General features: G+C 70.9%; 50 protein-coding genes (2 of these 50 running past the window's edge). 22 read left to right on the top strand and 28 right to left on the bottom strand.

The window, feature by feature from the left end; translation table 11 throughout:
• Positions 1–970: the 3' portion of a uracil-xanthine permease family protein gene (locus tag H1W00_RS04310; RefSeq protein ID WP_181753927.1), read on the top strand. The gene continues 311 nt to the left of window position 1, outside the view; 970 of the gene's 1281 nt are visible here — the last part of the coding sequence; its start codon lies off the left edge, out of view; the stop codon is at positions 968–970.
• A gap of 18 nt (positions 971–988) precedes the next feature.
• The gene (locus H1W00_RS04305) at positions 989–1720 is read left to right on the top strand and encodes a TSUP family transporter (protein ID WP_181753925.1); all 732 of its coding nucleotides are present in this window, start codon (positions 989–991) and stop codon (positions 1718–1720) included.
• A 6-nt stretch (positions 1721–1726) separates the two neighbouring features.
• Here H1W00_RS04305 and H1W00_RS04300 read toward each other — a convergent pair whose 3' ends face one another.
• Positions 1727–2536: a calcium-binding protein gene (locus tag H1W00_RS04300; protein WP_181753923.1), complete on the bottom strand. Its 810-nt coding sequence runs from the start codon at positions 2534–2536 to the stop codon at positions 1727–1729.
• A 96-nt stretch (positions 2537–2632) separates the two neighbouring features.
• On the bottom strand, positions 2633–3553 hold the full coding sequence (locus H1W00_RS04295; RefSeq protein WP_181753921.1) for a LysR family transcriptional regulator: 921 nt from the start codon (positions 3551–3553) through the stop codon (positions 2633–2635).
• A 362-nt stretch (positions 3554–3915) separates the two neighbouring features.
• Between H1W00_RS04295 and H1W00_RS04290 the strand changes: the two genes are divergently transcribed.
• From H1W00_RS04290 to H1W00_RS04270, 5 genes are all read left to right on the top strand, one after another.
• Positions 3916–5784, top strand: a complete 1869-nt coding sequence (locus H1W00_RS04290) for an acyl-CoA dehydrogenase (RefSeq protein WP_181753919.1) — start codon at positions 3916–3918, stop codon at positions 5782–5784.
• Positions 5785–5977: 193 nt separating this feature from the next.
• Positions 5978–6487: a hypothetical protein gene (locus H1W00_RS04285; RefSeq protein WP_181753917.1), complete on the top strand. Its 510-nt coding sequence runs from the start codon at positions 5978–5980 to the stop codon at positions 6485–6487.
• Positions 6480–7247, top strand: coding sequence for a maleylpyruvate isomerase family mycothiol-dependent enzyme (locus tag H1W00_RS04280; protein ID WP_181753916.1), 768 nt, complete (start codon positions 6480–6482; stop codon positions 7245–7247). Before H1W00_RS04285 ends, H1W00_RS04280 begins: the two co-directional genes overlap by 8 nt.
• Before the next feature lie 104 nt (positions 7248–7351).
• A complete protein-coding gene (locus tag H1W00_RS04275) occupies positions 7352–8035 on the top strand; it encodes a hypothetical protein (RefSeq protein WP_181753914.1) in 684 nt (227 codons plus the stop codon).
• Between the two features lie 13 nt (positions 8036–8048).
• Positions 8049–8936, top strand: coding sequence for an oxidoreductase (locus H1W00_RS04270; RefSeq protein ID WP_181753912.1), 888 nt, complete (start codon positions 8049–8051; stop codon positions 8934–8936).
• Positions 8937–8954: 18 nt separating this feature from the next.
• Here the strand turns inward: H1W00_RS04270 and H1W00_RS04265 are convergent, their stop codons facing one another.
• The 5 genes from H1W00_RS04265 to H1W00_RS04245 all read right to left on the bottom strand — a co-directional run bounded on the left by H1W00_RS04265 (position 8955) and on the right by H1W00_RS04245 (position 14719).
• A complete protein-coding gene (locus H1W00_RS04265; protein ID WP_181753910.1) occupies positions 8955–10226 on the bottom strand; it encodes an MFS transporter in 1272 nt (423 codons plus the stop codon).
• Between the two features lie 87 nt (positions 10227–10313).
• A complete protein-coding gene (locus H1W00_RS04260; protein WP_181753908.1) occupies positions 10314–11546 on the bottom strand; it encodes a dihydrolipoamide acetyltransferase family protein in 1233 nt (410 codons plus the stop codon).
• The gene (locus tag H1W00_RS04255; RefSeq protein WP_181753907.1) at positions 11546–12505 is read right to left on the bottom strand and encodes an alpha-ketoacid dehydrogenase subunit beta; all 960 of its coding nucleotides are present in this window, start codon (positions 12503–12505) and stop codon (positions 11546–11548) included. The genes H1W00_RS04260 and H1W00_RS04255 overlap by 1 nt, the downstream gene beginning before the upstream one ends.
• Positions 12496–13530 carry a pyruvate dehydrogenase (acetyl-transferring) E1 component subunit alpha gene (pdhA, locus tag H1W00_RS04250; RefSeq protein ID WP_181753905.1) on the bottom strand — a complete coding sequence of 345 codons (1035 nt, stop codon included), beginning with the start codon at positions 13528–13530 and terminating at the stop codon, positions 12496–12498. Before pdhA ends, H1W00_RS04255 begins: the two co-directional genes overlap by 10 nt.
• 139 nt (positions 13531–13669) lie before the next feature.
• Positions 13670–14719 carry a histidinol-phosphate transaminase gene (locus H1W00_RS04245; protein ID WP_181753903.1) on the bottom strand — a complete coding sequence of 350 codons (1050 nt, stop codon included), beginning with the start codon at positions 14717–14719 and terminating at the stop codon, positions 13670–13672.
• A 63-nt stretch (positions 14720–14782) separates the two neighbouring features.
• Between H1W00_RS04245 and H1W00_RS16985 the strand changes: the two genes are divergently transcribed.
• From H1W00_RS16985 to H1W00_RS04210, 7 genes are all read left to right on the top strand, one after another.
• Positions 14783–15739: an EamA family transporter gene (locus H1W00_RS16985; RefSeq protein ID WP_181753901.1), complete on the top strand. Its 957-nt coding sequence runs from the start codon at positions 14783–14785 to the stop codon at positions 15737–15739.
• 10 nt (positions 15740–15749) lie between these two features.
• A complete protein-coding gene (locus tag H1W00_RS04235; RefSeq protein WP_181753899.1) occupies positions 15750–16127 on the top strand; it encodes a phage holin family protein in 378 nt (125 codons plus the stop codon).
• Entirely contained in the window at positions 16127–16606 is a 480-nt protein-coding gene (locus tag H1W00_RS04230) for a low molecular weight protein-tyrosine-phosphatase (RefSeq protein ID WP_181753897.1), read from the top strand. Before H1W00_RS04235 ends, H1W00_RS04230 begins: the two co-directional genes overlap by 1 nt.
• Before the next feature lie 136 nt (positions 16607–16742).
• Positions 16743–17612, top strand: a complete 870-nt coding sequence (locus H1W00_RS04225; RefSeq protein ID WP_181753895.1) for a fructosamine kinase family protein — start codon at positions 16743–16745, stop codon at positions 17610–17612.
• 12 nt (positions 17613–17624) lie between these two features.
• Positions 17625–18317, top strand: coding sequence for a response regulator transcription factor (locus H1W00_RS04220; protein WP_078699795.1), 693 nt, complete (start codon positions 17625–17627; stop codon positions 18315–18317).
• The gene (locus H1W00_RS04215) at positions 18317–19717 is read left to right on the top strand and encodes a sensor histidine kinase (protein WP_206680039.1); all 1401 of its coding nucleotides are present in this window, start codon (positions 18317–18319) and stop codon (positions 19715–19717) included. Before H1W00_RS04220 ends, H1W00_RS04215 begins: the two co-directional genes overlap by 1 nt.
• An 84-nt stretch (positions 19718–19801) precedes the next feature.
• Positions 19802–21181, top strand: coding sequence for a S1C family serine protease (locus tag H1W00_RS04210; RefSeq protein ID WP_181753892.1), 1380 nt, complete (start codon positions 19802–19804; stop codon positions 21179–21181).
• Between the two features lie 3 nt (positions 21182–21184).
• Here the strand turns inward: H1W00_RS04210 and H1W00_RS04205 are convergent, their stop codons facing one another.
• The 6 genes from H1W00_RS04205 to H1W00_RS04180 form a co-directional block, all read right to left on the bottom strand.
• Complete coding sequence (locus tag H1W00_RS04205) at positions 21185–23056, bottom strand: anthranilate synthase family protein (RefSeq protein WP_181753890.1); 1872 nt, start codon at positions 23054–23056, stop codon at positions 21185–21187.
• Positions 23057–23610: 554 nt separating this feature from the next.
• Entirely contained in the window at positions 23611–25128 is a 1518-nt protein-coding gene (locus H1W00_RS16425; protein ID WP_181753888.1) for a metallophosphoesterase family protein, read from the bottom strand.
• A complete protein-coding gene (locus H1W00_RS04195; RefSeq protein WP_181753886.1) occupies positions 25125–27212 on the bottom strand; it encodes a HelD family protein in 2088 nt (695 codons plus the stop codon). The genes H1W00_RS16425 and H1W00_RS04195 overlap by 4 nt, the downstream gene beginning before the upstream one ends.
• Before the next feature lie 82 nt (positions 27213–27294).
• The gene (locus H1W00_RS04190; protein WP_181753884.1) at positions 27295–28872 is read right to left on the bottom strand and encodes an Ig-like domain-containing protein; all 1578 of its coding nucleotides are present in this window, start codon (positions 28870–28872) and stop codon (positions 27295–27297) included.
• An 8-nt stretch (positions 28873–28880) separates the two neighbouring features.
• Positions 28881–29735, bottom strand: a complete 855-nt coding sequence (locus H1W00_RS04185; RefSeq protein ID WP_181753882.1) for a DUF6801 domain-containing protein — start codon at positions 29733–29735, stop codon at positions 28881–28883.
• Positions 29736–29960: 225 nt separating this feature from the next.
• Positions 29961–32864, bottom strand: coding sequence for an NHL repeat-containing protein (locus tag H1W00_RS04180; protein WP_181753880.1), 2904 nt, complete (start codon positions 32862–32864; stop codon positions 29961–29963).
• 144 nt (positions 32865–33008) lie between these two features.
• On the opposite strand from H1W00_RS04180, the gene H1W00_RS04175 reads away from it, so the two are divergent.
• The gene (locus tag H1W00_RS04175) at positions 33009–33791 is read left to right on the top strand and encodes a hypothetical protein (protein ID WP_181753878.1); all 783 of its coding nucleotides are present in this window, start codon (positions 33009–33011) and stop codon (positions 33789–33791) included.
• A gap of 99 nt (positions 33792–33890) precedes the next feature.
• Positions 33891–34673 (top strand): hypothetical protein, encoded by a 783-nt coding sequence (locus H1W00_RS04170; RefSeq protein WP_181753876.1) that lies wholly within the window; start codon positions 33891–33893, stop codon positions 34671–34673.
• Between the two features lie 45 nt (positions 34674–34718).
• On the opposite strand, the gene H1W00_RS04165 is transcribed toward H1W00_RS04170, so the two are convergent.
• From H1W00_RS04165 to H1W00_RS04135, 7 genes are all read right to left on the bottom strand, one after another.
• A complete protein-coding gene (locus H1W00_RS04165; RefSeq protein WP_181753874.1) occupies positions 34719–35465 on the bottom strand; it encodes an enoyl-CoA hydratase-related protein in 747 nt (248 codons plus the stop codon).
• Between the two features lie 93 nt (positions 35466–35558).
• Entirely contained in the window at positions 35559–36719 is a 1161-nt protein-coding gene (locus H1W00_RS04160; RefSeq protein WP_181753872.1) for an acyl-CoA dehydrogenase family protein, read from the bottom strand.
• Complete coding sequence (locus H1W00_RS04155) at positions 36716–38623, bottom strand: ATP-binding protein (RefSeq protein ID WP_181753870.1); 1908 nt, start codon at positions 38621–38623, stop codon at positions 36716–36718. The genes H1W00_RS04160 and H1W00_RS04155 overlap by 4 nt, the downstream gene beginning before the upstream one ends.
• A gap of 76 nt (positions 38624–38699) precedes the next feature.
• Entirely contained in the window at positions 38700–40298 is a 1599-nt protein-coding gene (locus tag H1W00_RS04150; protein WP_181753868.1) for an acyl-CoA carboxylase subunit beta, read from the bottom strand.
• Between the two features lie 79 nt (positions 40299–40377).
• Positions 40378–41421, bottom strand: a complete 1044-nt coding sequence (locus H1W00_RS04145) for a winged helix DNA-binding domain-containing protein (RefSeq protein WP_181753866.1) — start codon at positions 41419–41421, stop codon at positions 40378–40380.
• Between the two features lie 105 nt (positions 41422–41526).
• The gene (locus H1W00_RS04140; protein WP_181753864.1) at positions 41527–42678 is read right to left on the bottom strand and encodes an acyl-CoA dehydrogenase family protein; all 1152 of its coding nucleotides are present in this window, start codon (positions 42676–42678) and stop codon (positions 41527–41529) included.
• Positions 42675–44402 (bottom strand): acyclic terpene utilization AtuA family protein, encoded by a 1728-nt coding sequence (locus H1W00_RS04135; protein ID WP_181753862.1) that lies wholly within the window; start codon positions 44400–44402, stop codon positions 42675–42677. Before H1W00_RS04135 ends, H1W00_RS04140 begins: the two co-directional genes overlap by 4 nt.
• A 102-nt stretch (positions 44403–44504) precedes the next feature.
• Here H1W00_RS04135 and H1W00_RS04130 point away from each other — a divergent pair, with 102 nt between their 5' ends.
• Positions 44505–44885, top strand: a complete 381-nt coding sequence (locus H1W00_RS04130) for a hypothetical protein (RefSeq protein ID WP_181753860.1) — start codon at positions 44505–44507, stop codon at positions 44883–44885.
• A gap of 1 nt (position 44886) precedes the next feature.
• Here the strand turns inward: H1W00_RS04130 and H1W00_RS04125 are convergent, their stop codons facing one another.
• The 3 genes from H1W00_RS04125 to H1W00_RS04115 are packed head-to-tail and all read right to left on the bottom strand — an operon-like array spanning position 44887 to position 47695.
• Positions 44887–46353 carry an NAD-dependent succinate-semialdehyde dehydrogenase gene (locus tag H1W00_RS04125; RefSeq protein ID WP_338072822.1) on the bottom strand — a complete coding sequence of 489 codons (1467 nt, stop codon included), beginning with the start codon at positions 46351–46353 and terminating at the stop codon, positions 44887–44889.
• Between the two features lie 2 nt (positions 46354–46355).
• Positions 46356–47468, bottom strand: coding sequence for an alcohol dehydrogenase catalytic domain-containing protein (locus tag H1W00_RS04120; protein ID WP_181753856.1), 1113 nt, complete (start codon positions 47466–47468; stop codon positions 46356–46358).
• Positions 47465–47695, bottom strand: coding sequence for a hypothetical protein (locus H1W00_RS04115; RefSeq protein ID WP_181753854.1), 231 nt, complete (start codon positions 47693–47695; stop codon positions 47465–47467). The genes H1W00_RS04120 and H1W00_RS04115 overlap by 4 nt, the downstream gene beginning before the upstream one ends.
• 1023 nt (positions 47696–48718) lie before the next feature.
• Here H1W00_RS04115 and H1W00_RS04110 point away from each other — a divergent pair.
• Positions 48719–51082 (top strand): P-loop ATPase, Sll1717 family, encoded by a 2364-nt coding sequence (locus tag H1W00_RS04110; protein WP_181753852.1) that lies wholly within the window; start codon positions 48719–48721, stop codon positions 51080–51082.
• A 52-nt stretch (positions 51083–51134) separates the two neighbouring features.
• Here the strand turns inward: H1W00_RS04110 and H1W00_RS04105 are convergent, their stop codons facing one another.
• Entirely contained in the window at positions 51135–51917 is a 783-nt protein-coding gene (locus H1W00_RS04105) for a hypothetical protein (RefSeq protein ID WP_181753851.1), read from the bottom strand.
• Between the two features lie 108 nt (positions 51918–52025).
• On the opposite strand from H1W00_RS04105, the gene H1W00_RS04100 reads away from it, so the two are divergent.
• Together H1W00_RS04100 and H1W00_RS04095 are read left to right on the top strand one after the other, a co-directional pair.
• A complete protein-coding gene (locus H1W00_RS04100; RefSeq protein ID WP_181753849.1) occupies positions 52026–52283 on the top strand; it encodes a GlsB/YeaQ/YmgE family stress response membrane protein in 258 nt (85 codons plus the stop codon).
• A 14-nt stretch (positions 52284–52297) separates the two neighbouring features.
• Positions 52298–53239, top strand: a complete 942-nt coding sequence (locus H1W00_RS04095; RefSeq protein WP_181753848.1) for a DUF1214 domain-containing protein — start codon at positions 52298–52300, stop codon at positions 53237–53239.
• A gap of 7 nt (positions 53240–53246) precedes the next feature.
• Here the strand turns inward: H1W00_RS04095 and H1W00_RS04090 are convergent, their stop codons facing one another.
• The 3 genes from H1W00_RS04090 to H1W00_RS04080 are packed head-to-tail and all read right to left on the bottom strand — an operon-like array spanning position 53247 to position 54683.
• Positions 53247–53762: a hypothetical protein gene (locus H1W00_RS04090; protein ID WP_181753846.1), complete on the bottom strand. Its 516-nt coding sequence runs from the start codon at positions 53760–53762 to the stop codon at positions 53247–53249.
• A gap of 34 nt (positions 53763–53796) precedes the next feature.
• Entirely contained in the window at positions 53797–54324 is a 528-nt protein-coding gene (locus tag H1W00_RS04085; protein WP_181753844.1) for a DUF1990 family protein, read from the bottom strand.
• 2 nt (positions 54325–54326) lie between these two features.
• Positions 54327–54683, bottom strand: coding sequence for a nuclear transport factor 2 family protein (locus tag H1W00_RS04080; RefSeq protein WP_181753842.1), 357 nt, complete (start codon positions 54681–54683; stop codon positions 54327–54329).
• A 136-nt stretch (positions 54684–54819) separates the two neighbouring features.
• On the opposite strand from H1W00_RS04080, the gene H1W00_RS04075 reads away from it, so the two are divergent.
• Both H1W00_RS04075 and H1W00_RS04070 read left to right on the top strand, forming a co-directional pair.
• Positions 54820–55473 carry a hypothetical protein gene (locus H1W00_RS04075; protein ID WP_181753840.1) on the top strand — a complete coding sequence of 218 codons (654 nt, stop codon included), beginning with the start codon at positions 54820–54822 and terminating at the stop codon, positions 55471–55473.
• A 96-nt stretch (positions 55474–55569) separates the two neighbouring features.
• Positions 55570–56271 (top strand): hypothetical protein, encoded by a 702-nt coding sequence (locus H1W00_RS04070; RefSeq protein ID WP_181753838.1) that lies wholly within the window; start codon positions 55570–55572, stop codon positions 56269–56271.
• A gap of 48 nt (positions 56272–56319) precedes the next feature.
• On the opposite strand, the gene H1W00_RS04065 is transcribed toward H1W00_RS04070, so the two are convergent.
• Positions 56320–56944, bottom strand: partial view of a TIGR03084 family metal-binding protein gene (locus tag H1W00_RS04065; protein WP_181753836.1) — the 3' portion only. 167 nt of this gene lie beyond the right edge of the window; 625 of the gene's 792 nt are visible here — the last part of the coding sequence; its start codon lies off the right edge, out of view; the stop codon is at positions 56320–56322.

Here is a 56944-nt window from a genome sequence, read left to right as displayed (position 1 = left end):
CGGCATCATGTGCACGGGCATCACGCTGGCCGCGTTCGGCTTCCTCGTGCAGGCCACCGGGCGGGCGTGGCTCGAGACGCTGATGCCCCCGGTCGTCACCGGCGCCATCGTCGCGCTCATCGGCTTCGCCCTGGCCGGCGCCGCCACCGACAACTTCGCCAAGGCGCCGTGGCTCGCCACGATCACGCTGGCGGTCATCTGCCTCTCGGCCGTGCTGCTCACCGGGTTCGCCGCGCGGCTGTCGATCCTCTTCGGCATCGTCGCGGGCTACCTCGTGGCACTCGCCTCGGGGGAGATCGACTTCAGCAAGGTCGAGAAGGCCGACTGGGTCGGCTTTCCCGAGTTCCACACCCCCACGGTCGAGTGGTCCGTGCTGCCGATGTTCCTGCCGATCGTGCTGGCGCTGATCGCCGAGAACATCGGCCACGTCCGCAGCGTCGCCCACCTCACCGACCGGCCGGCCATCAACGAGGAGACGGGTCGCGCCCTCATCGCCGACGGCTTGGCCACCACGATCGCCGGCGGCTTCGGCGGCTCGGCGACCACCACGTACGGCGAGAACATCGGGGTCATGACCGCGACGCGCGTCTTCTCCAGCGCCGCCTACGTGGTGGCCGGCGTCGTGGCGATGCTGCTGAGCCTCTCCCCCAAGTTCGGTGAGCTGCTCGGGACGATCCCCGAGGGCGTCATCGGCGGCGTGACGGTCGCGCTCTACGGCCTCATCGGCCTGATCGGCGTGCGCATCTGGATGGACCACCACGTCGACTTCGCCAACCCGATCAACCTCTACACGGCTGCCGCGGCTCTCATCATCGGCATCGGCAACCTCACGATCACGCGCGGTGACGTGTCGCTGTCGGGCATCACGCTGGGCTCGGTCGCCGCGATCGTGATCTACCACGTCATGCGGATCGTCCAGCGCGATCCCGACGCCGAGGTGGCCACCGAGAGCGTCGACCCGGGCGCCTGACCCTGTAGACATGGGCGGGTGGATCCCACCCTGGTGCTGCTGGTCGGAGCGTGCGCGTTCGCGACGTCAGCGCTCACCGCGGTGCTGGGCTTCGGCGGCGGCGTCGTCCTGCTGGCCGTGCTCGTCGCGTTCCTCGACCCGCTCGTCGCGCTGCCGCTGCACGCCGCCATCCAAGTGGTGTCGAACGGCACCCGGACGCTGGTCCGCCGCCGTGACGTCGACTGGCGGATCGTGTGGCGCACCTCCCTGCTCCTGCTGCCCGCGGGCGCGTTGACCTTGTCGCTGGCGCGCCAGGCACCGGATGCCGCGCTGCAGGCGGCCATCGCCATCGCGGTCCTCGTGGCGACGTGGGTGCCCGTGTGGCTCTCGCGTCCGCTGCCCGCGCCGAGCCCGGGCGGGTGGATCGCGATGGGTGGTGTGCTCGGTGCCCTCAACCCGGTGGTCGGGGCAACCGGCACGCTGGCCGCGCCGTTCTTCCGGGCCGGCACCAAGGACAGGATGGGATTCGTCGGCACCTTCGCCGCGTCGCAGGTGGCGGGTCACGCCGCCAAGCTCGTGATCTTCGGCGCGGTCGGGCTGCTGCCCGCCGCCCAGGCCCCGGCGGCCGCCGTCGGCATCGTCGGCGTCATCACCGGGACCTGGGTGGGCAGTCGCGTCCTCGACCGGATGCCCGAGCGCCGCTTCGACCGGATCTACCTCGTGGCGATCACGCTCGTCGCGGCGTGGCTGCTGGTCGACGCGCTGCGCTGACGGCGCTCAGCTGGCCTCCGGTCCGGGCGGGGTCGGGTACGAGGTGTCGCCCTTGAGCGGCCTCGACGTGACCCGCTCGCAGGAGGCGTCGACCTGGGCGCTGCCGACGAGCCAGCCGTAGGTCAGGAAGGTCACGGAGTCGTAGCCGTCGCCGCAGTAGACGGAGGCGCCGCTCGCCACCTGGCTGATGAGCACCTCGTCGTCACCGGAGCCGGCGTCGACCCTGTCGGATTCGGTGACACTGATCTGGTCGTTCCCCTCGCCACCGTTCAGGGTGTCCACGCCGACGCCACCGCTGATCTCGTCGTTGCCGGGACCACCGGAGATCGAGTCGTTGCCAGGACCACCGATGATCATGTCGTGGCCCGCGTCGCCGCGCAGCCAATCGTCACCCTCGTCGCCCCAGATGTCGTCGTCACCGTGCTCACCGCCGATGCTGTCGTTGCCGCCACCGCCGTGGAGCTCGTCCCCACCCCCGCTGCCCAGGAGTGCGTCGTTCCCGTCGCCGCCGAAGAGCCGATCGATGCCACCCAGGACCGCGTCGCTGTCGGCGTCGCCCACGAGCGTGTCGTGGCCCGGTCCTCCGTCGACGTAGTCGTCGCCAGCGAGCGCGACCACGTGGTCGTCCTCTCCGTACAGGTAGATGCTGTCGTTCCCGGTCGTGCCGTCGAGCCAGTCCGGCCCCTCGGTGCCGGTGATCCTGGCCGCGTGGGCCGGAGCGACGGCTCCGATCGTGAGCACGGCGGCCGCGGCGAGGGCGAGGCGCAGCCGGCGGCGAGCGCGGCGGTGGGTGGGACGGTCGTGGACACTCGTCATCTGTTCCCCCTGAACGAGACGCGGGGGTCGGCACTCTGCTGCCCCCGATGGCGTGAGTGGGCTCAGCGTAATCGCCACGGCGCCCGGCGCAAGGGGTCAGACGGCGGCGTGCCGGTCGGCGACCGTGCGGGCCTCCTCGCGCAGGGCCTGGACGCAGAAGCGCACGCTGGGTCGCTCGAACCGGTCGGGCCGCAGCACCGCCGTGATGTCGCGCCGCGCCCGGATGCCGACGAGCGGGCGGGTCACGAGCCCGTTGTCACGCGTCCGTGTCGTGAAGCGCGGCAGGATCGCGATGCCGTGGCCCGCGGCGACGACGGCCTCGACCACGCCGTTGTCGTCGAAGCGCTGCGCGATCCGCACCGACTCGCCGGTCACCGCCACGAGCTGCTGCAGCACCCGGTCGTAGGGATAGCCGTGCGGCGCCCCGATCCACGTCTCGCCGATGACGTCCTTCGGCGACAGGCTCTGCTTCGCCGCGAGGCGGTGGCTCTCCGGCAGTGCCACGTCGAGTGGCTCGCGCAGCAGTGACACGAGCTGGAGCCCGCGGTCGTGCCACTCCTCGGTCGCGGCGGGCGAGTCGGCGACCACGATGTCGAAGTTCGCCACCATGTCGAGCACGTCGAACCGCTGGGTGGGGTCGCGGTCGGTGCAGATGAGGTTCACGGCGGGCTCGGCGACCACGCGAGTAAGCAGTCCGGGCAGCAGCATCTCGCCGCCCGTGGGGAAGACCGTCAGGGTGACGTCTCCTGCCGGGCCGCCGAGGTACTCGCGCCACCGGGCCTCGGCGCGCTCGAGCGCGACGGCCACCTCGGTGGCCGTCTCGGCCAGGGCACGCCCGGCCGCGGTGAGGCGGACGCCGCGGCCCGCGGGCTCCAGCAGGGGCACACCCGCCTCCGCCTCCAGCAGTTTCAGCTGCTGGGAGACCGCGGAAGGTGTGACGTTCATCTCGTCGGCCACCGCGCCGACGGTGCCCCGCTCGGCCAATTCGCGCAGCATCGCAAGGCGTCGGGTGTCCATGTAGGCAAACTACACGTTGGGCATAGTTCCGTTGGATTGTCCTTGACAGTTGAACGTCACACAATGGAAGGGAACGAAAGGAGCACGCTCATGACCTTCCTCGCACTCTCCGGCATCGTCGCCGTCACCGCCGGCACGATCCACACGGCCTACCTGGTCGCCACCGACGGCCTGACGCGCATCCCCGCCCGTCGCGCCTGAACCCCTTCACGGAACCGACCCGCCTCCCCTGAGGAGCGGGTCGTTTTTCTTTTCCCCGAACGGCCTTTGTGCTCGACGGTGGCTGGAGTAGTATCTAGTTACTGGCCAGTAGAACCCGCCAGTAACACTGGCAGTCCCCTTTCCCGGAGGTCCCACGGCCCATGAGCCACTACAAGAGCAACCTGCGCGACGTCGAGTTCAACCTCTTCGAGCTGTTCGACCGGCAGTCCGTCCTGGGCACCGGCCCGTTCGACGAGGTCGACGTCGACACGGCGAAGAGCATCCTCTCCGAGGTCGAGCGCCTGTCGCGCGAGGACCTCGCCGCGTCCTTCGCCGACGCCGACCGCAACCCGCCGGTCTACGACCCCGCGACGCACTCGCTGCAGCAGAACCCCGCCTTCGCCAAGAGCTACAAGGCCTGGATGGACGCCGAGTGGTGGCGCCTGCAGCTGCCCACCGAGCTCGGCGGCCAGCCCGCCCCCTCCTCCCTCGTGTGGTCCATGGGCGAGTTCGTCCTCGGCGCCAACCCCGCCATCTGGATGTACGGCGCCGGCCCGGCCTTCAGCCGCGTCGTGTGGGAGAACGGCACCGACCGCGACCAGAAGATCGCCGAGATCATGATCGAGCGCCAGTGGCTGACCACGATGGTGCTCACCGAGCCCGACGCCGGCTCCGACGTCGGCGCCGGCCGCACCAAGGCCTTCCCGAACGAGGACGGCACGTGGCGCATCGAGGGCGTCAAGCGCTTCATCACCTCCGCCGTGAGCGATCTCGGCGAGAACACCATGCACCTGGTGCTGGCCCGTCCGGTGGGCGTCGAGGGCGCCGGCGGCCCGGGCACGAAGGGCCTGTCGCTCTTCCTGGTCCCCGAGCACCACTTCGACCTCGAGACCGGCGAGCTGACCGGCGAGCGCAACGGCGTCTACGTGACGAACGTCGAGAAGAAGATGGGCATCAAGGTCTCGGCCACGTGCGAGGTCACCTTCGGCGACGCGCAGCTCGGCGGCCCGGCCACCGGCTGGCTGCTCGGCGAGGTGCACGACGGCATCAACCAGATGTTCCGCGTCATCGAGAACGCCCGCATGATGGTGGGCGCCAAGGCCATCGCGACGCTGTCGACCGGCTACCTCAACGCGCTGGAGTACGCCAAGGAGCGCGTGCAGGGCGCCGACCTGACCAACCCCGCGAAGGACGCGCCGCGCGTCACGATCACGCACCACCCCGACGTGCGTCGCTCGCTGCTCACGCAGAAGGCGTTCGCCGAGGGCCTGCGCTCGCTGATGATCTACGCGGCCACGTTCCAGGACGAGGTACAGATCAAGAAGGTCTCGGGCGAGGACGCCAGCCTCGCGGCCTCGGTCAACGACCTGCTGCTGCCGCTCGTCAAGGGCTACGGCTCCGAGCGCTCGTGGGTCCTGCTGGGCACCGAGGCGCTGCAGACGTTCGGCGGCTCCGGCTTCCTGCAGGAGTACCCGCTCGAGCAGTACGTCCGCGACGCGAAGATCGACACGCTCTACGAGGGCACCACGGCCATCCAGGGCCAGGACCTGTTCTTCCGCAAGATCGTGAAGGACCAGGGCCGTGCGCTGGGCTACCTGTCCGAGCAGATCAAGTCGTTCATCGACAACGAGGCCGGCAACGGTCGCCTGAAGGTCGAGCGCGACCTGCTCGCCCGCGGCCTCGACGACGCGACCGCCGTCATCACCGCGATGTTCAACGACCTCATGGCCTCCAACCCGGCCGACGAGAACGGCGACGCCCGCAACGTCTACAAGGTCGCGCTGAACACGACGCGCCTCGTGTACGTCCTCGGCGACCTGGTCGTCTCGTGGCTGCTGCTGCGCGGCGCCGAGGTGGCGCAGGCCAAGCTCGACGCCGGCGCCTCCGGTGCGGACAAGTCGTTCTACGAGGGCAAGGTCGCCGCGGCGTCCTTCTTCGCCAAGAACGTCCTGCCCCGCCTGGCCGCCGAGCGCGCGATGGCCGAGGCCGTCGACCTCGACGTCATGGAGCTCGACGAGGCTGCCTTCTGAGTCACTGACTCACCTCGAGCGGCGCGGACCCGGCTGGGTCCGCGCCGCTCGTGCGTTCACGCCCGCCCCCCAGCTCCACTTTTGGAAACGGATGCACGCCGATACGACGTCAGACGGTGCGACCGTTTCCAAAAGTGGCCGGCGGGGGCGGAGGCTCCGGCCGTCGGCGCACGCGCGCGTCTAGGCTGTCGGGGTGGACCTGACCCGACGACGCTGGTACCTCGTCGCCGCGTTCGTGGCCGCACTCGCATGGGTCGCCGGCACCGCGTTCGCCGCCTCGGCGTGGGACCCGCTGCGCGAGGCGGAGGTGGTTCCCGTCGGCCAGCCGATCCAGACCAACGGCACCGACGACCTCGCCGTCCTCACCGACCTGCCGCAGCCCGAGCGCGCCGTCACGTGCTTCGCGCGCAACGGGAAGAAGCGCACTCCCGTGCCCGCCGCCACGGTCGACATCGTCGTCGACAGTGACGGCAGCCGCTGGCACCTCATCGGCGTCCTGCCCGACGCCCCCGACGAGACGCGCATCGTGTGCCGTCCGGCGGACAAGCAGACCGACACCGCTCGCTACGGGACCGCCCTGGTGGACCTGTCGAGCCGAGCCGGAACCGGCCGGGCGATCGCCTGGACCGGACTCGTCGCGGGACTGGGGCTGGCAGGTGCCACCCTGACCGCCCGAACGCGCAGGATCCTTGCCCATGACTGACCTGAAGCTCTACATCGACGCGTGGCGCGAGTCGGCCGACGCCGTCCTCGCCCTCGAGCCCGACGACTGGGAGGTGCCCACCGACCTGCCCGGCTGGACGGCTCGCGACGTCCTCGCGCACCTCGTGCACCTCGAGCGCGTCATGGTCGAGGGCGAGCCGGAGCCCGTCGGCGGCGGCGCCGTCCCGGCCGAGTACACGAATGCCGGCGTCGCGGCGCTGCGCGGCGTGCCGGTCGACCAGCTGCGCGCCGATCTCGCCGACCTGGTCGCCCGCCGCGCCGAGACCCTCGCCGACCTGCCCGACCCGCAGGCGCCCGCCGTGAACACGCCCGCCGGGGTCGAGTGGACCTGGGAGGTCGGACTGCGGAACCGGGTTATCGATCTCTGGTCGCACGAGCAGGACATCCGTCGCGCCACCGGGCTGCCCGGCGGGCTCGACGCGCTCGGCGCGCACGTCACCACCGCCACCTTCGCGGCGGCCCTGCCCTACGTGCTGGGGCGCAAGGTCAAGGCGCCGGCTGGCACCGTCGTGCGCTGGGTCGTCACCGGACCGGTCCCGCTCGACAGCACGATCGGGGTCGGCGACGACGGCCGCGCCCGCCCCACCGAGGCCGACCCGACCGCCACCGTCCGCATGGACACCGCCGCGTTCACGATCCTCGGCGCCGGGCGACGCACCCCCGACGATGTCGAGGTCGAGATCGAGGGAGACCGGGAGCTGGCCGAGCGCGTGCTGCGCGCCATGGCCGTCACCACCTGATGCGCCCCGGGCCGGCAGTCCCCGTCGTGCGGCTCGTCCGCCTGGCACGACGTGGTCTCGCCCGGCTTCAGCGGCGGACCGGTCCGCGCACGTTCACCGCCGCGGTGGCCGCAACCGTTCCGACGGAGGTCGCCCTGCGGCTCGAGGCCCGGACCGGCGCGATGTCACCGGCCGAGCGTCGAGTGCTCGATCCGACGTCCCACCCTCGCGACTTCCGCCAGCCGGACGACACCTCGTGCGGTGCGGCCTCGCTGGCGGTCTCTCGGATGCTCCACGACGACCCCTACGCGCTGTGGCTGACCACCGGCTATGACGCCGCGGCCGACTCCTCGGACTCGACCAGCTTCGCCGAGCGGTGGAAGGCCGAGGTCGTCAGGATGCACCGGCGCGTGACGGGCCTGCGCGACCACGACGGCGACCTGCAGTGGCCGTGGTTGCGAGTCGTCGGGACCTCGCCGTGGGGCGCCGCCCGGCAGATGACAGGAGCCGGCGGATCGGGCTTGCCGGGTCACGAGTACGAGGCGCGCACGCTCGACCCCGACGACCTCGCCGGCGAGTTCGACCTCGTGCTGGCGGCCGTGCAGGCGGGTCACACCGTGCCGCTCTACGTCGGCGACGAGGTGCGCCCGGCCCACGTCGTACTCGCCGTGCGGACCAGCGGGGAGCAGCTCGAGCTCTTCGAGCCGAGCGCCGGCCGGATGGTTCGCGTCGGGCGCGACGCGTTCGCCGCCGGTAGGTTCAGGCTCGGTGGTTGGTCGGTGCCGTGGTTCGCGGTGCTGCCCCGCTGAGATCGGAGGACACATGGGCTGGGAGACGTCGGCCATCGGCGACCTGACCGGAAAGCGCGCCCTCGTCACGGGCGCCACGAGCGGCATCGGCACCGAGACCGCGCGCGTGCTGCTGCGGCACGGGGCGGAAGTGGTCATCACCGCACGCGACGAGCGCAAGGCGGCGGACACCGTGGCCGACCTCGGCGACGTCGACGTGATCACGCTCGACCTGGCCGACCTGCCCGGCACGATCGCCGCGGCCCAAGGCGTCGTCGACGCGGGCGAGCGCTTCGACATCGTGATCAACAACGCCGGTGTGATGGTGCCGCCGTTCACCCGCACGATGGACGGCTTCGAGCTGCAGATCGCGACGAACCACCTCGGCCACTTCGCCTGGACGGCCACGCTCTGGCCGCTCCTGCGCGAGGGCGCCACGCGTGTCGTCACGGTCTCCTCCCTCGCGCACTCGATGACGAAGGGGATCGACCTGAGGTCCCTCGATCCGAACGGGGACCCGCGGCGGTACAGGCGCTGGCGCTCCTACGCGGAGTCGAAGCTGGCCAACCTGCTCTTCATGAAGGAGCTCGACCGGCGCGCCAAGACGGCCGGACTCGGCCTGGTCTCCGTGGCGGCGCACCCGGGACTCAGCGCGACGAACCTGACTCGCTCGAGCGGTGCCCTGCACTTCCTCGGCGGCGCGTTCAGCCAGCCCGCTCACGCAGGGGCGTGGCCCACGTTGCGGGCCGCCTCGGACCTCACCCTTTCCGGCGGCGAGTACATCGGGCCGGCCGGCCTGCGCCAGACCCGCGGGCGGCCGACCAAGGTCGGCATGACCTCCGCGGCGCGCGACCCGCGCCTCGCGGCCGAGGTCTGGGCCGCCAGCGAGACCGCCACCGGCGTGGTCTTCGACGTCTCCTGACGACCGTCCCTGCCGAGATCAGCCGAGGCCGGCGTGGCGCGCCCAGCGGTCGGGGTCGTCGCGCACGAGGCGGGCGCGGGTCTTCACGCGGTAGCGCCACACCTGGGCGAGGCCGAGGGCCCACAGCACGTACTGGAAGCTCATCGCGGCCTTGAAGTTCTGGCCGGTGGCGTCGAGGATCACACCGATCGCGATCACCGTGATGAGGCTGGCGAGGAACCCCGCCTGGTTGACGATGCCCGTCGCGGTGGAGAGCCGGTCGATCGGGTTGGACGTGCGGACGAGGTCGAACCCGATCATCGAGGCCGGTCCGCCGACCCCGACGGCGATCACCAGAACCACCAGCAGCCATCCCGGCGCGTCACCGGGCCACGCCAGCACGGCCGTCCAGGCCACCACGATCGCGGACACGATCGTCAGCACGATCGTGGAGCGGTGCCACGGATGGTTGCCGATGAGCCGGCCGAGCACGGGCCCGGCGAACATGACCGCGACGACCATCAGCGTCAGCAGCGTGCCCGCGAAGGCCTCGGAGGTGTGCTCCCCACGGACGAAGAACGGATACCCCCACAGCAGGCCCAGGACGGTGGAGCTGAACTGGGTCACGAAGTGCATCCAGAAGCCGAGCCGCGTGCCGGGGTGCTCCCAGGACGCGGCCAGTGAAGTGCGGATGCGGGTCCACGACAGGGCCGGCCCGCGGACCGAGCGCGCGTGCGGTTCGTCGCGCACCAGCAGCAGCACCGCGATCGTCACGATCAGGCCGAGCCCCGCGGCGACCAGGTAGGCCTTGGTCCAGCCCAGGTTGCTGAAGGCCCACGTCATGGGCACCGCGGCGATGATCCCGCCGAGCTGGCCGATCGGCCCCGTGAGCAACGTGATCTGCGGGATCCGACCGGGCGAGAACCACGCGTTGACGAGACGCAGGAGGCACACGAACGTCATCGCGTCGCCCATGCCGACGAAGAAGCGCGCGGTCAGCGCGGTGGCGTAGGACTCCGCGAACGCGAACCCGGCCTGCGACAGCGTGAGCACCGCCGCGCCGGCGAGCATCACCGCGCGCGGGCCGAACCGGTCGACCGCCAGTCCGACGGGGATCTGCATGCCGGCGTAGACCAGCAGCTGCAGCATCACGAACGTGGAGAGCTGGGCGGCGCTGATGTCGAACCGCTCGCCGGCCACCAGGCCCGCGACCGCGAGGGACGAACGATGGAAGACCGCCAGCAGGTAGGCCGCCAGCCCGACGATCCAGACGGTCCAGGCGCCGCGGTACTGCTGGCCCTGGTCGTTCACCGATCCAGTGTGCCCCCGCAGCGCTGGCAGTGACGTTCGGGGGGCATGAAACGGCGTGTCGACCCCGCGAACGTCACCGCCAGCGTCTCAGAACGCCAGCGCCATCGCCGGGTCCTCGAGGATCGCCGCGACGTCTGCGAGGAACCTCGACGCCTGCTCGCCGTCGGCCACGCGGTGGTCGAACGTGACCGCCAGCGTGGTGACCCAGCGCGGCACGACCTCGTCGCCCACGACCCACGGCCGCCGGGCGACCTGGCCCAGCGCGAGGATCCCCGACTGGCCGGGCGGCAGGATCGGCGTCCCGCCGTCGATCCCGAACACGCCGATGTTCGTCAGCGTGAAGGTGCCGCCGGACATCTGGTCGGGCTGGATGCGACCGGCGCGCGCCGTGGCCACGAGGTCGTCGATCGCCCGTCCCAGGTCGGGCAGCGACAGCCCCTCCGCCTCACGCACGACCGGGACGACCAGGCCGCGCTCGGTGGCGGCGGCGATGCCCAGGCCCACGGACGCCGGGTGCTCGATCGTCGACTCGTTCCAGCGGGCGTGCAGGTCGGGCGTGCGCCGCAGCGCGAGGCAGATCGCCCGTGCCGTGAGCAGCGTCGTCGTGACCCGGACGCCCTCGAAGCGCCGGTCGCGCTTGAGCCGCTCGACGAGGTCGACCGAGGCCGAGACGTCGACCGTGACCCACTCCGTGGCCTGCGGGACGGCGACCGAGGCGATCATCGCCTCGGCCGTCGCCCGCCGCACCCCCGAAACCGGCGCCGCGGTGACGGCGTCCGCGCCGTGACCGCGGGCGAAGGCCTCGACCTCGGCGCGCGTCACCACGTCGCCGCTGGCCGGGACCTTCGAGAGGTCGATGCCGAGGTCCTTGGCGAGCTTGCGCACCGGCGGCTTCGCCAGCACGCGGACCGCGGCGCGGGCGGCGCCGGCGTCGACCGGGGCCGCTCGGTTCCGTGTGCGACGCCGGCCCGTGCTGGGGCCGTAGCCGACGAGCACCTCGAGCTTCTTCTCCGGGACCTCGGCGGCCGGCTCGCGGTCGACGACCTCCGCCGGGGCCGAGGCCGACGCGTCGCCGGACCCGATCCGGACGATCGGGGTGCCCACGGCGACGGTGTCGCCCTCGGAGACGAGCAGCTCCTCGACGCGGCCCGCGAACGGGCTGGGCAGCTCGACGATCGACTTGGCCGTCTCGATGTCGACCAGAGGTGCGTTGACCTCGATCTCGTCACCGACGCTGACGTGCCAGGAGACGATCTCGGCCTCGGTGAGGCCCTCGCCGACGTCGGGCAGGCGGAACTCGCCGCTCGTGACCGTGCTCATCAGAACTCCCCCGTGACGTCGACCGCGTCGAGGATCCGCTCGACGCTCGGCAGGTGGTCGTGCTCCACGCGGCACGGCGGGTAGGGCATGTCGTAGCCCGTGACGCGCTGCACCGGCGCCTCCAGCGAGTAGAAGCACTCCTGCGTGATCCGCGTGGCCAGCTCGGCACCGAGGCCGAGGGTCCGCGCCGCCTCGTGCACCACCACGACACGACCGGTGCGCTTGACCGACTCCATCACCGGACCGAGATCCAGCGGCGACAGCGAGCGCAGGTCGATGACCTCCAGCGACGCGTCGGCCTCGTCGGCCGCGGCGAGACACGTCTTGACGACCGGGCCGTAACCGACGACCGTCACGTCGTCCCCCTGCCGCGCGACGCGGCTCTCGTGCAGGCCCAGGTCCGCCTCGTCGCGCACCTCGCTGGTGTCCCAGTAGCGCTGCTTCGGCTCGAGGAAGATCACCGGGTCGTCCGACGCGATGGCCTGGCGCATCATCCAGAACGCGTCGTGCGCGTTCGACGGCGTCACCACCGTGAGGCCAGGCGTCATGACGAACTGCGCCTCGGGGCTCTCCGAGTGGTGCTCCACTGCACCGATGCCGCCGCCGTAGGGGATGCGGATGACCATCGGAACCTTGACGAAGCCGCTGCTGCGGAAGCGCAGCCGCGCCACCTGGTTCACGATCTGGTCGTAGGCCGGGTAGACGAACCCGTCGAACTGGATCTCGACCACCGGCCGGAAGCCGCGGTAGGCCATGCCGACCGCCGCGCCGACGATGGCGGACTCGGCCAGCGGCGTGTCCATGACCCGCTGGTCGCCGAAGTCCTTCTGCAGTCCGTCGGTGACCCGGAAGACGCCGCCGAGGCGGCCGATGTCCTCTCCCATCAGGACGACCTTCGCGTCGTCGTCCATGGCTGCTCGCAGGCCCGCGTTGAGGGCCTTGCCGATGCTCAGCTCCATGACCGCACCTCCTCGCGCTGGGCCACCAGCTCCGGTGGCAGGTCGGCGTACACGTGCTCGAACAGGTCGGCGAGGTCGGGATCGGGCAGGTTGCCGCAGACCTCGCGCAGGTGGGCGCCGAGCTCGTCGGCCTCGGCCTTGACCTCGGCGTCGAACTCCGCGAAGCCCGGATCGGTGCGCTCGAGCAGGATCCGCAGGCGCAGCAGCGGATCGCGCTCGGCCCACTCGTCGGCCTCGTGCGGGTCGCGGTAGCGGCTGGGGTCGTCGGACGTCGTGTGCGCGCCCATCCGGTAGGTGATCGCCTCGATGAGGGTGGGCCCGCCACCCGAGCGCGCCTTCGCGAGCGCCTCGCTGGTGACCTGGTGCACGGCCAACACGTCGTTGCCGTCCACACGGACGCCCGGGAACCCGAAGCCGGCGGCGCGCTGGGCGATCGGCACCCGGGTCTGGCGCTCGAGCGGGATGCTGATCGCGTAGTGGTTGTTCTGGCAGAAGAAGACGACCGGCGCGTTGTAGGACGCGGCCCACGCGAACGCCTCGTTCGTGTCGCCCTGACTGGTGGCGCCGTCGCCGAAGTACGTGACGACCGCGTCCTCCTTGCCCTCCAGGGTCAGGCCGATGCCGTAGCCGACCGCGTGCAGGGTCTGCGCGCCGATGATGATCGCGGGCAGCGCGTACCCGTACTTGGCGGGGTCCCAGCCGCCGAGGCTCGTGCCGCGGAACAGGCTGAGCAGCAGGGCGGGGTCGAGGCCGCGGCACCACGCGACGGCGTGCTCGCGGTAGGACGGGAAGACGAAGTCGTTCGGGGCCAGCGCGCGTCCGCTGCCGATCTGGGCGGCCTCCTGGCCGAGCATCGGGGCCCACAGGCCCAGCTCGCCGTGCCGCTGCAGCGCGAACGCCTCGGAGTCGATGCGCCGGGCGAGCACGAGGTCTCGGTGGAACCCGCGCAGCTCCTCGGGGGTGAAGTCGTGCGCCGCGACGAGCTCGCCGTCGGGCGCCAGGGTCTGGGAGATGGGTAGGCCCATGACTGCCTCCTTGCCGGGGGCGGGATCACCGCCCCAGTGACACGGCCGCGGCTCGGGGTGGTGAGCGTAGGGCCGTCGATGTGACAGGCATCACATCTGTTCAGAGGCTATCAGGCGGCCGGAGTGTCCGGCGCCGCACTCAGCGCCGGAACGCCGCCGCGCGGGCGAGGAAGGCGTCGTTGATCTCCGGGGAGCCGATGGTGACGCGGACGCCCTCGGGGAAGGGGCGCACCGAGATCGGGTGCGCGTGGTCGGCGAACTCGGCGGAGCGGTCGCCCAGCGGGAGCCAGACGAAGTTCGCGTGGGTCGCCGGGACGTCCCAGCCCTGCTCGCGCAGCGCGTCGAACACGCGGGTGCGCTCGGCGACGATCGCCTCCACCCGCTCGGTCAGCGCGTCGATGGCGTCGAGGGAGGCCAGCGCGGCCGCCTGCGCGACGTCGGTGACGCCGAACGGCGGCAGCGCCTTGCGGATCGCCTCGGTGATCGCCGGGTGCGCCATCGAGTAGCCGATCCGCAGCCCCGCGAGACCGTAGGCCTTCGAGAAGGTGCGCAGCACCACGACGTTCGGGTGGCGCTCCAGCGCCGCGGCACCCGACAGCGCCTCGGGGTCGCGGACGAACTCGAGGTAGGCCTCGTCCACCACCACGAGCACGCGCGACGGGACGCGCGCCATGAACGCCTCGAACTCGGCGTCGGTGACGATCGGCCCGGTGGGGTTGTTGGGCGTGCAGACGAGCACGACCTTCGTGCGTTCGGTGATCGCGTCGGCCATCGCCGGGAGGTCGTGCCGGTGATCGGCCGTCAGCGGCACGCGCACCGAGGTCGCGCCGGGCAGGTCCACCGCGATCGGGTAGGCCTCGAACGAGCGCCACGGGTAGACGACCTCGTCGCCGGGGCCGCACCACGCGTCGAGCAGGCCGAACAGCACCGAGACCGAGCCGGTGCCGAACGCGAAGTGGTCGGTCGTGAGGCCCGTCCGCTTCGCCAGCGCCTCGCCCAGCGCGGTGACGCCCGGGTCGGGGTACCGGTTCATCCGCAGCAGCCCGGCGGCCGCGCGCTCCACGACCCCGGGCAGGGGCTCGAACGGGTTCTCGTTGCTGGAGAGCTTGTGGCTCTCGGCGTGCGCGGGCCGGCCCGGCCGGTAGGCGGGGATCGCGGCCAGCACGTGTCGAGGACGGGGGTCGGTCATGGCTCGAGCGTACGACCGCCGGGCCGTCCGGCCCCTGACGACCGGCGGTGCGATGATCGTGCGGTGCCCCAGCCCCACGTGCGCCGTGGCTACGCGCTCGTCGTCACCGCCGCGGTCTTCTTCGGGATCAACGCCGGGGTCACCCGGATCCCGATGGAGGCGGGCCTGCCGACCGCGACGTACACGACCATCCGCGTCACGTTCGCGTTCCTGACCTTCTTCCTGATCGCGGTCGCGTTCGACCGGTCGGCGCTGCGCCGGCCACGAGGACGGGACCTGCTGCTCGTCCTCGCGCTCGGCGTCGTGGGCGTCGCGTTCGTCCAGTGGACCTACAACATCGCGATCATGCGGCTGCCGATCGGCGTCGCGCTGCTGCTGGAGTACCTCGCGCCGGTGCTGGTCGTGCTCTGGGTGAGGTTCGTTCGCCGCGAGCCCGTGCACCCGCGCGTGTGGCCCGCGATCGCGCTGGCACTGCTGGGCCTCGCACTCGTGGGACAGGTCTGGGACGGGCTGAGCCTCGACGGGATCGGCGTGCTGATGGCCCTCGCTGCGGCCGTCTGCTTCGCCGCCTACTTCCTGCTCGGCGAGGAGCTGACGTCCTCGGCGGCCGAGCCGCTGACCGCCCTGCGCACCGTTGTCTGGTCGTTCGGCGTGGGCGCGATCGTGATGAACGTCCTCGGCGGCTGGGAGGGCACGAGCGCCCTGGCGAACGACGCCTCGATGCTCGGGCGGCTCGCGGAGTTCACCGTGCCGGCCTGGCTCGCGATGGCGTCGGTCGTGCTGCTCGGCACGGTGCTGCCCTTCTTCCTGTACCTCGCCTCGCTGCGCGACCTGTCCAGCTCGAAGGCCTCGGTGACGGCCATGCTGGAGCCCGTCGTCGCGGTGATCGTGGGGTGGCTGTGGTTCTCCGAGACCCTCGACGCGGTGCAGGTGATCGGCGTCCTGGCGGTGCTGGCCGGCATCGTCCTGGCGCAGACGGCCCGGCACGTCCCGGCCGACGAGCTGCCGCCGCCCCTCTAGGGTGAGACGCATGGAACGCTTCCTGTCCTCCTGGTTCGTCAGCAGCGTCGCGCTCGCGCTCGCGGCTCTCCTGCTGGGCAGCCACATGACCATCGGCGACGCCGACGAGACGACCCTGAACCGCGTCCTCGCCCTGGCGATCGTCGGCCTGGTCTTCACGATCGTCCACCTGTTCGTGGGTCAGGTCGTCAAGCTCATCGCGCTGCCGTTCATCGTGCTGACGCTCGGCATCCTGCTCGTCGTCATCAACGCGCTGCTGCTGCTCCTGACCGAGTGGATCACCTCGGCGTTCGGCGTCGAGTTCGGCGTCGACGGGTTCTGGTGGGCGTTCCTGGCCGCCATCGTCATCTCGGTGTGCCAGTCGATCCTCTCGGCGATCATCGACTGATGGCCCGCCGCGTCGCCCTGGTCTGCCTGGGCAACATCTGCCGCTCCCCCATGGCCGACGTCGTGCTGGAGCACCAGCTGGCGCAGGCCGGCATCGACGACGTCGAGGTGTCCTCGTCGGGCACCGGCGACTGGCACGTCGGCCAGCCGATGGACGAGCGCGCGGCCGCCACCCTGACCGCCGCGGGCTACGACGCCACGCGCCACCGGGCCCGCACGTTCACGCCCGACTGGTTCGACGAGCAGGACCTCATCCTCGTGATGGACGCGTCGAACCACAGCGACGTGCTGGCGCTGGCCACCTCCGACGAGCAGCGCGCCAAGGTTCGCATGTACCGCTCGTTCGACCCGGAGGCCGACGCCCCGGACGCCGAGGTGCCCGACCCCTGGTACGGCGGACCCGAGGGCTTCGACGAGGTCCTGGCCATGGTCGAGCGCACCACCCGCGAGATCGTCCGGCACCTCTCCGACGACTCGTGACCGCGCGCAGCCTCCGCCTCACCACTGCCGACGACGCCGAGGACCACCTGCTCTTCAACGCCTTCCGCGATCCGGCGACTCCGTGACGTGACCGCTGTCGTCCGCCCACTGGACTCCAGCCGGTAAGTTCAGGGACATGGCACGAATGGCGGGGACCGCAGCGCTCGCGGAGAAGCTGCTGGATGTCGCCGTGGTGTCGACCACGTCGGTGGCCGGCGGCGACATCTGCACCACCACGCGGCTGCGGCTGACCGACGGCCGCTCCGCCATCATCAAGACCCGGCCCCAGGCCCCCGCGGGCTTCTTCACCACCGAGGCCGAGGGGCTGCGCCGCCTGCGCGCGGCCGGCGGGGTCAAGGTGCCCGAGGTCCTCGCGGCCGACGACGAGTGCATCATCCTGGCGTGGGTCGAGCCCACCAAGCCCTCGGTCGACCTGGCCGAGTCGTTCGGCCGCGGTCTCGCGGCCCTGCACGCCTCCGGCACCGGCGGGTTCGGCGCCGACCACGACGGCTGGATCGGCCTGGCGCCGCTGCCCAACCGTCCCTCCCCGACGTGGGAGGAGTTCTACGCGAGCCGCCGCGTGATGCCCTACGTCAAGGCCGCCGCCGACCGCGGCTCGCTCTCCCTCGAGCAGGCGCGCGTCATCGAGCAGGTCATGAAGCGGCTGCCCTCGCTCACGCCCGACCCCGAGCCCCCGTCGCTGCTGCACGGCGACCTCTGGTCGGGGAACCTCGTCTGGTCCAGCGAGGGCGTGCACCTGGTCGACCCGGCCGCGCACGGCGGTCACCGCGAGACCGACCTGGCGATGCTCGCCCTGTTCGGCGCACCCCACCTCCAGCGCATCCTCGACGCCTACCACGAGGCCGCGCCGCTGCAGGACGGCTGGCTCGACCGCGTGCCGCTGCACCAGCTGCACCCGCTGCTCGTCCACGCCGTGATGTTCGGCGGCGCCTACGGTGCCCGCGCGGCGGCCGCGGCCCAGAGCCTGCTCGACGGCGCGGCGTAGGGGCGGCCGGGCATGCGAATCCTCGTCGTCGACGACGACCGCGCGGTGCGTGACTCCCTGCGGCGGTCGCTGGAGTTCAACGGCTACACGGTGGAGGTCGCCGGCGACGGCGCCGAGGCCCTCGCCAAGGTGGCCCAGTCGGGCCCCGACGCGATCGTCATGGACGTGATGATGCCGCGGCTCGGCGGCCTCGACGCCACCCGCGCGCTACGCGCGGCCGGCAACGACGTGCCGATCCTCGTGCTGACCGCACGCGACGCCGTCAGCGACCGGGTCGACGGACTCGACGCCGGAGCGGACGACTACCTGACGAAGCCGTTCGCCCTCGAGGAGTTGCTGGCGCGCGTTCGCGCCCTGCTGCGACGGGGCGGCCGGGCGCGCGACGAGCTCGACGACGAGCCCGCGCTCACCTTCGCCGACCTCACGCTCGACCCGAACACCCGCGAGGTGCGGCGTGGCGAGCGCTCCATCTCGCTGACGCGCACCGAGTTCGCCCTGCTCGAGCTGTTCATGCAGCGCCCGAAGCGCGTGCTGGAGCGCTCGTTCATCCTCGAGGAGGTGTGGGGCTTCGACTTCCCGACCACCGCGAACTCGCTCGAGGTCTACGTCGGCTACGTGCGGCGCAAGCTCGAGGCCGAGGGCGAGTCCCGCCTGCTGCACACCGTCCGGGGCGTGGGCTACGTGCTGCGGGAGACGCCTCCGTGATGCTCGTCGATCGGGTCCACGCAGTCGCCCACACGCTGCTCGAGCCGATCACCAAGCGGCTGTCGCTGGCCGGCCGCGTCGCGCTGCTGACGACCGCGGCGGTGGCCACCGTCCTGACGATCATCAGCATCAGCATCTTCGTGCTCGTGCGCCAAGAGATCGTGGGCGCGCTGGACGACTCGATGCTGAAGCGGGCGAACCAAGCCGTGGACGCCGGGTACACGCCGCAGAACCTCACCCCCGACGAGGCCAACCTGCTGGCGTTCGCGGGCATCCAGCTGCTGTCGATCAAGAGCGGTGGCGGCGAGTTCCTGGTCCACTCCGACGACGCATTCCCGTACGACAACCGTGAGCGTGAGGTGGCGCTCGGCATCGAGGAGAACTCGGCGCGCACCGCCCACGTCGACGGCGTGACCTACCGCGTCGTGGCGGTCCAGGCCGGGCCCGGGCAGGCGTTCATGCTCGCGCAGTCGATGGAGTCCACCCGACGCGCCCTGGAGCGACTGACGGTCGTGCTGATCCTCTCCACCCTGTCGGGCATGATCCTGGCCGGCGTGGCGGGCTGGGCCGTGGCCAGCAACGGGCTGCGGCCCGTGCGGCGGCTCACCAGCGCCATCGAGCGGGTGGCGGTCACCCGCGAGCTGACGCCGATCCACGTGAGCGGCAAGGAGGACGAGCTGGCCCGGCTGACCCGCTCCTTCAACGCGATGCTGCTGGCCCTCGCCGACGCCCAGCGCCGCGAGCGCCAGTTGATCGCCGACGCCGGCCACGAGCTGCGCACCCCCCTCACGAGCCTGCGCACCAACATCGACCTGCTGCGCCAGGCCAGCAGCCAGCCCGAGCGGAAGCTCGACGCCACGGCCCACCGCGAGCTGCTGGACGACGTCGGTGCCCAGCTCGACGAGCTCACGACGCTCGTGAGCGACCTGACCGAGCTGGCCCGTGACGAGCCCCTGCACCGCGACCCCGAGCCGCTCGACCTCGCCGACGTGGTGCGGCGCGCGGTGGAGCGGGTCGAGCTGCGCGCCTCGAACGCCACCTTCGACGTGCTGCTCGAGCCCACCTGGATCATCGGCGACAGCCAGCTGCTCGAGCGCGCGGTGACCAATCTGCTCGACAACGCCGTGAAGTGGAGCCCGCCCGGCGGCACGGTGCGGGTCCGCCTGCACCACGGCGCCGTCACGGTGGCCGACGAGGGACCCGGCATCGCGGCGGAGGACCTGCCCCACGTCTTCGACCGCTTCTACCGCTCCACCGAGGCCCGCACGCTGCCCGGCTCCGGTCTCGGCCTGGCCATCGTGCGACGTGCCGCCGACCGCCACGGCGGCACCGTGGACGTGACCTCCGAGCCCGGGCGGGGTGCGACGTTCACGTTCAGCGTCCCCCTCGACGAGCCGTGACGGTCCGCGGCGTTCCAGACCTTTCTGGGCGCTCCTCCAGCCTGTTCACAAGCGATTCTCAGGTCCTCGCGGGAAGGTTGAACCATGACAGACCAGCGTGATCCGTACGCCGACCGCCCCTACGTGCCCCCGACGTCGCCGCACGAGCCGCACCAGCCCGCGCAGGCCGAGAGCGGCTGGCCGTTCTCCGAGCCGCGCGCCGAGGAGCGTCCGTCGTACGCCGACGCCCCCAGCTCGGACACCGAGCCCACCGTGGCCGTGAACGAGCCCACCCGCACCTTCGCCGGCGGCCCCGGCGACCCGGGCGGACCCACGACGCCGTTCTACGGGACCACCCCGGCGCCCCAGCCGCGCAAGAAGCGTCGCGCCGGTCGCCTGGTGGCCGCCGCCACCGGCATCGTCCTGCTGGCGGGCGCCTCCGCCGCTGGCGGCGCCGCGATCTACGACGCGATGCAGGACGACACGAGCACCGGCACCACGGTCACCGGCACGTCCCTCGACCGCCCGGCGTCCTCGTCGGGCTCGCAGAGCGACGTCTCCGCCGTCGCCACGGCCGTCCTGCCCGCCACGGTGAAGATCAACGTCACCGGTGGCGGCGAGTCGGGCACCGGCACCGGCGTCGTCATCAGCGAGGACGGCACCATCCTGACGAACAACCACGTCATCGAGGCCGCCGCCGACGGTGGCTCGATCACCGTCGCGTTCAACAACGGCAAGATCGCCAAGGCCGAGATCGTGGGCCGCGACGTCGCGACCGACGTCGCCGTCATCAAGGCCGAGGGCGTCAGCGACCTCCCGGCCGCGACCCTCGGCGACTCCAAGGACGTCAAGGTCGGCCAGACCGTCGTCGCGATCGGCTCGCCGTTCGGCCTGGAGTCCACCGTGACCACCGGCATCGTGTCCGCGCTGAACCGCCCGGTCTCCCCCGGCGACGGCTCCGACGGCGGAGCCACCACGTTCCCCGCGATCCAGACCGACGCCGCGATCAACCCGGGCAACTCCGGCGGTCCGCTGGTGAACCTCGAGGGCCAGGTCATCGGCATCAACTCGGCCATCAACACCGGCGGCAACGGCAACGGCTCGGTCGGTCTCGGCTTCGCCATCCCGGTCAACCTGGTGAACAACGTCGCCAAGCAGATCCTCGACGGTCAGACGGTCGAGCACGCCCAGATCGGCGTCCAGGTCCGCAACGCCACGGGCGACGACCAGGTAACCAGCATCGGCGCCGAGATCGGCGAGGTCACCTCCGGCAGCGCCGGCGAGAAGGCGGGCCTGAAGGCCGGCGACATCGTCACCCAGGTCGACGGCAACCCGGTCTCCAGCAACGACGCGCTCGTCGCGACGGTGCGCGGCTACAAGCCGGGCGACACGATCAAGCTGACCGTGCTGCGCGGCGACAAGACCCAGGAGATCGAGGTCGAGCTCGGCAGCGACGAGGGCGCCCTCGCTCGCCAGCAGAACTGAGCGTCAGCCCAGCAGCGCCTCGGTGAGATCGCGCAGGATGGCGTAGCCGTTCTGGGTGAGCACCGACTCGGCGTGGAACTGGATCCCGCGGTAGTGAGGCCCGGCCACCAGGTGGATGTCACCGGTGGCCGGGTCCGTCTGCACCGTCACGCCCTCGGGCAGGCCCGACTCCGGGACCCGGCCCACGAACGTGTTGTAGAAGCCCACGGTCTCGGTGCGATCCAGGACGGGAAGAGCGCTCTGGGTGCCCTGGAAGACGATGTCCTTGTAGCCCAGGTCGAGACCGAGCTCGTGGCACAGCGTCTGGTGGCCCAGGCAGATCGCCAGGAACGACTGGCCGCGGTCGAGCAGCCGGCGGGTGGCGGCCCGCAGGGTGGCGATCTTCGCGTCGTCGCCGTCACGCGGATCGCCCGGGCCCGGGCCGACCACCACGAGGTCGTGGCCGTCGAGCGCCGACTCGGTCCACTCGTCGTGGCGGATCACGTCGGTGGTCATGCCCATCACGCCGAAGACGTGGGACAGCATGTTGACGAAGTCGTCCTCGCCGTCGAGCACCACGACGCGCTTGCCCTCCAGTGCGGGCGTCGGGCGGGTGCCGGACTGGTCACTCAGCCAGAACTGGCTCAGCCGCTGGTTGCGTGAGCCGAGCGCGATGAGCACGTCGTCCTCGCGGGTGAAGGCGTCGAAGCCCTCCACCGGCTCGGGGGCGGCGGCCACCAGGCCGAATGCGCTGAGCACGCCGGACGCCTTGGCCCACGTCTCGCTCGTCTCGTACTCGGCGTCGGAGTCGCGCACGAGCGTGGCGCCCGCCGTGACCGTGAGGTTGCCCTCGAGGTCGACGTCGGCCGTGCGAATGAGGATGGGCGCGTCGAGGCGCGGCGTGCCGTTCTCGTCGCGCCCGACGAGGGCCGCCACGCTGGCGTAGTAGCCCCGGCCCTGCGGCTCGTACTGCTTGATCAGTCGGCAGGCGTTCTCGACCGGGCTGCCCGTGACCGTGGCGGCGAACATCGAGTCGCGCAGGATCTCGCGCGGGTCGCGATCCGTGCGGCCGGCCAGCAGGTACTCGGTGTGCACGAGGTGGCTCATCGGCTTGAGGTACGGGCCCAGGACCAGGCCACCCTCGTGGCACAGGTCGCACATCATCTTGAGCTCCTCGTCCACGACCATGAAGAGCTCGTAGATCTCCTTCTCGTCGGAGAGGAACTTCAGCAGCTCGCGCTTGCGGTCGGCGTGGGTCTCGAGACCGCGCATGCGGAACGTGCCGCTGATCGGGTTCATCCGCAGCTGGCCGTCGTCGAGGCTGACGTGCCGCTCGGGGCTGGCGCCGATGAGGTAGCGGTCGCCGGTGAAGATGCAGAAGGTCCAGAACGCGCCGCGCTCGCGCTCGAGCAGGCGGCGGAAGACGGCGAGCGCCTTCGTGTGGTCCCAGTCGGCGACGGTGGCGCGGTAGCGGCGACCGATGACGAGGTTCGCGCCCTCGCCCTGGCCGATCTCGTCGTCGATGATGCGGCGCACCATGGCCGCGTAGTCCTCGTCGGAGGTCTCGAAGCCGCCGCGGTCGGCGAGGTCGATGGGGCCGTCGGGCAGCACCTCGAGCAGGTCGGCGAGGGCGACGTCGTGGTTCGAGCGCGCCTCGATCACCGAGAGCGGCGTGCCGTCCTGGTGGGCCTCGAAGCCACGCTCGGCGACCTGCGCGAACGGCACGAGCACGAGGTGGTCCCACGCCGGTCCGGGGCCGTCGGCCAGCGGGATGTCCGCGAGCCGCTCGATGTCGGACCGGGGGCCGCCGATGAGCGCGACCCGGTCGGCCTCGCGTCCGCGGATCAGCGCGAACGCGGGCTGGGCCAGCACGTCGTCGAGGAGGTCTTGCGTCATCGTGGTCTTCTTCCCGCGGTCGGACGAGCAACGCCCAGACCGCCATGTGGGGGTCTGGGCGTGGGTACGTCGACAGTCCTCATCAGCGGAGGGGCCACCAGGTGCTGGTCGTCGACATGCGCACAGCGTAGCGGGCGCGCTCGCCGTCGAGTGCCCCATGGTCTCGATACACCGTCTCGCTGCGCTCGCCGGCACTCGACCACCGGCCTCGGCGATCGAGCAGCTGGCGAGCGAAGCGAGACGCGTATCGAGCTCACGCTCCCGTGGCCTCGACCAGCGGCCCGGTGATCGAGTAGCTGGCGAGCGAAGCGAGACGCGTATCGAGATCACGCTCCCGTGGCCTCGACCAGCGGCCCGGTGATCGAGTTGCTGGCGAGCGAAGCGAGAGGCGTATCGAGATCACGCTCGTGTGGTCTCGACACACCCGCTCCGGTGATCGAGTAGCTGGCGAGCGAAGCGAGACGCATATCGAGATCACGCTCCCGTGGTCTCGACCACCGGCCCCGGCGATCGAGTAGCTGGCGAGCGAAGCGAGACGCGTATCGAGATCAGGGTCAGCCGGCGGCGACCGGGACCGGCAGGGTCGTGTAGTCGCCGACGTCGATGACGCTGCCGGGCTTGAAGGTGACGATCTGCAGGCCGACCACGCGGCCGGCCTCGAAGGTCAGCACGGCCACCTGGGCGTCGCGGCGCAGCTTCGTGCCGAGCGCGAAGGCGTAGACCGCGCCGCCGGTGGAGCCGATCGAGACCTCGGTGGAGGTGCCGTTCGGGCCCTCGGTGCTGGTGGGGCCCACCTGACGGTGCAGGTGCCCGCTGATCGCCAGGTCGACGCAGCCCTGCGCCACGGCTTGCTTGGCCGACGCCGCGCTGTGGGTGGCCAGCAGGCTGACCTCGCCGTCCTCGCACGCCGCCTCGGCGAGAGCCTCGCTCTGGTCGGTGATCGCGGCGATGTTGTCGCCCTCGTTGCCGTTGTAGCCCGCGGTGAGGCCCGAGCTGCGCGGGTCGCTCTCGCCGAGCATGCGCACACCCTCGATCTCGGTGGGCTCGCCGTCGAGCACGGTGAAGTCGTTGCGCTCCATCTCGCGCCGGATGTAGCGGCCGGTGTCGTGGTTGCCCGCGACCGCGACGATCGGCAGGTCCTCGAAGGTCTCACGCAGCGACTTGATGCTGAAGGCCTCCCACGAGGCGCCGTTCGAGGTGTCGTCGCCGAGGTCCAGCACGAACGACGCGTCGGCGGCGCGAGCCACCTCGCGGGCGACCGGGTCCATGCCCACGTTGTTGTGGCGGTCGGTGACGACCAGCGCGGTGGTCTGGCCGTCCTCCGGCGCGCGCACCGGGACGTCCTTGGTCTTCTCGGCGAGTGCGGTGTAGAACTCCAGCGACTCCTCGTAGGTGTCGAGGGCGCCCTGCACGATCGCCTTGCTGGTGGCCGTCGCGGCACCGCGCGAGATCTCCACCTTCGCGAGCCGCGGCTCGTCGGGCAGCTCGGGGAACTCCTGGCGCAGCGGCACCCACGCGACCTCGCGCTTCGTGCCGGGGTCGGGCGCGTAGGCCATCACGGCGCCCAGCACCACGACGGCGAGCACGCCGCCGACGAGCGCAGTGCGCGGCTCGGGCGGCCACTGCTCGCGCAGCTCGCGCCGCCGGCGCGGGCCGACCGCCCACCAGCCGACGCCCACCACGACCATCGCGATGACTCCGGCGGCGACGCCGCGTTGCAGCGCCGCGAGGCCCATCTCAGTGATCTCCGACGTCATCGCCGCGATCTCGCCCTCGGGCTGGCTGGCGATCGCCGCGTCCTGGGCGAGCACCCGCTCGAGGTCGGTGTCGGGGCTGTCGCGCAGCACGACCTCGGCCCCGATGCCCAGCAGCGCGTCCGACGGCATGCGCAGCTCGGGCAGCAGCGGACCGGCCACGATCCTGACGTGCCCGTCGAAGGTGGGCCGCGCCGTGGCGTTGTGGGCACCGATCGTGACGGTGCGCTCGGTGTCGACGAACGTGGTCGCGGCGACGGGCACGGCGACGGCCAGCCCGACCAGCACGAGGCCGATCGCGGCGGGGAGTCGTCTCACCCGTCGACCCTATCGAGCCACGAACGGCTCGTACCGACGGTGACGAGGCCCTGCGTGGCGCGGGTGAGCACCACGTAGAGGGTGCGCCAGCCCGCCGCGGACTCGCCGACGACGCCGTCGGCGTCCACGAGCACGACGCCGTCGAACTCGAGTCCCTTGGTGTCGAGCGGGTCGAGCACACGGAGCCGGTCGTCGGCCGGCATCGCCTCCGCCAGCGCGGCGAGCCGGCTCGCGGGGGCGACCACGGCGACCGTGCCCTCCACCTGCTCCAGCATCTCGGTGGCCTCGGCGACGGCCCGCTCGACCAGCCGGTCGCCCTCGACGACCTCGTGGCGCGGGTCGACGCCGGTGCGACGCACGGCCTCGGCGAGGTCGGGATTCGCGATCGCCTGGCGGGCCACCTGTGCGGCGAACTCGTAGATCTCGGCGGAGTTGCGGTAGTTGGTGGACAGCCGGAACCGGTGGACGGGCATCGTGCCGAGCGCCTCGTCGCGCGCCGCGGCCGACTCGGCCGGGACGGGCCACGAGGACTGGGCCTCGTCGCCGACGATCGTCCAGCTGGCGGTGCGACCACGACGGCCGAGCATCCGCCACTGCATGGGCGAGAGGTCCTGCGCCTCGTCGACGAGCACGTGGGCGAAGCCCTCGTCGTCGATGCTGCCGGTGGCGTGAACCCGGTCCTCGCGCTCACGCTCCTCGAAGCTCATCATCTGCTTCGGCGTCGCCCAGTCGTCCTCGGTGCGGACCGGCGCCTCGCCCAGGAGGTGCCGCAGCTCGTCGATCAGCGGGATGTCCTCGATCGTGGGCTCATCGGCCCACTCGCGGCGCAGCACCTGCTGCTCGAACGAGGTGAACAGGTCGGAGGCCACCTCGCCGAGGCGGGACGGGACGGTGCGCCAGACCTCCACCGGGTCGAGCTCGGGCCACCACGCGTCGACGAAGGTCTCGAACGTCAGGTCGCCGTCGAGGTGGTCGGCGAACGCCTCCTCGCCGCGATCGAGCCCGCGGTCGCCGGTGACGCGCTCCCACAGCGCCTTCACGAGCTCCTCGCGCACGACTCCCAGCGTGGTGTTGGGCAGGCCGTTCGACAGCACCTTGCGCCGGATCCGCGCGAGGTCGGAGGCCTCGAGCACGAGCCGGTCGTCGCGGTAGAACAGGTCGAACCGGTTCGGCGTCCCCGGCTGCGGCGACTTGGCGATGCGGGCCAGCGCCTTGGCCATGTTGGCCGAGCCGAGCAGCGCGGCGGCCTCGGGCAACGCGTGCTGCGTGGCCCGGATCCCGTTGACGACCTCGCCGATCGAGCGCAGCACCACGCTGGTCTCGCCGAGACTGGGCAGCACGCGCTCGATGTAGTTCATGAAGACGCCGGACGGGCCGACGACGAGCACGCCACCGGACTCGAAGCGGCGCCGGTCGGTGTAGAGCAGGAAGGCCGCGCGGTGCAGCGCGACGACCGTCTTGCCGGTGCCGGGACCGCCGCCGATGATCGTGGCGCCGCGCGCGGGCGCGCGGATGGCCTCGTCCTGCTCCTTCTGGATCGTGGCCACGACCGAGTGCATCGAGCTGTCGCGGGCCCGGCTCAGGCTGGCCAGCAGCGCGCCCTCGCCGATCACGACCATGTCGTCCGGGGCCGCGTCGGCGTCGAGCAGCTCGTCCTCGATGCCGATCACGCGGTCGCCGCGGCAGCGCAGCACCCGACGGCGCACGACGCCGGCCGGGTCCTGCGCGGTGGCCTGGTAGAAGACGGCGGCGGCCGGTGCGCGCCAGTCGATGAGGATGATCTCGCGATCCTCGTCGCGCACGCCGATGCGGCCGATGTAGCGGGCGTCGCCGGTGCCGAGGTCGAGGCGACCGAACACGAGCCCGTCGTGGGCGGCGTGCAGGGCGCTCAGCCGGCGTGAGGCCTGGTAGACCATCGCGTCGCGCTCGACGAGTCCGCCCTCGTGGCCGATGTGCCCGCGCGCCAGCCCCTCGGCGACGAGGGACTTGGCCACCTTGGTGGACTCCTCCAGTCGCTCGTAGACCGTGTCGACATACGCCTGCTCGTGCTGGAGCTCGCGTTCATCGGGCGAGGGCTTGCTCATCGACGTCCTTCGGTGGCGTGGGGGAACTCTCCATTCTAGGCACCGGACACCAGCCGGTACGCCCCATCGCCACGCTTCGGGCTCAGTTGATGCGCAGGACCTTCGTCACCGTCCTCCCCGCGACCTTCGCGTCCCCCTCGTAGGTGATCGTGAACGTGTGCTGTCCCTTGGGCAGGTTCGACGCCGTGAGGACGGTGACGCCGAGGAACAGCCGCCCCTTCGCGACGGTCCTGTCCCCCAGGCGGACCGTGACGTTCCCGCTGGGCAACGTGCCCTTGGCGGACACCCCGACGGTGAACACCGCCGAGCGCCACAGGCCCAGCGCGCCCACCTTCACCGACGGTTGGAGCAGGACGGGTCCGGTCGTGGGCGCGGTGGTCGGCTCGACCGTCGGCTGGGTCGTCGGCTCGACGGTGGGCCCGGCCGTCGGCGTCGTGGTCGGAAGGGTGGTGGGCGGACTCGGCACGAACCCCAGCGCGATGCCACCGAGACGGTGGTCACCCGGGGCCAGGCACTGCAGCGAGGTGGGGATCAGGGTGTGGTCCGCCTTCTCCAGCGAGCCTCGCAGCGTGAACCGCTCAGGAACGCTCAGCCACAGCGGATCCAGGGGGTTTGCGTCGAGCCCCACCACGATCTCGGGCAGCTCGACCTGTCCACGCATCACCCACGGCACGTTCGCCTCCTGCGGCACCGGACCGCGCTCGACGAAGAGGCCACCGGCGGCCAGGGCCGTCTCGCCACCGGCGTTCTCCAGCTCCCACTCGGTGCCCGACGTGGTGGAGCCGTCGAACTGGCGGGCCCCGATCAGGTCGAAGACCGCGTCGCGCAGGATTTCGTCGACCGTCAGCGCGAACTTGGCCGAGCGGGGAGGCAGGGCCCACCCGGGCCGGCCGACGTCCTCATATTCCGCGCTCACGTCGGCGACCACGCGCTGGACGCCGAGGTCGATCCCACCGGTGTTCACCCGGCAGGCGTACTCGAAGGACCTCGAGAGCACTCCGGGACCGATCGGGGCGGGCCCGGCGGGGTCGGGGTAGGGGTTGCTCGTCGGGTCCGTCGGCTCCGTCGGGTCGGTCGGGTCCGTTGGCACGGGCGCGGTGGGCGGCGTCGGAGTCGTCGGGATCGTGGTGGGCGGATGGGTCGGGTACGTCCAGCCCTCCAGCGCTATGCCACCCACCCTTCTGTCGCCGGAGGCGGTGCAGTCCATCGTGGCCGGGATCGTGCTGTGGTCGGCCTTGCGGAACGTGCCGTCGAGCCTGAACTGGTCGGGTGCGTTCAGCCAGAGGCCTCCCGCGACGTCGCCCGGGACGGTGAGGGCCGGCAGCGCGACCTGTGCCCCGAAGTTCCAGACGCGGCCGGCTTCCTGCGGGATCCCGCTGCGCGGCGCGACGATGTCGCCGGCCTGCAGGGCGGTGGTCCGGTCCGCTGTCGTGAGCGACCACGCGCTGCCCTGCGAGGAGGCCTCGAACTCCCGGGCGCCCAGCAGCAGGGTCGTGCTCTGGCGGAGCAGCTCCTGCGGCCTCAGCACCAGCTCTGCCGGGCGGGCGGGAAGCACGTCACCGGGCGCTGCCACCTCGGGGTAGTCGACGGTCGCCCGGACGTCCACCCGCTGCACGCCCAGGCCGAGCCCCCCGGTGACGGTGGCGCACCAGTAGGTCACGGTCCTCGTCAGGGTTCCCCTGCAGGGCCGGGGACGAGGGGTCGGGAACGGGCCGAACGTCGGATCGGGGTGGGATCGGTCGGGTCGGGCGTCGGATCCGGCGTGGGGTCCGTCGTCGGATCGGGGTCGGGCGTGGGGTCCGTCGTGGGGTCGGGCGTGGGCGGGGTGGGATCCGTCGAGCCCTCGAGGGCGACTCCCCCGAGGACGCGGTCGGCCGGTGCCGTGCAGGTGAACTCGCCGTCGTGGGTCTCGCCGCTTGTCGTGTGCATCTGGCCCGCCAGGGTGAAGCGCTGGGGAAGACTCAGCCACAGCGCTCCCTCGGCGTCGTCGGGCACCGTCACCGCGGGCAGGTCGACCCGACCCGGCAGCCGCCACGACTCGTTCATCCCCTCGGGGACCGCTGCGCGGGGGAAGACGAGGTCCCCGGTGTCCCAGGCGGTGGCGCGGCCCGCCGTGGTGAGCGTCCAGTCGGCGTCGGCCGTCCCCTCGTAGGACGTGCCGTTGAGGAGGAGGTGGACCGACTGGCGCAGCAGCTCGGACAACTCGAGCTCGACCGAGGCAGAGCGCGGCGCGAGGACATCACCCGGCGCAGCCACCTCGGGGTAGTCCGCAGTCGCCCGGACGCTCACGGAGTGCGTTCCGAGGTTCAGGCCCCAGAAGATGCTCTCGCACTGGTAAGCGAAGGTCCGCTCGAGCTCGCCCGGCCCGACGGGCACCGAGGCAACCGGAGTCGACGTCGGCGCCGTGGTGGGGACCACGGTCGGATCGGTGGACTCGGCGAACGCCGGCGACGCGACGACGAGGGCGGCCACGAGGGCGCCGACCGACGTCGCGACCGCGACGGATGGAATGAAGCGTGGCATGACGGCCCCCTGGCTCCGCAGGCCCCCGAGCCCACCTGTCACTGTGAGTTACACACCGGAACCTACACGCGCAGGGCGCCTCCGAGAACCCCTCGCCGGCGGATGTATCAGGGCGTGGCCAGGCGGCTCGTGGGGGGCGTCGGCCGTTCGCGGCCGACGCAAGCGCCGCGCGGGCGCCGACCGCCAAACGGGGGTCGGCCGGCGCCCGCGGGTGCGTCCACCGATTCAGCGGGCCCGGTACGTGACCTTGAGCTTCTTCAGGTACGTGACCTTGCCCTTGCCGTCGAAGCCGCGGACCACGATCGTCCGCTTCGCCGACCGCAGGCCCTTGTCATACCGGACCTTGCGCACCACGCGGCCGTACGAGTCGGCCTTGCCGGTCACCATCTGGTGGCGCAGCGAGATCCGGTATCGCTGACCCGGGGCCAGGCCCTGGGCACGGACCGTGAAGGCCTGCGTGCCGCGAACGGTCAGGCGCGAGGCCGTGGCCTTCGCCGTCTCCTTGATCACGTTCGTCCGCAGGGTCGTCGACCACTCGGTGTGACCCGGCGCCGTGACGGTGATCCGTGCGCAGACCACGCGTCCGGACATGCCCGCGGTGACGCGGAACGAGCTCGCGACCTTCGACGGACCGCAGTCGGCCGCGGCGGGGGCGAAGCCCCACGTGGTGGTCGTCTTCGCACCCTCGGGCAGCGGGCCCGAGAGCAGCGACGCCGTCAGGGAGGCGCCGATCTTCGGGCTCGTGCTGCTGAGCACGCCCCGAATGACGGGCAGCGTGCCCCGCAGGACCGGGTGCTCGAGGAGGAACGTCCCGGAGAGGGACTCATAGCCCTCGGCCGTGACGCCCACCTCGACACACAGCACCTCGCCGACCTCAGCGGCCGTGGGCGTGAAGGAGTCCGACGTCGCACCCGAGATGGCGACACAGACCTCACCCTGCTGCACTCCCCACTGCCAGTGACCCTCGGCGCCCTCGGGCGCCTCGGACAGGTCGAGCGGCAGCGAGATCTCCTCGCCCACCGTCGGGCGAACCGTGCTGAACGCGGGCTCGTTCACCTGCAGCGAGCCCGAGCCGATCTCGACCTCGCCGGAGGTCGTCACGTCGGCGACGTACCCGCGGGCCGTGGACGTCACGGTGACCGAGAGGTCGTGACCGCGCTGCGCGCCCTTCGGCGTGTAGGTGGCGGCCGTGGCGCCCTCGATCGGCTCGCCGTCGAGCTTCCACTGGTAGGTGCGCTCGGCATCCGCCGGGTCGCCGCCGGTCACGGAGGCGGAGGCCTCCAAGCCGACCGCGGTCCAGCCCGGGATCGTCACCGTCGGCGACTCGCCGAAGGCACCGGCACCGACCTGGCCGACCACGAGGGTCGCCTTCGCGTCCTGGTGGTGCGGCGCGCTGATCTTGACGGTCACGCACAGCGTGTCCTCGAAGTCCTCGACGCCGGCGGTGAAGGTGGCCTCGTCGGCGCCCGCGATCGCGGTGCACTCGCCCTCGGCCTGCGTGCCCCACTGCCAGGCCGTGACCTCGGCGCCCGCGGGGGCATCGTCCAGGTCGACCGAGGCGGTCAGCGTCCCGTCCACGACCGGCGACTCGACGTCGACCGTCGGCTTCGGAGCCGTGAAGGTGCCCACCGTGCTGCCGTGAGCGGTCACGGTGAGCGTCATGTCCTCGTAGCCGGAGGCCTCGTAGGCCACGCGGGCGCAGAGCTGCGCGCCCGCGTCGCCGTCGACGACGGGGCGGGTCGTGCTGGCGGTGGCGTCCTCGGGAACCACGCAGACTGCCTCGTCGTCGAGGCGTCCCCAGCGGACGGTGCCCGAGGCGTCCTCGGGCAGCTTGGCCTCGTCCACCTCCAGCGTCAGGACGTCGCCCGTGGTGGGGGGCGTGGTCGGCGTGGAGTCGCCGATCGTGAAGGCACTGGCGTCCATGAGCTTGCCGGTGATCGCCTTCGTGGCCGTGGCGGTGCGGTCGCGCGGCTCACCCTCGGTGCCCTTCGCGGTCACGGCGACCGTGGCGGTCTTGCCCCGGTCGGCGGCGGTCGGCGTGAACGTGGCCTCCGTGGAGCGGACCTCAGTGCTGCCACTGACCGTCCACGCGTACGTCCACGAGGCCGGCTCGGGTGACGTCGAGGCCGTGACGGTCAGCTCGTCGCCGACCCGGCCTGATCCCTCGATCTGCGGGGTGAAGGCAGCGAACACCGGCTCCAGCTGGTGCTTCTGCACGCCCCGCTGGTTCAGGTTGGTCGTGTAGACGCTGCCGTCGTCGCCGAAGGCGATGCCAGCGGTGCCGTGGGAGTAGGGCGTGCCATCCCAGGTCCACGAGGAGACCGGGTCGCCGTCGGCCGTGAGCACGGACGCGCGCGAACTGTTGTACTCGCTGATGGCGATCCGGCCGTCCGCGTCGACGTCGACCTTCAGAGGGCCGTTCATCGGCTCGTCCCCGACGTGCGTCAGCGACGAGAGATAGGTGCCGTCGGTGGTGAACTTCTGCACGCGACTGTTGCCGTAGTCCGGCACGTAGACGATGCCCTCGTCGTCGACGTCGATGCCGTACGCGTGCATGATCTGTCCCGGGCCGGAGCCGTAGGCGCCCCACGAGTTCAGGTGGGCGCCCTCGGCGTTCAGCACCACGATGCGACCGGCGTTGTAGTCCGTGACGAAGATCTTCCCGGACGCGTCGACCGCGATGCCGTAGCCGCTGTACGACGTGTGGGAATGCACCTCGAACACCTGCGAGCCGTCCGAGGCGTACTTGGCGACGTTTCCGTTGCCCATGGTCACGTAGACCGCACCGACGTCGTCGACATCGATCCCGTAGGGGTGGCTGCTCAGCGCGAACGTGCGGAGGAACTCCCCGTCGGGCGTGTACACCTGCACCCGCGCGTGGTCGGTGTCGGCGACGTAGACGCTCCCGTCGGGGCCGACGGCCACGTCCCAGGAGTGGCCGACGACCTCCGCCTGGTCACCCGAGACGCCGAAGGTCTTGACGAAGGTCGCGTCGTCCGCTGCCTGGGCCGGACCGGCCACGAACACCAGGCCGGCGAGAGCGATGACGAGGGCGAGCAGCATCGACAGCGGTCGCGCGCGATGGGGCGTTGACGCGGGCGTCGTGTGACGGGAGTGGCGTGAGTTCACCAGTGGAACGTATGTGCCACTTTTCTCGTCGGTGGCCGAACGGCCACAAGTGGTCAGAAGTGACTACCGTTTCGCGCAACATCAGCCACTCCTGCGCCACTACGCTGACGTGGCCGCCATTTCGACGACGTAAGGAAGAACCGCATGCGCGTGCGCGTCATCGCCATCGCCGTGGCGACCGGACTGGTCCTCGCCCTGGCGCCCCTCGCGGCTCAGGCGGCATCGACCTACTCCGTGTCCCTCTCCATCAACGCCAGCAGGCCGACGGTCGGCACGAAGCTCAAGCTCTCCGGAACGGTCTCCGGTCCGCAGGCGGCCGGGAAGCAGCTGCTCGTGCAGCGCAAGGTCGGCAGCGGCGCGTGGAAGACGGTGGCGAAGGTGCGCACCACCGCGCGGCGCACCTACGCGGCACGGGTGAAGGTGACCACCGCCGGCCGGCAGTACGTGCGCGTCGTCGCGCCGAGGTCGTCGTCGGCAGGCGCCGGCACGAGTCCCGCCCGCCGCTACACGGGCTTCCGCTGGCTCGACCTGACGAAGCAGCGCCACGCCACGGGTGGTGAGCCCGTGAACGGCCCCGTCACCATCGCGGGGAAGCGGTACCGCAAGGCCTTCACGTTCCGCGACTCCGGCGTCTACTTCAACACCGGCGGGAAGTGCACGACGCTCCGCGGCTCGGTCGGCACGCCGGACAACGCCGCCGGCCGCCTCGTGGTCCTCACGGCCGCCAACGCCGACTTCGACGACGAGCGCGAGTACCACGCCCACGCCGCGGCCGGTGCCGCTCCGAAGGCGGTCAGCTACCCCGTCACGGGCCGGAAGGTGGTCGCGTTCGGCGACGACAACAGCCGGAAGCGCGTCTCGATGGTCGCGCCGAAGCTGCGCTGCTCGGTCAACGCCCTGCCGAGGATGGTCCTGCCCTCGCTCTGAGTCTGGACGAACCGCCTCGCTTGGGTCGATTCACGTACCACCAGCCACTCCAGCCACTACGCTGGCCGGGCCGAATCCCCCGAACCGAAGGACCGTCCCATGCGCCTGCGCGCTCTCGCCCTCGCCACGGCCACCGGCCTGGTGCTCACCCTGGCACCGGCCACCGCGGCCGAGGCGGCCAGGAAGCCGGCCTACAAGGTCTCGATCTCCACCAGCACGGCCAACCCGACCGTCGGCGCGACCGTCAAGGTCACCGGCAAGGTCAAGGGACCCAAGGCCGCGAAGAAGCGCCTGCTCGTCCAGCGCAAGGTCGGCGCCGGCCGCTGGACGACCGTCGCCAAGGTCCGCACCACGAAGAGCCGCAAGTACGCCGTGCGCGTCAAGGTCAGGACCGCCGGGAAGCACTCGCTGCGCGTCGTGGCGCCGAAGTCCTCGAAGGCCCGCGCCGGCAGCAGCCGGGTCCGCGGCTTCACCGGATGGCGCTGGATCGACCTGACCACGCAGGGCCACGCCGACGAGGGCACGAACTCGGTCGGCTCCGTCAGCATCGCCGGCCGGACGTACCCGAAGGCCATCCGCTTCTCGGGCGGGCGCTACTTCAGGACGAACGGCGCCTGCAGCACCTTCCGCACGAGCGTCGGCGTTCCCGACACCGAGAGCTTCGACGGCGGCCTGAGCTTCCTCGAGTTCAAGAAGGCCGACCTCTCCGACGAGCCGACCATCATCGAGCTCGATGTCCGGCAGGACGCGGCCCCGCTGCCGCTGCGCACGTCCGTCGCGGGATCCCAAGTGATCGCGTTCGGCGGAGGCTCCGTCGCCGCCGTGTCGCCGCAGGTGCTGTGCCGGACGAACTCGCTCCCGTCCTTCGCGCTTCCGCGCTGACACCGCGACGAACGCCCCTCCCTGCCGGGGAGGGGCGTTCGTCGTTCAGCGGGGGCGGGACAGGAACGCGAGCATCGCCTCGCGCGCCTCGTCGCTGCCGAACAGCTGAGCCGACTGCTGGGCCACCTGGTCGCCGAGTGCGTCGATGCGCGCCACGAGGTCGTGGTTGAGCAGGGCCTTCGTCTCGCGGAACCCCTGCGGGTAGCCCTGCTCGAGGTCGGCGAGCACCGCTTCCAGTCCGGCGTCGAGCCCGTCGTCCTCCACGACCCGCGTGACCAGGCCGATGCGCTGGGCCTCCGCCGCGTCGAACTTCCGGCCGGTGAGGAAGAGGTCGGATGCCGCTCGCGGCGCGAGTCGCGGCAGCAGCGACAGGCTGATGACGGCCGGCGCGAGCGCCAGCCGGACCTCGGTCAGCGCGAACGTGACCGACGCCGTGGCGAGCACGATGTCGGCGGCGCCCACGAGCCCCAGGCCGCCCGCGCGGACCGGGCCGCCCAGCACGACCACGACGGGCTTGGCGCTCGTCGCGATGCGGCGCTGCAGGTCGACCAGGGCGCTGGCGCCCTCCTGCATCGCCCCCTCCGCGGCCTCGGACAGGTCGGCGCCCGAGCAGAACACCCGGTGGGCCGAGCGCAGCACGATCACCTTGGCGTCGGCGTCGGCCTCCGCGGTGCCCAGGTGCGCCCCCAGCTCCGTCACGAGCTGGCGGCTGAGCGCGTTGCGGTTGTGCTCGCTGTCGAGCGTGATCGTCGCGACGCCGTCGGCGACGTCCAGATGGACGAGTTCGGTCATGGTGCTCCGTTCCGCTGCGGTGGTTTCGATACGCGGCTCGTGCCTCGCCCGCTACTCAACCACCGGGCCCGGTGATCGAGTGGACTGTCGAGATCAGTAGGACTTCGGCAGGCCCAGCGAGAACTGGGCGACGAAGTTGAGGGCCATCTGCTTGCTGACGGGCGCGATGTTCGACAGTCGCGACGAGGCGAGCGCCTGCACCAGACCGTACTCGTTCGCCAGGCCGTTGCCGCCGTGCGTCTGGATGGCGGTGTCGACGGCCTTCGCGGCAGCGTCGCCGGCGGCGACCTTGGCCATGTTGGCCGCCTCGCCCGCACCCATCAGGTCGCCCGCGGCGTAGAGCGCCGCGGCCTTCTGGGTGAGCAGACGCGTCATCTCGATGTCGATGTGCAGCTGCGCGAGCGGGTGGGCGATGGCCTGGTGCGCGCCGATCGGCTTGCCCCAGACGTCGCGCTCCTTGGCGTAGGCGACGGCCTTGTTCAGCGCCCAGCGCGCGGTACCCGTGCCCATGGACGCGGCCATGATCCGCTCGGGGTTCAGGCCCGCGAACAGCTGCTCGAGGCCGGCGTCCTCACTGCCGACCAACGCATCGGCCGGCAGCCTGATGTCGTCGAAGAACAGCGTGAACTGCTTCTCCGGGCTGGTGAGGCCCATGTCGATCTCCTGGGCGCTGAAGCCCTCGGCGTCGGTGGGCACCATGAACAGCGCGGGCTTGAGCTTGCCGCTCTTCGAGTCGGCCATGCGGCCCACGACCAGCACGTGGCTGGCCTCGTCCACGCCCGAGATGTAGGTCTTGCCGCCCTTGAGGATCCAGCCGTCCTCGGACTTCGTGGCCGTCGTGACCAGGTGGTGCGAGTTCGACCCGGCGTCCGGCTCGGTGATGCTGAACGCGTAGGTCGCGGTGCCGTCGGCCAGGCCGGGCAGCCAGCGCTGCTTCTGCTCCTGCGTCCCGTACTGGGCGATGACCGTGCCGACGATCGCGGGCGAGACCACCATCAGCAGCAGCGGGCAGCCGGCGATCGCCAGCTCCTCGCAGACCGCGGCGAGGTCGCCGATGTCACCACCCCCGCCGCCGAACTCCTCGGGGATCGAGACGCCGAGGTAGCCGAGCTTCCCGGCCTCCGACCACAGCTCCGTGGTCTTGCGGCCCTCCTTCGCGGCGTCGTAGAAGTAGTGCTCGCCGTACTTGGCGCCGAGCGCCGCGACCGCCTTGCGCAGCTCGCGCCGCTCCTCGGACTCCGTGAAGTTGCTCATTCGGTCTCCTCCTCGATGACGGCGAGGACCGCTCCGGCCTCGACCTGTTGCCCGACGCTCACGGCCAGGCCGCTGACGACGCCGTCGGAGGGCGCCGCGATCGTGTGCTGCATCTTCATCGCCTCGAGGACGACCACGGGGTCGCCCTTCGCGACGCGATCGCCGTCGGCGACCTTCACCGCCGTGACCGCCGCCGGCATGGGCGCCAGCAGCGAGCCCTCGGCCACCACGTCCGCCGGGTCGACGAAGCGGGGCACGGGGACGAGGCTCGTCGAGCCGTCCGGGCCGTCCACGTCGACGTGGCCCGGCGCCACCGCGACGCGGTAGCGGCGGGTGACGCCCTCGACCTCGAGCATGATCTCGACGGTGGAGCCGTCGACCGCGACGGAGACGACGTCGGCGCCGTCGACCACCAGGCGACCCTGGGCGCTGCGGTACGCGACGGGCTCGTGGCCCTCGTACTCGCGCGTGAGGGGCTGACTGGGCACGTTGCGGAAGCCGGCGGGGATGCGGGACAGCACCCTCGCCGAGGAGGCCGCGAGCGTGGCCTCGGCCAGCGCGGCAGCGACCGGTACCAGCGAGTCCGGCGTCTCGGCACCGAACCAGTCGTCGGCGTGCTCCTCCAGCATCGAGGTCCACAGGTCGGCGTCCCGCACCTGCGGCGCCTCGAGGATCTGCCGCAGCGCCGACCGGTTCGTCGTGACGCCGTGCACGCGGGACCGACGCAGTGCATCGACCAGCGTGCGCAGGGCCGTGGCCCGGTCGGGACCGTGGGCGATGACCTTGGCGATCATCGCGTCGTAGTGGATGCCCACGACGCTGCCCACCTCGACGGCCGAGTCGACGCGCACCGAGTCGGGGAAGTCGAACGCGCGAATCGTGCCGGTCTGGGGGGACCAGTCCTCGGCGGGGTCCTCGGCGTAGAGCCGGACCTCGATCGCGTGACCGTTCGGCTCACGGACCGTCCCGGTGAGGGCTCCACCCTCGGCGATGCGGATCTGCTCCGCGACCAGGTCGAGCCCGTGCACCTCCTCGGTGACCGGGTGCTCCACCTGCAGGCGGGTGTTCATCTCGAGGAAGAACACGCGGTCGCCGTCGACGAGGAACTCCACGGTGCCGGCGCCGCGGTAGCTCACGGCCTTCGCGGCCTCGCGGGCGGCGATGTGCAGCGTCGTCCGGGCGCGGTCGGAGAGCCCGGGCGCCGGCGCCTCCTCCACGACCTTCTGGTGGCGGCGCTGGATCGAGCAGTCGCGATCGCCGACGGCCCACACCGTGCCGTGGGTGTCCGCGAGGATCTGCACCTCGACGTGACGGGCCCGGGGCAGGTAGGGCTCGACGAACACCGTGCCGTCGCCGAACGCGGACTCGGCCTCCGCCCGGGCCTTCGCGAGCTCGGCGTCGAGGTCGTCGAGCTGCTCCACGACGCGCATGCCGCGACCACCGCCGCCGGCACTGGCCTTGACGAGCAGCGGCAGCTCGCCGGGGGTGACGCCGTCGAGGTCGACCGCGAGGATCGGCACGCCCGCGGCGGCCATGATCTCCTTCGCGCGGATCTTGCTGCCCATCTGGTCGATGGACTCCGGGCTCGGCCCGATCCAGACCAGCCCGGCGCTCTCCACGTCCCGGGCGAACCCGGCGTTCTCGGACAGGAAGCCGTAGCCGGGGTGGATCGCGTCCGCGCCACTGCGGCGGGCCGCCTCGATCACGAGGTCGCCGCGCAGGTACGTGTCCGAGGGGGCGCTGCCGGGCAGCCGCACCGACACGTCGGCCTCGGCCACGAAGGGCATCCCGGCGTCGGCGTCGGAGTACACCGCCACCGTCTCGATGCCGAGGTCGCGGCACGTGCGGAAGATCCGCCGCGCGATCTCGCCGCGGTTGGCGACCAGGACTCTCTTGATGGTCATGCGGTGGCTCCAGTTCGGTGATCGAGTGCCGCGGCGAGCGCAGCGAGACGCGGCGTATCGAGATCGGGCGATGCGCTCACAGGCGGAACACCCCGTAGCCGCGGGCGCCCTCGACGGGTGCGTTGGCGATCGCGGACAGGCAGATGCCCAGGATGGTGCGGGTGTCGCGCGGGTCGATGACCCCGTCGTCGTAGCCCAGGCCGCTGGTGAAGTAGGCCAGCGACTGCTCCTCGATCTGGGCCTCGACGAGGTCCTTGATGCCCTGGAATCCCTCGGCGTCGAACGGGATGCCCTTCGACTCCGACGACTGGCGCGCGACGATCTCCATCACGCCCGCCAGCTGCGCCGGGCCCATCACGGCCGATTTCGCGCCCGTCCAGCTGAACATGAAGCGCGGGTCGTACGCGCGGCCGCTCATGCCGTAGTGGCCCGCGCCGTAGGACGCGCCCATCACGATCGAGATGTGCGGCACCTTGCTGTTCGAGACCGCGTTGATCATCTGGGCGCCGTGCTTGATGATGCCGCCCTGCTCGTACTCCGCGCCGACCATGTAGCCGGTGGTGTTGTGCAGGAACAGCAGTGGCGTGTCGGTCTGGTTCGCCAGCTGGATGAACTGCGCGGCCTTCTGCGCCTCCTGGCTGAACAGCACGCCCTGCGCGTTGGCCAGGATGCCGATCGGGTAGCCGTGCAGCTGCGCGAAGCCGGTGACGAGGCTCTGGCCGTACAGCGGCTTGAACTCGTCGAACTCGCTGCCGTCGACGAGCCGCGCGATGACCTCGCGCGGGTCGAACGGCACCTTGAGGTCGGTCGGGACGATGCCCAGCAGCTCCTCGGCGTCGAGCACCGGCTCGTCGTAGACGGAGGCCGGCACGGGGCCGGCCTTGCGCCAGTTGATGCGCCGGATGATCTGGCGGCCGAGGCGGATCGCGTCGCGCTCGTCCACGGCGAGGTAGTCGGCCAAGCCGGACTGCTTCGCGTGCATCTGCGCGCCGCCGAGCGACTCGTCGTCGGACTCCTCGCCCGTGGCCATCTTCACCAGCGGCGGACCGCCGAGGAAGACCTTCGCGCCACCGTCGACCATGACGACGTAGTCGCTCATGCCTGGCACGTAGGCGCCGCCGGCCGTGGAGTTGCCGAAGACGAGGGCCACCGTCGGGCGGCGGTCCTCGCTGGCCTGCGTGATGTTGCGGAAGCTGGCGCCGCCCGGGATGAAGATGTCCTTCTGCGTCGGGAGGTCGGCGCCGCCGGACTCCACGAGGTTGATCGTGGGCAGCCGGTTCTCGGCCGCGACCTGCGCCGCGCGGAAGCCCTTCTTGACCGTGACGGGGTTCGACGAGCCGCCCTTCACCGTGGGGTCGTTCGCGATGATCATGCACTCGACGCCCTCGACGACGCCGATGCCCGTGATGATCGAGCCGCCGACCGTGAAGTCGGTGCCCCAGCCGGCCAGGGCGCCCAGCTCGAGGAACGGCGAGTCCTGGTCGACAAGCAGCTCGATGCGCTCCCGGGCGGTCAGCTTGCCGCGGCCGTGGTGACGGGCGACGTACTTCTCGCCGCCGCCGGCCAGCGCCTTCGCGTGCTGCTCGGCGAGGTCGGCGACGCGCGCGAGCGCCGCCTCCCGGTTCTCGGCGTACGCGCCCGTCGTCGGGTCGACGGCGGTCCTGACTGCGCTCATGACGCCACCGCCGTGGAGAAGCAGAAACGGTACGACGGCGTCGTCATTCGATGCCCAACTTTCGCTCGCTGGCGCTCGCTCATGCGCTGTCCTTCCACTGCAGGTCGACAGGGGTGTCGAGGTGGTCGATGAAGGCGGCGGCATCGGCGTGGATGCGGTCGCGGTCGGAGGGTTCGAGAGGTCGCACGGGGGTGATCTCGAAGAGGCCCGGGCCGTCCTTGCGCTTCGCCTTGAGGCTGCGCCAGGTGGCCGCGACGACGCCGTCGAGCAGGACGAGGTTGCCGCCCCAGACGTCGATCGTGCCGCGCTCCGCGATGGGCACCTCGTAGTGCGAGCGGTCGGCGTAGGCGATGACGAGCTCGTCGAACAGGCTCAGGATGAGCGCCGTGCCGTCGGAGGAGGCCGGCGCGACGGGCTCGACCTCCGCCACCTCGTAGGCGCGCTTCGCGTCGGAGACGGTGATCCCGGCCCACCACGCGAAGTCGTGCGCCGTGGCGGGGGCGTGGCCGGCGAGGTACATCGTGGCCAGCCGCACGAGCGCCTCCTCGCGGTCGAGCTCGACCGTGGGGATGCGGGACGCGTACGGGACGAAGGTGTCCCAGTGACCTCGACGCGGGCCGGTGGTGACCACCTTGTCGAGCTCGGCGCTGACGGTGACGTGCCCGAGGGCCTGACCCTTGAGCTCGACCCCGCGCAGGGCGAGCGCCTCGCCGATCTCCTTGCGGGTCAGCGGCGCCTCCGCCGCCTCGACGATCTCGCCGACCATCGCGACGAGGCGGTCGCGGTCCTCGAGCAGTCCGGTCGTGCGCAGCTGCGGGCGCGACTGCGCCCGGATGCGGTCGGCAGTGAGGTCGAGCATCCAGTCGAGGTCCTGCGTGCGGACCACGTGCCAGGTCGGACGCAGCACGTGGTGGCGCACGAGGTCGCCCTCCGCGATCTCGGCCGCGATGGCCTCCCGCGCGGGGCGGTCCTGCGTGCGGCGCGCGAGCGACCACAGCGAGTCCTCGAACTCCTGGAACTGCACCGCACCCAGCGTGCTGACGCACGAGATCAGGTCGGGGAACGGCTCACCGATCAGCCGCTGGCGTGCCATCCGCTCGCCGCGGACCTGTGCTGGGCTCATGACCGCCACCCCTCTCCACTTGTGGAGAGCGTTGCACCGTCTGCGGACGAAATTGCGTGCATCCCTTTCCAAAAGTGGCACAGGGGCGGCCGGGCGCGGGTCACGTCAGTACCCCAGCAGCTTCGCGGCGAGGTCCTTCATGACCTCCGTGGCGCCGCCGCCGATGCCGAGGATGCGGGCGTCGCGGTAGTGGCGGTCGATCTCGGACTCGCGCATGTAGCCCATGCCGCCGAAGATCTGCACGGCCTCGTGGACGACGAACTCCACGCACGCGACGGCCTCGTTCTTCGCGACGACCGCGTCGAGGATCAGCGTGGGATCGGACTTCGGGGTGTCGAGCGAGCGCTCGACGACCTGGCGGGTGAGCGCCCGTGCGGCGGCCGTGCGCGAGTGCATCTCCACGAGCTTGTGGCGGATCACCTGGCGCGCGATGAGCGGCTTCCCGAACGTCTCGCGCTCCTTCGCGTAGGCGACGGCGAGGTCGAGGGCGCGCTGCGCCGTGGCGTAGGCCTGGGTGGCGAGGTTGATGCGCTCGCCGACGAACTGTTGCGCGATGTAGTAGAAGCCGGCGTTCTCGTCGCCGACGAGGTTCTCCGCCGGCACGCGCACGTCCTCGAAGGAGAGCTCGGCAGTGTCGGAGCAGTGCCAGCCCATCTTGCGCAGGCTGCGGCCCACCGTGAAGCCCGGCGTGCCCTTCTCGATGACGAGCAGGCTGATGCCGCCGTGGCCCTCGCCGCCCGTGCGGACGGCGGTGGTCACGAAGTCGGCGCGGACGCCGCTGGTGATGAACGTCTTCGCGCCGTTGACGACGTAGTGGTCGCCGTCGCGCACGGCGCGGGTGCGGATGTTAGCCACGTCCGACCCGCCGCCGGGCTCGGTGACGCCGAGCGAGCCGATCATCTCGCCGGCCAGCGTGGGCCGGACGTACCGGTCGATGAGGTCGGTATCGCCCGAGTCGATGATGTGCGGCGTCGCGATCGAGTGGGTGAACAGGCTGGCCTGCAGGCCGGTCGAGCCGCCGGCGGCCATGATCGCCTCGGTGGCGATGACCGAGTCGATCATGTCGCCGCCGTCGCCGCCGACCTCCTCCGGGAAGCCGATCGCCAGGAACCCCGCCTTCGCGGTGCGGCGGTGCAGCTCGCGCGGGAGCTCGCCGTCGTCCTCCCACTGCGGCAGGTGCGGCGCGATCTCGGCGCGGGTGAAGTCCTCGACGGCGGTGCGGAGCGCGTCGCGCTCGGGGGTGTTCCAGGCGTTCATGCGAGCAGCTCCTCGGGGATGGGCACGACGCGGGCGCGCAGCCACTCACCGAGCGCCTTGGCCTGCGGGTCGAAGCGGGTGGACGAGGCGACGCCCTCGCCGAGCAGTCCGTGCAGGATCACGTTCACGCCCGCCAGGTTCGGCAGCGGGTGGACGTCGATCTCCAGGTCGGCCGCCTCGGGGAGCAGCTCGCGGATCCGCTCCTCGGTGAGGAGCTCCTCGAGCCAGGCGTAGGCCGCGTCGCGCCGCGGGTGCGCCGCCGGGATCCACACGCCGACGTTCGCGTTGCCGCCCTTGTCGCCCGAGCGCGCGTGGACGAGGCGTCCGAGGGGGATCTCGCGGAACTCACCTCCTTCGGCCCAACTTTTGTGACGCGTTTCGCCCGTTGAGGGAGCCACGGGCCGAACGCCGTCACAAAAGGTGGCGGGCGGAGCGACCTCGGTCCGGGATCCGTCCGCGTGGACGACGACGTGGGGCACGTCGGCCTGGGGCACGTGGGCGGCGCGGTAGATGCCGTAGGGGGCGCCGCGGCCGGGAGGGGCGGTCATCGTGAAGCCGGGGTACGACGCGAGGGCGATCTGGACGGCGGCGCCGCTGAACGCGCGGCCCACCGCGTTCTGGTCGGCGTCCTTCACGTGGCAGCGCAGGATCGCCGCGGCCTCGGGCTGCGAGGCGGGGTCGGCCTTGTCGGTGCGGGCGAGGTCCCACACGATCTCGGCCGGCGGGCTCGGCGCGAGAGCGGACTCGATCTGCGCCCGCACCCACGCGGCCTTGTCCTCGATGTCGAGGCCGGTCAGCACGAACTCGACGCTGTTGCGGAAGCCACCGAACGCGTTGAGGCAGACCTTCGTGGTGGCCGGCGGCGCGGTGCCGCGGACGCCCGAGATCCGCACCCGGTCATCGCCGTCGGGGGCGAGGTCGATGCTGGTCAGGTCGACGATGACGTCAGGGTTCAGGTACCGCTGGTCCTGGATCTCGTAGACCAGCTGGGCCGTGACGGTGTCCACGGTGACCGCGCCGCCGGTGCCCTCGTGCTTGGTGACCACGACCCCGCCGTCCTCGGCGATCTCGGCGATCGGGAAGCCGAGGGGTCGCGAGGTGTCGATGTCGCGGAAGCCGCTGAAGTTGCCGCCGGTGGCCTGGGCGCCGCACTCGATCACGTGTCCCGCGACCACGGCGCCGGCGAGCCGGTCGTGGTCCTCGCGGTCCCAGCCGAACTCGGCAATCGCGGGGCCGACCACCACGGAGGCGTCGGTGACGCGGCCGGTGACCACGATGTCTGCACCGGCCCGCAGCGCCTCGGCGATGCCGAACGCTCCGAGGTAGGCGTTGGCGGTGAGCGCGTCGCCGAAGCCGAGCTCGGCCGCCCGGGCGACGAGATCGTCACCCTCGACGTGCGCGACGGAGACCTCGACGCCCTGCTCGGCGGCCACCTCGCGGATCGCGGCGGCGAGACCGGCGGGGTTGAGACCGCCTGCGTTCGCGACGATCCTCACCCCGCGCTCCTTCGCCAGCGCGAGGTTCTCGGTGACCTGCGTGAGGAAGGTCTTCGCGTAGCCCAGGTCGGCGCTCTTCATCCGGTCGCGGCCAAGGATCAGCATCGTCAGCTCGGCGAGGTAGTCGCCGGTCAGGTAGTCGAGCTCGCCGCCTTCGAGCATCTCGCGCATCGCGGAGAGGCGGTCGCCGTAGAAGCCCGAGCAGTTGCCGACACGAAGGGTACGCACGTGACCAGTGTCGTGCCTCACATAGAAACAGTCAAGCCTGATTGTAAGTTCATCGAGGAGTCGTCGCAGCCGCCGTCCCCCGGCCACCTCTAGGCTCGCGCCATGGTGACCACCGCCGCGCTCGCGGCCTGCCTCCTGCTCACAGCCCTGGCCGCCTTCCAGGTCGCGCTCGCCCTCGGGGCGCCGTGGGGCCGGTTCGCGTGGGGCGGCCAGCACACCGTGCTGCCGACCTCACTGCGCGTGGGCAGCGCGCTCTCGGTCGCGATCTACGTCGTGATCGGCGCGATCCTGCTGGCGCGGGCGGGGTTGATCTCGCTCGGCGTCTCCGACCGCACCGTCGAGATCGCGGCCTGGGTCGTGACGGGCTACTTCACCCTGGGCATCGCCATGAACCTCGCATCGCGCAGCCGGCCAGAGCGCCTGGTGATGGCGCCGGCCTGCGTCGTCCTGGCCCTGCTGTCGGGCGTCGTCGCCCTGTCCTGAGTCAGCGGGCGATGCCCACGTACTGGTACTCGAGGTACTCGTCGATGCCCTCGCGACCGCCCTCGCGGCCGAGACCGGAGTGCTTCACGCCACCGAACGGGGCGGCCGGGTCGGACACGACGCCGGCGTTGACGCCGAGCATCCCGAACTGCAGCCGGGGCGCGATCCGAATGACCCGGTCGAGGTCCTTCGCGTAGACGTAGCCGACCAGTCCGTACTCGGTGGAGTTCGCCAGCGCGACGGCCTCGTCCTCGTCGGCGAACGACTGCACGGGCGCGACCGGGCCGAAGATCTCCTCGGTGACGACGCGGGACCGCGCATCCACACCCGACAGGACCGTCGCGGGGTAGAAGTGACCGGGGCCGTCGGGCAGCTCGCCGCCCACGACGACCCGCGCCCCGCGCTCGACCGCGTCGGAGACCAGGCCGTGCACGCGCTCGCGGCTGCGGTCGTCGATCAAGGGACCGAGGTCGGTTCCGGGCTCGTCGCCGGCACCCACGCGCAGGTCGCCCATGCGCGCGGCGAAGCGCGTGACGAACTCGTCGTGCACGTCGCGGTGCACGAGGAAGCGGTTGGCCGCGGTGCAGGCCTCGCCGATGTTGCGGGTCTTGGCGGCGATCGCGCCGTCCACGGCCGCGTCGAGATCGGCGTCCTCGAACACGATGAACGGGGCGCTGCCACCGAGCTCCATCGAGCACCGCAGCACCCCCGCGGCGGCCTGGGCCAGCAGCGCCTTGCCCACGGGCGTGGAGCCGGTGAACGAGAGCTTGCGCAGGCGCGGATCGGACAGCAGCGGCCCGGTCGTGGCCGCGGGATCGGTGGTGGTGAGCACGTTGATCACGCCGGCCGGTACGCCGACCTCCTCGAACACCTTCGCCACGGCGAGGGTGGTCAGGGGCGTCAGCTCGGCCGGCTTCACGATCGAGGTGCAGCCGGCGGCGAGGGCGGGGCCGAGCTTGCGGGTGGCCATCGCCAGCGGGAAGTTCCACGGCGTGATCAGCAGCGACGGCCCGACCGGACGCCGGTCGACCATCATCTGCAGCTTGCCGGACGGCAGCGTGCCGTAGCGGCCGTCGATGCGCACGGCCTCCTCGGAGAACCAGCGCAGGAACTCCGCGCCGTACGTGACCTCGCCGCGCGCCTCGGCCAGCGACTTGCCCATCTCGGCGGTGATCAGCCGGGCGAAGTCGTCGGCGTGCGCGGTGATGAGGTCGAACGCGCCGCGCAGGAGGTCGGCCCGCTCGCGCGGCGTGGTGGCGCCCCACGACTCCTGGGCCGCGTCGGCCGCGGCGAGGGCGGCCTGGCCGTCGGCGGGGGTGCCCTCGGCGACCTCGGTGATGATCTTGCCCGTGGCGGGGTCCTCGACGGCGAAGGTGGCTCCGCCCGAGGCCGGGGTCCAGCGCCCGTCGAGGTAGAGGTCGGCCGGGTGGCCGGAGAGCAGGGACTCGATGAAGTCGGCGACGCTCACGCTCACTCCTTCGTGAAGTCGATGATCTGGCGCAGCTCGGACCCGTCGGCCAGGTCGTCCATGGCGCGGTTGATGTCGTCCAGCGCGATCGTGGAGCTGACGAGGTGCTCCAGTTGCAGGCGTCCGGCACGCCACAGCTCGACGAACACGGGGATGTCGCGCTTCGGCACGGCTGAGCCGAGATAGCTGCCGACCAGCGTCTTGCCCTCGGCCACGAGGGCCAGCGGCGACAGCTCAATCGTGTCGTCGGGCGCCGGCAGTCCCACGGTGATCGTCTTGCCGCCGGGAGCCGTGAGCGCGATCGCGGCGGCGAAGACGCGGCCACTGCCGACGGCCTCGATGACGGCGTCCGCCTTGAAGCCCGACTCGGCCGCCTCGGCCGGTGTGAGCGCCTCGTGCACGCCGGCCTGCAGCGCGGCAGCGCGCTTGTGCTCGAGCGGGTCGATGCCGACGACGCGCACACCCTCGTACGACAGCGCGGTCAGCGCCGCCGCCAGGCCGACACCGCCGAGGCCGACCACGGCCACGGTCTGGCCCGGCGTCGGCTTCGCGACGTTGATGATCGCGCCGCCGCCCGTGAGCACCGCGCAGCCGAGGACGGCGGCCATGTTCGGCGGCACGTCGTCGTCGACGGGGACGAGCGAGCGATGGTCCACGACCGCGTGGGTGGCGAACGCCGAGACGCCGAGGTGGTGCGTGACGGGCGAGCCGTCGCGGGTGAGCCGGCTGCCACCGGCGAGCAGCTCGCCGCCACCGTTGGCCACCGAGCCGGGCACGCACGGCGCCATGCCGTCCGTCGCGCAGCCCGCGCACTCACCGCAGCGCGGCAGGAACGTCATGATGACCCGCTGGCCCACGGCGAGGTCGGTGACCTCGGCCCCGACCTGCTCGACCCGACCGGCGGCCTCGTGCCCGAGCAGCATCGGCACGGGGCGCGGGCGCTTGCCGTCGACGACCGAGAGGTCGGAGTGGCACACCCCCGCCGCCTCGACCCGCACGAGCACCTCGGTGGGCCCGGGCTCGGCCAGGTCGAGCTCGGCCACCCGCAGGGGCCGGGACTGCTCGAAGGGGCTCGATGCCCCGATGGTCTCCAGGACGGCGCCACGAATCTTCACTTCTGCTCCTCGTCGATCAGCGGGGGACGATCAGCGGGCCACGAACACGGCCTCGCGGCGTTCGAGGTTCGCCGCGATGCTGGCGCAGCCTCGGTCTGCCGACACCATGCGTGCTCGCTGATCTCGTGGTCCAAGATCTGGGCCACGTCGTCGGCGAGCGACCCGCGCAGGGTCTTGCGCATGGAAACTACCGCCAGAGGCGCACCGCTGGCGATGGCGGTGTCCACGAGCGCGATGATCTACGCGCGGGAGAGACACGCCCCTACGGCTTCTCAGCGCACCGCGATGCTGCGAAGGACGAGTGCCGATCATTGCGAACCGACGCACGTCAATGGCTCAGCCTTCTGCCCAGAGGCAGGTTGCCTCACAGATGCGAGCCGAAAGACTACCCTCCGCCCTCCCGACGGCGTTTCCCGTCGACCGCGGCCGCATTTCTCTCCAACGCAACCCAGAGCGGTGACGCCGAGGACCCTCGCTGGGCACTAGCCCCGTACGCAGGAGCAAGGCCAGCATCCGTTCACCGACGCCCGCAACACGTGGGCAAAGCAACCGGTTGGCCAGCCTCGCACCTGCGTTCGTCTCACTTCTTAAGCGCATCCAAAAACGCTGTCAGTACCAACACTAGAATGATGTATTCAATCATTTCCGTTACTCCTCTCTTAGTTATCGGGCATTCAGGACCTCCGTTCCGAAGGAATCATGCGTCGTTGCCCCTAGGATGGCACGTGTCATCGGCGCTGTCAAGGGAAGAGTTTGACACGTGCCGGAGAACGTGGTAATCGCAAATTTCCGGCACGCGATTGCCGCGGCTATGGCCTCTAGATCAGGAGCAGCCCGAGGACGCCGAGATGAAAGACGGGTCGGGATCTGCAGGAAGTGATTGTTCCCTCCACTGCGAACGGGGCTAAGCACATCTCAGGCGCGATGGAGCTCGCAACGCGCAACTGACGGCGTGGTGCGGCGCCCGCGCAACATGTCGAACCAAAGTCGGCTCACGGGCGGAGGCCCCGGCAGCGTCATCTCACAGGAAGCCGGGCCCTCGAAGTCTTTAACTTTCTCGACCGGCATAGGGAGTGCGCTGCGTCGAGCCACCCGTGTAAATCGAGCCATCAAGCCATCGCACCTGCGAGTGCTCGCAGCACGCGTACCAGGTGCAACCAATGAACCGTGGCCTTAAGAGCGATGCGGTCAATGGACAACGACTTGTACGAATCGGCTCGCCATGAGAGTCCGTCAGTTAGATTGCGGCGGTGGAGCACCTCTTTTTTGGCTACGCCGAGTCCGACACGAACGCTCGAGAGTGCCTTCAGCGCGTCTCCAATCGCGTCGCAGAGTTTGCCAATGTAGCCCAGTCAGTTCCGTGGGAGGACCTGAAGGTCGACGGGAAACTGATCATCAATGACATCCTCGACGCGATCGCGAAGTGCTCAATTGGGATCTTCGACGTCACAAGCCTGAACAACAACGTCCTGTTCGAACTCGGGGTAGCGATCGGGTCCGGGAAGCGAGTGGTGATAACTCGCGAGAAGGACAATCAGACCACCGACAGGCTCTTTCGCGAGTTTGCATTGCTCACGACAACTGGCTACACGGGGTATGTCAATTCAGACCAGCTCCTCGCGTCGATCACCGAATTAGTTGCGAACCCGCCGCCACCGCTTCTGGACTCTCTGCTTGGCGAAGTGGACAACCCCGTTATCCCCGACCAACTCCTGTACGTACCAAGCATGCGGGAGGACGAATCTTCTCGTGCGCTCTCGAGACTCGTCGAGCGACATGAGAGCCTTCGCGTCTTCCGACTCGAACTCGATGAACACGGCACTTCGCCTCTTGCCTGGTTGACGCAGCAGATCTACAACAGTCCATTCGCGCTCTTTCACCTGACGCCCCCAGAGGCATATCTGTCGGAGACCTCAAACCGCCGTTGTGCGCTCTTGTCGGGAATCGCACTTGGAATGTCACATCAAGTTCGCCTCGTCATGCACAGCAAAGAGCCCGTCGCCATGGACTTCCGGGATCTGCGCATCGCTTTCACAAACTCGCGCAACTTGGTCGAGCGCGCCGAAACTTGGCTGACGGGCCTCAAGTTCGAACGGAATGCGCCCAGCAGGATAAGGAAGCATCTCCCCGCCGAACTGGCAGCGCTCCGATTCGGGAATCACGTCGCCGAGGCTGACGCGACCGGGCTAGAAACATACTTCGTCGAGACGCGGGATTTCCTCGATGTCAAGGAAGGCACTGCAACGATCTTTACGGGACGTAAAGGAACCGGCAAGACCGCCAGCATGCTTCGCGCCGCGTCAGAACTTCGCGATGATGCCCGCAATCTCGTCTGCGTTATCAAACCCGCTTCCTACGAATTGGAGGCGCTTTGTGATCTGTTACAAAAGATCAGCGTCTCGCACATCGGGACCTACCTGATTGAGGGCGTTTGGAAGTATCTCCTGTACACAGAAGTCGCTGGTGCGCTAATTCGCCAGGTCGAGGCCACACCGGCGGGGGTTCTCGCGGGATCAGCGATTGATGACGTCCGCACGGCCCTCGAGCAAGTGCATCACGGGCACAATGCCTCCTTTTCGGCGCGCCTCGAAGATCTCCTCCAGAACTTGGATGTCAATTTCGACGACTTAGTCGAGCAATCCGGAATCGAGGAGACGCGACGGACGATCGGTCGAGCGCTCTATGGCGGCCACATTGGGAGACTGCGCAACCTGCTGACGACCGCTCTGGCCGACAAGCGGCGGGTGGCGGTGCTGATCGATAACCTTGACAAGGCTTGGGAGCGCGGAGCCGACCTGGAAACTATGTCCTCGGTCATTTTCGGGCTGCTCACTGCCGTGGGACGAGTTTCGGACGAGTTTGCACGCGAATCCGGTAAGGACGAAAAGAAGTTGCGGTTCACGCTCACGGCTTTCCTTCGGAGCGACATCTACGCCTACGTGCGGACTCAGGCACGCGAGCCCGACAAGATCGCCGCATCAGAGATCGAATGGCGCGACACAGACCTCCTTTCCCGCGTTCTTGAGGACCGATTCATGGCGTCCCGTAACGGCAAGTCTTCACCGTCAGACCTGTGGACCGAGTACTTCGCTCCAGAGATTCGTGGAATCAAATCGCGCGAGTACATCTTGTCGCGCGTGCAGCCAAGGCCGCGAGACCTGATTTTCTTCGCCAACGCCGCCGTCCTCGCCGCTACGAACGCGCGAAACCACATCATTGATTCGGTAGACGTTGACAAAGCTGAGAGCGCTTACAGCCAGTTCGCTTACGAGGCTCTCTTGGTCGAGGGGGTCGCGGTAGGCATCGACATGGAGGAACTGCTCATGTCCTTCGTCGGCGAGAATGCCCAACTGTCTGAGGGCGAGCTCCGCGACGTCCTTGAGGAAGGCGGCCTGCCCACGGAAGCTCACTCCGAGTACATTCGAATCCTGCGCCAGCATGGATTCCTAGGCCTCCAGGTCGCGCCTGGGTCGTTCGACTTCGGGGGCACGCCGGGCGAGATGCAGAAGGCGCACATTCTCGCCACCAAGCTTCAGAAGACAGCAGGTGGACCCCGCTTGTACGAAGTTCATCCGGCATACCGGCGGCACCTGCTCATCGAGGAACGTAGCTAGATCACTCCAGGACTCGCGCAGGTAGTGCTGTCCTGCATTCGCGGCAAGCAGTTCAGCCACGCTCGCTAGGACCGGGTCCCTCGAGGATGCGCCGCGCGACCGTGCGGCGGTCGGAGGTCCGCTCACCGACTGGCCCCGCCAGCAGGGTCTCCACCGCGGTGCCGAGGCGCGTCCGCTCCGCCGACGAGAGGTGCGTCAACGCACGCTCGGTGGCGACCAGTGCGTGGTACTGCTCGAAGGTCGAGCGACTGTCGCCGATCGCGTCGGCCAGGACGTCGGCGCTCGCCAGCCGCGGGTCGGCCTCGATGAGCGCCAGTGCGGTGATGCGGTCGCCGTCCGACCCGCCGGCGAAGATCCGCGCCACGTCGTCGGCCGAGAGCGCGTCGGTGTCGAGGGCGCGGGCATCGCGCAGGATGCCCTCCATGCGGGAGGTGCGGTCCCACCCGGAGGGCTCGGTCTCGCGCAGGCGCTCGTAGCGCGACCCCACCAGGGAGGCCGCCGCGAGGAGTCCTTCCGCGCGGCGCTCGAGCTGTTGCGCCTGCTCGGCGTCGCCGGCCGCCCGGGCCCGGGCCGCCTGCTGGCGCACGCTGCGCGCACGGCGCTCCAGCTCGAAGCGGACGCCTGCTGCCTCGATCGCCTCGAGCCGGTTGCCGAACACCGACAGCGCGCAGATCGCGACGCCCGCCGCGACCAGGGCGGTGGAGCCGAGCTCGTTGTCGGTGAGGAACACGGCCACGCCGCCGGCCACCAGGACGAGCATTCCGACGACGACACCGCCGATCCGCGCCGAGCGCGTCAGCACCGGCCCGGGAGCTTCCACCGGCGCGTGGGACATGCGTTCAGCGTAGGTCCGCGAGGGTTCGACGACGAGCCGTCGAGCGCCGGAGAACCGCGGAACACGGCCCTCTGTCCCTCGACCCCGGGGAGGCCCTAGCCTTGCGCCATGCTCATCCTCGCGATCATCGTGTTCGGAATCCTCGTCGGCGGCCTCGCCCAGATGGCGCTCGGCCGCCGCATGGAGTCGGTGAACTGGACCCTGGCGATCGCTGCCGGCCTCATCGGCTCGCTGCTCGGCGGACTCGTCGCCAGCCTGATCGCGGGCGACGGCCTGGAGCTCCGCGCGAGCGGACTGATCGGCTCCTTCCTCGGCGCCATCGTCGTCACCGCGGCCTGGGGCGCGCTCTCCACGCGCCGCGCCTGATCGCCGGAGCCACCATGGCCCTCCACGTGAACGCCGACAACTTCGTCGGCGCCGAGACCGCCCGCATGTTCCACGACTTCCAGGCGGAGGCCGGTGCGGTCAACGTGTTCTCGCACGTGCGGGAGCCCTCCCCCATCGAGAACCAGCTCGTGGTGCGGCTCAACCGCGACACGCTCTACAGCTTCGCGGTCGTCGATCTCGCGCAGGACGTGGTGCTCACCCTGCCCGATTGCGGCGAGCGCTACCTGTCGGCGATGCTCGTGAACGAGGGTCACTTCGTCCCGCTCGTGCTGCACGCCGCCGGCCCGCACCGGCTCACCCAGAACGAGGTCGGGAGCCGCTACGCGGCGCTCGCGATCCGGATCCTCGTCGACTCGCAGGACCCCGATGACGTCGCCGAGGTCAACCGCCTGCAGGACACGCTCTCGATCCAGGCCGGCTCGGCGGTGCCCTTCGCGCTCGACGACTACGACAAGGCCAGCTTCGACGCCACCCGTGACGCGCTCCTGAAGCTCGCCGCCGGGCTCTCCAGCTTCGATCGGACGTTCGGCCGGCCCGACGAGGTCGACCCCGTCCGACACCTCATCGGTACGGCCGCCGGCTGGGGTGGCCTGCCGTCCTCCGAGGCGGCCTACGTGGGCGTGCAGCCCGACGGCGACGGCCCGTACGAGCTCACGATGGCCGACGTGCCCGTCGACGGCTTCTGGTCGATCTCGGTCTACGACGCGAAGGGCTTCTTCGCCCAGAACGACCGCGACTCCTACAGCATCAACAACATCGTCGGCGTGCCGAACGAGGACGGGTCCGTGACCGTGCGCTTCGGCGACTTCGGACCCGACGTGCCGAACGCGATCCCCACGCCGGAGGGCTGGAACTTCCTCGTGCGGCTCTACCGGCCGCGCCCCGAGATCCACGACGGCACGTGGAAGGTGCCCGCGCTCGTCCCGGTCTCCTGAGCCGCGCTCAGTGCAGCAGGGCCTTTGCCGCCACCAGGAACAACCCCAGCAGGCCGGCCATGAAGGCCTCGACCGACGCGCGGCGAACGCTCAGCCCCGCGCTCAGCGAGGCGAGCAGCACTCCCACGCCCAGCTGCAGGATCGTCCAGATCAGGCACAGGTAGATCGCGGTGCTGCCTGAGGCACCGAGGGCGACGGCCAGCAGGTAGGCGACGATCACCGGCACGCCGCCGAGCAGGACGCCGGCCTGGAGCCCGACGTGGCGGGCGAGGCGCCGGTGCAGCGGGTCGGCCTGGCGGCGGAGCTGGTCGCGCAGCGCGTGCAGGTAGACGTGGGTGAGCCAGTAGACGACGAGCACGACCGCCCACGCGAGGAAGACTCCGGAGGTGTGCTCGGCGTGCGCGCCGGCCACGGTCACGGTCGCCGCGCTGACGATTGTCCCCTCGATCGGCGCGCCGATGTCGTCCACCAGGAGCGTGCGCATCCTCGAGGAGGAGGCCGTCGCGTCGCTCACTGGGTCCATGGGCCAGCAGGCTACCGACCGCGGGACGCCGGGCTCAGACCCGGTCGAGGGCCCGGAGGTACCGGCGCGTCATCGCGGTCTGGACCAGCGTCGTCAGGGGCCCGCCCAGCCGCGCCAGCCGGGTGGCGGGCCGTGAGTAGGCAGCGATCGTGAAGGTCAGCGATCCGTCCGTGCGGCGCTCCACGACGAAGGACTCCTCCCCCGACTCCGGGTGTCCCGGCAGGGATCCGTAGGCGAAGCCCGCCCGGTCGGGCTCCTCGATGACGTGGACCACCCGGCAGGGGATCTTCACGCCGACCGTGCCGAGGCCCAGGGTCATCTGCACGACCGTTCCGACCTGCGCTCGGGCGTCGGACGCCCTCACGTGGAGCCCCGACCGCTCCTGCACGCGCCATGCGAGGAGGTCCTCGACGGCTCCGGCGAAGTCCCGCCGAGTCAGCGTGCGCTGCCTCGTGAAGTGGTGGAAGCCGGGCTGCGGCGCGGGCGTCGCGCCCACGGGTGAGTAGGTGAACGGAGCGGCCCGCAGCCGATCCGCTTCGCTCGCGGGGAGGACGTCGACCATGCTCAGCCGACCGGCACGACGTACGACTCGACCTCGGCGATGAGGTCGCCGCGGAACGTGAACAGGTCACAGAAGACGAAGGAGAACCGCCCGGCCTGCCGGTGACGGCCGGCTCCCGTCCCGGTGATCACGAGGACGTCGCCCGCCTCGGTCGTCCGGTTCACGGTCAGCTCCGGGCTGCCATCGAAGTCGGGGTTCTCGATCTCGGTGTCGAACTCAGCCCTGCCGCGCGTGGTGCGCAGGCCGTGCACGTGCCACACCACGTCGTCCGTCAGGCAGCCGAGCACCATCGCGTGGTCGCTGCGACGAAAGCCCTCCAGATAGCGGTCGAGGACCTCGAGCCGGGTCTGGGTGGTCATGGACGGCACTCTGCCAACGCGCCGAGCATCTCGCCAGTCCTGCTCGGCGGCGAAAGTCGTCACGCGACCCAGGTACGGATTCGCCCGCGCGCCGCTCTCCACTGGAGAACCAGCGGCTCGACAGATGGAGAGACCCATGCCCAGGGATCGAATCACCACGAACACCGACCACGTCTCCGGGAGGAACCGTCGCGCCCGCGGACTCCTGCTGTCCCTCGGGCTGGTGGTCGGCCTGCTCGCCGCGGCGCCGGGCGCCCAGGCGCGCGAGGCCACCACACCGGATCCCGCAGGCGGCGGCTCCAGCGCACTCGACCTCCACAAGGTCAAGGTCGTCAACAACGCCAAGGGCGTGCGGATCACGGTGAGGATGAAGGCCGTCGACTGGGAGGCGGAGTCGACACCCGTCGGCGAGTTCCGTCTGCTGCTCGACACGAACGCCTCGTCGCCCGGCGCGGAGTTCGCCGACGAGGTCGGCATCCCCGGCGACGGCGGCTTCCGCGCGCTCAAGGGGTCGAAGAAGCACCGCAAGAGCTGGGTGACGTACCCGTTCCCCGGAACGTGCGGCAAGACGGTGCGCGAGCGGTACGACCTCGAGCACGGTCTGGTCGTCGTCCACGTCAAGCCGAAGAAGGGCTGCCTCTTCCACCCGAAGCACGTGCGCGTCAACGTGCGGACCATCCAGTCCGGCTACATCGACGCCAGCGGCTACGAGCCGTTCACGCCGGCCCGCGTCGACCACCTGCCGTACAAGGGCAAGTTCACGCCGTGGGTGAAGTACTCGCGGAGCTGACCCGCAGAAGCACGAGGGCCCGGCCATCGGTCGGGCCCTCGTGCGGAACGGCGCAATCCGCGAACGAGCGGACGCTGGTTGCCTAGGCTCTCGTACGTGAAGTCCGTTGTCCTCGCCCTCGTCGTCTCGTCCGCGCTGGTCCTCGCGGGGTGCGGACCCTCGGGCCCGGGTGTCGACCCGGACGAGTACGGAGCCGTCGTCGAGGAAGCGCCCTCCGAGCTGCTGACGGAGGTCCAGATCCAGAAGGCGCTGCTCACCGTCAACGACCTTCCCGACGGCTGGAGCTTCAACTCCGACTTCGAGGGTGGCGGCGAGGACGATTCGCGCACGACCTCGGAGGACCCCGGGTGCGAGGAGTTCACGGCCGGCCTGACCAACACCGACGGCACCCTGACAGCCGGCGAGGCCGAGGTCACCTTCTCCAAGAGCGAGTACGGCCCCTTCCTCACCCAGACGATCCGCTCGAAGGGCGGTGACGACGCGGTGAAGTCGATGAAGTCGTTCAAGAGCGCGCTGAAGGGCTGCGACTTCTACACCATGATCGACGGCGCCGGAGGCGTGAGGACCGACTACGTGATCTCCGACCTGCCCTTCCCTGACCTGGGCGACGACACGGTGGCGCTGACGATGCGCGCCACCACGGAGGGGCAGACCATCGACCTGCCGATGGCGATCGTCCGGGTCGACCACACCTTGGTCATGCTGGCGACATTCCAGCTGGGCGGCGGCACGGGAACCCAGGAGTTCGAGGCCGTGGCGCGCACCGCCGTGAAGAAGGTCAAGAAGGCCTCCGCCTGACGAGGTCGCCAAACGAGCGGGGCTTCCCCTGACTATGGGGGGGAAACTTCAGCGCTCGGCCAGCGGCCGGGGGTCGTTGCCCGGGAGGCCGGCGAAGGCCTGGACGATGTCGAGCCAGTGGTCGGCGGCGGGGCCGGTGGCGGTGACGTCGACGTCGGAGCGGTGGCGGCGCCGGGTGGCGAGGAGGGCGAAGTCCCAGCCGTCGCCGGTGACGCGCTCCTCGGAGTCCTCGGGGCCCCACGTCCACAGCTCGCCCGACGGCGCGGTCAGCTCGACGCGCGGCTCGACGGCCGGCGGCTCCTCGCCGCGCATCTGGTGCGTGAAGGCGAAGGTGCGCACGCCGATGTGGCAGACGTGCTTGGCGCGGTCGGTGCGCGGCACCGCGATGCCGAGGGCCTCGGCGACGTCGTGCCCGTGGGCCCACGTCTCCATCAGCCGCGCGGTGGCCATCGAGACGGGACTCATCGGCGGTCCGAACCACGGGATCTTGTTACCGTCGGGGACCGACTGCAGCGCCTCGACGAGGTCGCTGCGACCCTGGCGCCACGCCGGCAGCAGCGACTCCGGCGGCTCCTGCGCCAGCTCGTCGGTGGCCTGGTCGATGTAGCCCTCGGGATCCTCCAGCGCCGCCACGATCAGGGCGTCGAACGCAGACTTGTCGTTGATCGCGTAC

The organism is Aeromicrobium phoceense, assembly GCF_013868155.1.
In the GTDB taxonomy this organism is placed as follows: Bacteria; Actinomycetota; Actinomycetes; order Propionibacteriales; family Nocardioidaceae; genus Aeromicrobium; species Aeromicrobium phoceense.
This window is presented reverse-complemented; position numbering and strand designations above follow the sequence as displayed.

What these genes read in the sequence shown, in the direction of transcription:
- H1W00_RS04300 (WP_181753923.1), bottom strand. Translation starts at nt 2,536, where the DNA reads ATGACGAGTGTCCACGACCGTCCCACCCACCGCCGCGCTCGCCGCCGG.
- H1W00_RS04295 (WP_181753921.1), bottom strand. Translation starts at nt 3,553, where the DNA reads ATGGACACCCGACGCCTTGCGATGCTGCGCGAATTGGCCGAGCGGGGC.
- H1W00_RS04290 (WP_181753919.1), top strand. Translation starts at nt 3,916, where the DNA reads ATGAGCCACTACAAGAGCAACCTGCGCGACGTCGAGTTCAACCTCTTC.
- H1W00_RS04280 (WP_181753916.1), top strand. Translation starts at nt 6,480, where the DNA reads ATGACTGACCTGAAGCTCTACATCGACGCGTGGCGCGAGTCGGCCGAC.
- H1W00_RS04270 (WP_181753912.1), top strand. Translation starts at nt 8,049, where the DNA reads ATGGGCTGGGAGACGTCGGCCATCGGCGACCTGACCGGAAAGCGCGCC.
- H1W00_RS04260 (WP_181753908.1), bottom strand. Translation starts at nt 11,546, where the DNA reads ATGAGCACGGTCACGAGCGGCGAGTTCCGCCTGCCCGACGTCGGCGAG.
- H1W00_RS04255 (WP_181753907.1), bottom strand. Translation starts at nt 12,505, where the DNA reads ATGGAGCTGAGCATCGGCAAGGCCCTCAACGCGGGCCTGCGAGCAGCC.
- pdhA (WP_181753905.1), bottom strand. Translation starts at nt 13,530, where the DNA reads ATGGGCCTACCCATCTCCCAGACCCTGGCGCCCGACGGCGAGCTCGTC.
- H1W00_RS04245 (WP_181753903.1), bottom strand. Translation starts at nt 14,719, where the DNA reads ATGACCGACCCCCGTCCTCGACACGTGCTGGCCGCGATCCCCGCCTAC.
- H1W00_RS04235 (WP_181753899.1), top strand. Translation starts at nt 15,750, where the DNA reads ATGGAACGCTTCCTGTCCTCCTGGTTCGTCAGCAGCGTCGCGCTCGCG.
- H1W00_RS04230 (WP_181753897.1), top strand. Translation starts at nt 16,127, where the DNA reads ATGGCCCGCCGCGTCGCCCTGGTCTGCCTGGGCAACATCTGCCGCTCC.
- H1W00_RS04225 (WP_181753895.1), top strand. Translation starts at nt 16,743, where the DNA reads ATGGCACGAATGGCGGGGACCGCAGCGCTCGCGGAGAAGCTGCTGGAT.
- H1W00_RS04220 (WP_078699795.1), top strand. Translation starts at nt 17,625, where the DNA reads ATGCGAATCCTCGTCGTCGACGACGACCGCGCGGTGCGTGACTCCCTG.
- H1W00_RS04215 (WP_206680039.1), top strand. Translation starts at nt 18,317, where the DNA reads ATGCTCGTCGATCGGGTCCACGCAGTCGCCCACACGCTGCTCGAGCCG.
- H1W00_RS04210 (WP_181753892.1), top strand. Translation starts at nt 19,802, where the DNA reads ATGACAGACCAGCGTGATCCGTACGCCGACCGCCCCTACGTGCCCCCG.
- H1W00_RS04205 (WP_181753890.1), bottom strand. Translation starts at nt 23,056, where the DNA reads ATGACGCAAGACCTCCTCGACGACGTGCTGGCCCAGCCCGCGTTCGCG.
- H1W00_RS04195 (WP_181753886.1), bottom strand. Translation starts at nt 27,212, where the DNA reads ATGAGCAAGCCCTCGCCCGATGAACGCGAGCTCCAGCACGAGCAGGCG.
- H1W00_RS04185 (WP_181753882.1), bottom strand. Translation starts at nt 29,735, where the DNA reads ATGCCACGCTTCATTCCATCCGTCGCGGTCGCGACGTCGGTCGGCGCC.
- H1W00_RS04175 (WP_181753878.1), top strand. Translation starts at nt 33,009, where the DNA reads ATGCGCGTGCGCGTCATCGCCATCGCCGTGGCGACCGGACTGGTCCTC.
- H1W00_RS04170 (WP_181753876.1), top strand. Translation starts at nt 33,891, where the DNA reads ATGCGCCTGCGCGCTCTCGCCCTCGCCACGGCCACCGGCCTGGTGCTC.
- H1W00_RS04165 (WP_181753874.1), bottom strand. Translation starts at nt 35,465, where the DNA reads ATGACCGAACTCGTCCATCTGGACGTCGCCGACGGCGTCGCGACGATC.
- H1W00_RS04160 (WP_181753872.1), bottom strand. Translation starts at nt 36,719, where the DNA reads ATGAGCAACTTCACGGAGTCCGAGGAGCGGCGCGAGCTGCGCAAGGCG.
- H1W00_RS04155 (WP_181753870.1), bottom strand. Translation starts at nt 38,623, where the DNA reads ATGACCATCAAGAGAGTCCTGGTCGCCAACCGCGGCGAGATCGCGCGG.
- H1W00_RS04150 (WP_181753868.1), bottom strand. Translation starts at nt 40,298, where the DNA reads ATGAGCGCAGTCAGGACCGCCGTCGACCCGACGACGGGCGCGTACGCC.
- H1W00_RS04145 (WP_181753866.1), bottom strand. Translation starts at nt 41,421, where the DNA reads ATGAGCCCAGCACAGGTCCGCGGCGAGCGGATGGCACGCCAGCGGCTG.
- H1W00_RS04140 (WP_181753864.1), bottom strand. Translation starts at nt 42,678, where the DNA reads ATGAACGCCTGGAACACCCCCGAGCGCGACGCGCTCCGCACCGCCGTC.
- H1W00_RS04130 (WP_181753860.1), top strand. Translation starts at nt 44,505, where the DNA reads ATGGTGACCACCGCCGCGCTCGCGGCCTGCCTCCTGCTCACAGCCCTG.
- H1W00_RS04105 (WP_181753851.1), bottom strand. Translation starts at nt 51,917, where the DNA reads ATGTCCCACGCGCCGGTGGAAGCTCCCGGGCCGGTGCTGACGCGCTCG.
- H1W00_RS04100 (WP_181753849.1), top strand. Translation starts at nt 52,026, where the DNA reads ATGCTCATCCTCGCGATCATCGTGTTCGGAATCCTCGTCGGCGGCCTC.
- H1W00_RS04095 (WP_181753848.1), top strand. Translation starts at nt 52,298, where the DNA reads ATGGCCCTCCACGTGAACGCCGACAACTTCGTCGGCGCCGAGACCGCC.
- H1W00_RS04090 (WP_181753846.1), bottom strand. Translation starts at nt 53,762, where the DNA reads ATGGACCCAGTGAGCGACGCGACGGCCTCCTCCTCGAGGATGCGCACG.
- H1W00_RS04085 (WP_181753844.1), bottom strand. Translation starts at nt 54,324, where the DNA reads ATGGTCGACGTCCTCCCCGCGAGCGAAGCGGATCGGCTGCGGGCCGCT.
- H1W00_RS04080 (WP_181753842.1), bottom strand. Translation starts at nt 54,683, where the DNA reads ATGACCACCCAGACCCGGCTCGAGGTCCTCGACCGCTATCTGGAGGGC.
- H1W00_RS04075 (WP_181753840.1), top strand. Translation starts at nt 54,820, where the DNA reads ATGCCCAGGGATCGAATCACCACGAACACCGACCACGTCTCCGGGAGG.